The organism is Pseudomonas sp. NPDC087598 (assembly GCF_044743525.1).
GTDB lineage: Bacteria > Pseudomonadota > Gammaproteobacteria > Pseudomonadales > Pseudomonadaceae > Aquipseudomonas.
In genome coordinates, this window is record NZ_JBIUWQ010000032.1 from 1317 (window position 1) to 58987 (window position 57671).

At 59.5% G+C, this 57671-nt stretch carries 44 protein-coding genes, 1 tRNA gene and 1 pseudogene (1 of these 46 only partly in view); 22 read left to right on the forward strand and 24 right to left on the reverse strand.

From position 1 onward, the window contains the following. Both ACIOWE_RS17730 and ACIOWE_RS17735 read left to right on the forward strand, forming a co-directional pair. The coding region (locus ACIOWE_RS17730; protein ID WP_401393887.1) for a S1 RNA-binding domain-containing protein at positions 1-467 on the forward strand (467 nt) is incomplete at its 5' end. Positions 468-756: 289 nt separating this feature from the next. Then, positions 757-832 (forward strand) — tRNA-Thr (locus ACIOWE_RS17735). Between the two features lie 6 nt (positions 833-838). Here ACIOWE_RS17735 and ACIOWE_RS17740 read toward each other — a convergent pair. After that, a pseudogene (locus ACIOWE_RS17740) lies at positions 839-1332 on the reverse strand (hypothetical protein). A 277-nt stretch (positions 1333-1609) separates the two neighbouring features. Between ACIOWE_RS17740 and ACIOWE_RS17745 the strand changes: the two are divergent. Beyond that, positions 1610-1909: a DUF6388 family protein gene (locus ACIOWE_RS17745; protein ID WP_401393890.1), complete on the forward strand. Its 300-nt coding sequence runs from the start codon at positions 1610-1612 to the stop codon at positions 1907-1909. An 89-nt stretch (positions 1910-1998) separates the two neighbouring features. Here the strand turns inward: ACIOWE_RS17745 and nadC are convergent, their stop codons facing one another. Continuing rightward, positions 1999-2847 carry a carboxylating nicotinate-nucleotide diphosphorylase gene (gene nadC / locus ACIOWE_RS17750; RefSeq protein ID WP_401393892.1) on the reverse strand — a complete coding sequence of 283 codons (849 nt, stop codon included), beginning with the start codon at positions 2845-2847 and terminating at the stop codon, positions 1999-2001. A gap of 377 nt (positions 2848-3224) precedes the next feature. Here nadC and ACIOWE_RS17755 point away from each other — a divergent pair, with 377 nt between their 5' ends. From ACIOWE_RS17755 to ACIOWE_RS17775, 5 genes are all read left to right on the forward strand, one after another. Continuing rightward, positions 3225-5402, forward strand: coding sequence for a DUF1631 domain-containing protein (locus ACIOWE_RS17755; RefSeq protein WP_401393895.1), 2178 nt, complete (start codon positions 3225-3227; stop codon positions 5400-5402). A gap of 64 nt (positions 5403-5466) precedes the next feature. Further along, entirely contained in the window at positions 5467-6027 is a 561-nt protein-coding gene (gene ampD / locus ACIOWE_RS17760; RefSeq protein WP_401393898.1) for a 1,6-anhydro-N-acetylmuramyl-L-alanine amidase AmpD, read from the forward strand. After that, positions 6024-6863, forward strand: coding sequence for a regulatory signaling modulator protein AmpE (gene ampE, locus ACIOWE_RS17765; RefSeq protein ID WP_401393901.1), 840 nt, complete (start codon positions 6024-6026; stop codon positions 6861-6863). Before ampD ends, ampE begins: the two co-directional genes overlap by 4 nt. A gap of 290 nt (positions 6864-7153) precedes the next feature. Then, complete coding sequence (locus tag ACIOWE_RS17770) at positions 7154-9184, forward strand: methyl-accepting chemotaxis protein (protein ID WP_401393904.1); 2031 nt, start codon at positions 7154-7156, stop codon at positions 9182-9184. A 320-nt stretch (positions 9185-9504) separates the two neighbouring features. Next, positions 9505-9894 (forward strand): hypothetical protein, encoded by a 390-nt coding sequence (locus tag ACIOWE_RS17775; protein WP_401393907.1) that lies wholly within the window; start codon positions 9505-9507, stop codon positions 9892-9894. Here ACIOWE_RS17775 and ACIOWE_RS17780 read toward each other — a convergent pair whose 3' ends face one another. After that, a complete protein-coding gene (locus ACIOWE_RS17780) occupies positions 9895-10671 on the reverse strand; it encodes a TatD family hydrolase (protein WP_401393909.1) in 777 nt (258 codons plus the stop codon). 3 nt (positions 10672-10674) lie between these two features. Continuing rightward, entirely contained in the window at positions 10675-11670 is a 996-nt protein-coding gene (cra, locus tag ACIOWE_RS17785; RefSeq protein ID WP_401393912.1) for a catabolite repressor/activator, read from the reverse strand. A gap of 307 nt (positions 11671-11977) precedes the next feature. Here cra and ptsP point away from each other — a divergent pair, with 307 nt between their 5' ends. The 4 genes from ptsP (at position 11978) to ACIOWE_RS17805 (ending at position 19241) form a co-directional block, all read left to right on the forward strand. Beyond that, positions 11978-14839: a phosphoenolpyruvate--protein phosphotransferase gene (gene ptsP / locus ACIOWE_RS17790; RefSeq protein ID WP_401393915.1), complete on the forward strand. Its 2862-nt coding sequence runs from the start codon at positions 11978-11980 to the stop codon at positions 14837-14839. Further along, entirely contained in the window at positions 14839-15780 is a 942-nt protein-coding gene (gene pfkB / locus ACIOWE_RS17795; RefSeq protein ID WP_401393918.1) for a 1-phosphofructokinase, read from the forward strand. The genes ptsP and pfkB overlap by 1 nt, the downstream gene beginning before the upstream one ends. A gap of 11 nt (positions 15781-15791) precedes the next feature. Next, positions 15792-17525 carry a PTS fructose-like transporter subunit IIB gene (locus ACIOWE_RS17800; RefSeq protein WP_401393921.1) on the forward strand — a complete coding sequence of 578 codons (1734 nt, stop codon included), beginning with the start codon at positions 15792-15794 and terminating at the stop codon, positions 17523-17525. 174 nt (positions 17526-17699) lie between these two features. Beyond that, entirely contained in the window at positions 17700-19241 is a 1542-nt protein-coding gene (locus ACIOWE_RS17805) for an alkaline phosphatase D family protein (protein WP_401393924.1), read from the forward strand. Between the two features lie 118 nt (positions 19242-19359). Here the strand turns inward: ACIOWE_RS17805 and ACIOWE_RS17810 are convergent, their stop codons facing one another. Continuing rightward, positions 19360-21885 (reverse strand): PepSY domain-containing protein, encoded by a 2526-nt coding sequence (locus ACIOWE_RS17810; RefSeq protein WP_401393999.1) that lies wholly within the window; start codon positions 21883-21885, stop codon positions 19360-19362. Positions 21886-22120: 235 nt separating this feature from the next. After that, complete coding sequence (locus ACIOWE_RS17815) at positions 22121-24448, reverse strand: TonB-dependent receptor (protein ID WP_401393927.1); 2328 nt, start codon at positions 24446-24448, stop codon at positions 22121-22123. A 207-nt stretch (positions 24449-24655) separates the two neighbouring features. On the opposite strand from ACIOWE_RS17815, the gene ACIOWE_RS17820 reads away from it, so the two are divergent. Together ACIOWE_RS17820 and ACIOWE_RS17825 are read left to right on the forward strand one after the other, a co-directional pair. Then, positions 24656-25336: a Fe2+-dependent dioxygenase gene (locus tag ACIOWE_RS17820; RefSeq protein WP_401393930.1), complete on the forward strand. Its 681-nt coding sequence runs from the start codon at positions 24656-24658 to the stop codon at positions 25334-25336. Next, entirely contained in the window at positions 25333-26091 is a 759-nt protein-coding gene (locus ACIOWE_RS17825) for a tetratricopeptide repeat protein (RefSeq protein WP_401393933.1), read from the forward strand. The genes ACIOWE_RS17820 and ACIOWE_RS17825 overlap by 4 nt, the downstream gene beginning before the upstream one ends. 170 nt (positions 26092-26261) lie before the next feature. Here the strand turns inward: ACIOWE_RS17825 and ACIOWE_RS17830 are convergent, their stop codons facing one another. The 5 genes from ACIOWE_RS17830 to ACIOWE_RS17850 form a co-directional block, all read right to left on the reverse strand. Then, the gene (locus ACIOWE_RS17830; RefSeq protein ID WP_201235438.1) at positions 26262-27425 is read right to left on the reverse strand and encodes a type III PLP-dependent enzyme; all 1164 of its coding nucleotides are present in this window, start codon (positions 27423-27425) and stop codon (positions 26262-26264) included. A 652-nt stretch (positions 27426-28077) separates the two neighbouring features. After that, the gene (locus ACIOWE_RS17835; protein WP_166220496.1) at positions 28078-29235 is read right to left on the reverse strand and encodes a betaine/proline/choline family ABC transporter ATP-binding protein; all 1158 of its coding nucleotides are present in this window, start codon (positions 29233-29235) and stop codon (positions 28078-28080) included. Next, positions 29232-29885: an ABC transporter permease gene (locus ACIOWE_RS17840; RefSeq protein ID WP_401393938.1), complete on the reverse strand. Its 654-nt coding sequence runs from the start codon at positions 29883-29885 to the stop codon at positions 29232-29234. The genes ACIOWE_RS17835 and ACIOWE_RS17840 overlap by 4 nt, the downstream gene beginning before the upstream one ends. Positions 29886-29898: 13 nt before the next feature. Next, positions 29899-30792 (reverse strand): glycine betaine ABC transporter substrate-binding protein, encoded by an 894-nt coding sequence (locus tag ACIOWE_RS17845; RefSeq protein ID WP_401393941.1) that lies wholly within the window; start codon positions 30790-30792, stop codon positions 29899-29901. Between the two features lie 21 nt (positions 30793-30813). Continuing rightward, positions 30814-31503, reverse strand: coding sequence for an ABC transporter permease (locus tag ACIOWE_RS17850; protein WP_401394002.1), 690 nt, complete (start codon positions 31501-31503; stop codon positions 30814-30816). 358 nt (positions 31504-31861) lie between these two features. On the opposite strand from ACIOWE_RS17850, the gene ACIOWE_RS17855 reads away from it, so the two are divergent. The 3 genes from ACIOWE_RS17855 to ACIOWE_RS17865 all read left to right on the forward strand — a co-directional run bounded on the left by ACIOWE_RS17855 (position 31862) and on the right by ACIOWE_RS17865 (position 35999). Further along, positions 31862-33445 (forward strand): peptide chain release factor 3, encoded by a 1584-nt coding sequence (locus ACIOWE_RS17855; RefSeq protein WP_401393944.1) that lies wholly within the window; start codon positions 31862-31864, stop codon positions 33443-33445. Between the two features lie 919 nt (positions 33446-34364). Further along, positions 34365-35561, forward strand: a complete 1197-nt coding sequence (locus ACIOWE_RS17860) for an MFS transporter (RefSeq protein ID WP_401393947.1) — start codon at positions 34365-34367, stop codon at positions 35559-35561. Between the two features lie 171 nt (positions 35562-35732). Further along, on the forward strand, positions 35733-35999 hold the full coding sequence (locus ACIOWE_RS17865) for a hypothetical protein (RefSeq protein ID WP_401393950.1): 267 nt from the start codon (positions 35733-35735) through the stop codon (positions 35997-35999). A gap of 202 nt (positions 36000-36201) precedes the next feature. Here ACIOWE_RS17865 and ACIOWE_RS17870 read toward each other — a convergent pair whose 3' ends face one another. From ACIOWE_RS17870 to ACIOWE_RS17910, 9 genes are all read right to left on the reverse strand, one after another. After that, positions 36202-37182, reverse strand: coding sequence for a peptide ABC transporter ATP-binding protein (locus tag ACIOWE_RS17870; RefSeq protein WP_401393952.1), 981 nt, complete (start codon positions 37180-37182; stop codon positions 36202-36204). Next, a complete protein-coding gene (locus tag ACIOWE_RS17875) occupies positions 37182-38150 on the reverse strand; it encodes an ABC transporter ATP-binding protein (protein WP_201235430.1) in 969 nt (322 codons plus the stop codon). The genes ACIOWE_RS17870 and ACIOWE_RS17875 overlap by 1 nt, the downstream gene beginning before the upstream one ends. Positions 38151-38160: 10 nt before the next feature. Then, positions 38161-39087 carry an ABC transporter permease subunit gene (locus ACIOWE_RS17880; RefSeq protein ID WP_401393955.1) on the reverse strand — a complete coding sequence of 309 codons (927 nt, stop codon included), beginning with the start codon at positions 39085-39087 and terminating at the stop codon, positions 38161-38163. Positions 39088-39098: 11 nt separating this feature from the next. Further along, positions 39099-40109, reverse strand: a complete 1011-nt coding sequence (locus ACIOWE_RS17885) for an ABC transporter permease subunit (protein ID WP_401393957.1) — start codon at positions 40107-40109, stop codon at positions 39099-39101. 73 nt (positions 40110-40182) lie between these two features. Next, entirely contained in the window at positions 40183-41778 is a 1596-nt protein-coding gene (locus ACIOWE_RS17890; protein ID WP_401393960.1) for an ABC transporter substrate-binding protein, read from the reverse strand. 77 nt (positions 41779-41855) lie between these two features. Further along, entirely contained in the window at positions 41856-43271 is a 1416-nt protein-coding gene (locus ACIOWE_RS17895; protein ID WP_401393962.1) for an OprD family porin, read from the reverse strand. A 176-nt stretch (positions 43272-43447) separates the two neighbouring features. Next, entirely contained in the window at positions 43448-45046 is a 1599-nt protein-coding gene (locus tag ACIOWE_RS17900; protein WP_401393965.1) for an ABC transporter substrate-binding protein, read from the reverse strand. Positions 45047-45348: 302 nt separating this feature from the next. Beyond that, positions 45349-46974 carry an ABC transporter substrate-binding protein gene (locus ACIOWE_RS17905; protein WP_201235413.1) on the reverse strand — a complete coding sequence of 542 codons (1626 nt, stop codon included), beginning with the start codon at positions 46972-46974 and terminating at the stop codon, positions 45349-45351. A 259-nt stretch (positions 46975-47233) separates the two neighbouring features. Continuing rightward, positions 47234-48835 (reverse strand): ABC transporter substrate-binding protein, encoded by a 1602-nt coding sequence (locus ACIOWE_RS17910; protein WP_401393968.1) that lies wholly within the window; start codon positions 48833-48835, stop codon positions 47234-47236. A gap of 1052 nt (positions 48836-49887) precedes the next feature. Between ACIOWE_RS17910 and ACIOWE_RS17915 the strand changes: the two genes are divergently transcribed. Beyond that, positions 49888-50250: a DUF6124 family protein gene (locus ACIOWE_RS17915; protein WP_401393971.1), complete on the forward strand. Its 363-nt coding sequence runs from the start codon at positions 49888-49890 to the stop codon at positions 50248-50250. A 170-nt stretch (positions 50251-50420) separates the two neighbouring features. On the opposite strand, the gene ACIOWE_RS17920 is transcribed toward ACIOWE_RS17915, so the two are convergent. After that, positions 50421-51137, reverse strand: a complete 717-nt coding sequence (locus ACIOWE_RS17920; RefSeq protein WP_401393974.1) for an SIMPL domain-containing protein — start codon at positions 51135-51137, stop codon at positions 50421-50423. Positions 51138-51598: 461 nt separating this feature from the next. Between ACIOWE_RS17920 and ACIOWE_RS17925 the strand changes: the two genes are divergently transcribed. The 4 genes from ACIOWE_RS17925 to ACIOWE_RS17940 all read left to right on the forward strand — a co-directional run bounded on the left by ACIOWE_RS17925 (position 51599) and on the right by ACIOWE_RS17940 (position 56174). Beyond that, positions 51599-52861 (forward strand): ATP-binding protein, encoded by a 1263-nt coding sequence (locus tag ACIOWE_RS17925; RefSeq protein ID WP_401393977.1) that lies wholly within the window; start codon positions 51599-51601, stop codon positions 52859-52861. Continuing rightward, positions 52854-53414: a response regulator transcription factor gene (locus tag ACIOWE_RS17930; RefSeq protein WP_003221630.1), complete on the forward strand. Its 561-nt coding sequence runs from the start codon at positions 52854-52856 to the stop codon at positions 53412-53414. Before ACIOWE_RS17925 ends, ACIOWE_RS17930 begins: the two co-directional genes overlap by 8 nt. 96 nt (positions 53415-53510) lie before the next feature. Then, positions 53511-55238 carry an ABC transporter ATP-binding protein/permease gene (locus tag ACIOWE_RS17935; protein WP_401393980.1) on the forward strand — a complete coding sequence of 576 codons (1728 nt, stop codon included), beginning with the start codon at positions 53511-53513 and terminating at the stop codon, positions 55236-55238. Positions 55239-55427: 189 nt separating this feature from the next. Continuing rightward, complete coding sequence (locus ACIOWE_RS17940) at positions 55428-56174, forward strand: FadR/GntR family transcriptional regulator (protein WP_103303141.1); 747 nt, start codon at positions 55428-55430, stop codon at positions 56172-56174. Between the two features lie 3 nt (positions 56175-56177). On the opposite strand, the gene ACIOWE_RS17945 is transcribed toward ACIOWE_RS17940, so the two are convergent. The 3 genes from ACIOWE_RS17945 to ACIOWE_RS17955 form a co-directional block, all read right to left on the reverse strand. Next, positions 56178-56552: a hypothetical protein gene (locus ACIOWE_RS17945; RefSeq protein WP_401393982.1), complete on the reverse strand. Its 375-nt coding sequence runs from the start codon at positions 56550-56552 to the stop codon at positions 56178-56180. Positions 56553-56763: 211 nt separating this feature from the next. Continuing rightward, on the reverse strand, positions 56764-56955 hold the full coding sequence (locus ACIOWE_RS17950) for a hypothetical protein (RefSeq protein ID WP_401393984.1): 192 nt from the start codon (positions 56953-56955) through the stop codon (positions 56764-56766). Further along, positions 56952-57671 carry the 3' portion of a phospholipase gene (locus ACIOWE_RS17955; RefSeq protein WP_401393986.1) on the reverse strand. 600 nt of this gene lie beyond the right edge of the window, so only the last 720 of its 1320 coding nucleotides appear in the window; its start codon lies off the right edge, out of view — the gene reads right to left on this strand; its stop codon occupies positions 56952-56954. Before ACIOWE_RS17955 ends, ACIOWE_RS17950 begins: the two co-directional genes overlap by 4 nt.

Genomic DNA, 57671 nt, shown 5'->3' on the forward strand with positions numbered 1-57671 from the left:
CCGAACAGTCGGCCAACGCTCCGACCATGATCGCGATGAAGATCGAAACCGACAATATCCGTGACGTTATCGGTAAAGGTGGCGCGACCATCCGTGCGATCTGCGAAGAAACCAAGGCTTCGATCGACATCGAAGACGACGGTTCGATCAAGATCTTCGGCGAAACCAAGGAAGCTGCTGAAGCTGCACGTCAGCGCGTTCTGGGTATCACGGCTGAAGCCGAGATCGGCAAGATCTACGTCGGCAAGGTTGAGCGCATCGTCGACTTCGGCGCATTCGTCAACATCCTGCCGGGCAAGGACGGTCTGGTGCACATCTCGATGCTGAGCGACGCTCGCGTAGAGAAAGTGACCGACATCCTGAAAGAAGGCCAGGAAGTGGAAGTGCTGGTACTGGACGTGGACAACCGCGGCCGTATCAAACTGTCCATCAAAGACGTGGCAGCGGCCAAAGCTTCGGGCGTTTAATCACCCCTCAGCTTTAGCGCAATAAAAATGCCCCGCCGTGAAAACGGCGGGGCATTTTTTTGTCTGGTAAAAGCAAAATGTGGTGAGAGGATTTATCCCCGTTCGGCTGCGCAACAGTCGTAAAACCAGAAACTGCGGACTGCCTGAAACGCCGAGGTGCTGGATTCACGGCCGCTTCGCAACCGAACGGGGATAAATCCCCTCACCACAATTGGGGGTTTCGAGAGATAACCATCAGGCAAGCCAGAAAGTTGCCGGAGTACAGGACCAGTGCTAGGTTTAGCCCAGCGCCCGTGTAGCTCAGCCGGTAGAGCAGCGCACTCGTAACGCGAAGGTCGCAGGTTCGATTCCTGTCTCGGGCACCACTTCCCTTATTTCACTTTACGGCTCAGATCCTCGACGGTGCGCTTGAGCTGATCCATTGCACGGTCCTGATCGTTGAGCTTCTGTTTCAGATTCGAGATCTCGCTGCTGTTCGAATTGGAGCTGGAGCCACTGTTGCGCTTGAGGTCTTCAACCTGGCGGCTGAGCGTGTCCAGTTGCCGATCCTGATCCTTGACCTTGTTTTTCAGGTCGTCGATTTCCTTGCTGCTGGAACTTGAGCTGGAGCCGCTGTTGCGTTTGAGTTCTTCGATCTGGCGCGATTGGTCGCGGACCGTGTCACGCATCTTTTGCAGTTCGTCGATGCTGATGTCGCTTCTGATGACCACATCTTTGCCGTAATCGTTGTGAATCAGCGAGACTTATCGTTATAGGAAGAGCTGCTGCTACTCAATTCAACGGCCATTGCGCTGGTCGGCAGCGCCAGAACGGTGATCAGGGTGGTGGCGGACACAACAGAAGACATCTTCGAAAAGCTGCGCATCACTGGGTTTCCTTGTGAACAGCAAAAGTCAGTGCCGTTATGGCACATCGCTATGACTGTAAATCCGGATTTATGTTCCGCAGGTCAACTTTTTGTGGGAGAGATGTAAAGAGGCGTGTAATTCGTCATGCAAACGTCCTATATTCGGTGCCTGCATGAGCATCGCCCAGCAGTTTTCAAATGATCCCGAATGGTTCCGAAGGCCGGACAAATCCGAGTCAGAGAGATCCTTGATGATCCAGATCCATCTTCCATTCTTATGATCAGAGAGAACGCCATGACTGAATTAACTCAAGAGCAACGTCACGAAGAAGCGCTGAAGAAGTACAAGCTCGACGCGCCCCAACTGCTGGAAGAGATCAAGGATCTCAGCCCCGACGATCAGAAAGATCAGATCCAGTGGGCCTTCGAAGACGAGGCCGAAGCCCAGGGCTTGCAGCCATGGGAACTGACACTCAAGTACACCAGCACTCCTGAAGAATTCGAGGCGCAACGTCTCGTATTGCACAAAGAGGCGGCCGAAGTATTGGGCGTCGAGTGGGAAGAGTACTGCGAGATGAACAATCTCGTCGTTTGACGAGAGCTGCCAGCTTCAAGCCGCAAGCTACAAGTCAAAGCAGAACCGCTGTGGCTTGCAGCTTGTAGCTTGAAACTTGCCGCTGCTGTTTAAAGGCTCAGTCGCATCGACAGATCCACCGCTTTGACATCCTTGGTCATCGCACCAATCGAGATGTAATCCACCCCGGTCTCGGCGATTGGCAGCAAGGTGCTTTCGTTGATGCCGCCGCTGGCTTCCAGTTTCGCCTTGCCGCCGTTCAGGCGCACCGCCTCACGCATATCGTCCAGGCTCAGCTCATCGAGCATGATGATGTCTGCGTCGGCCGCTAATGCTTCTTTCAGCTCATCCAGACTTTCCACTTCGATTTCCACCGGTTTGCCCGGGGCGATTTTGTGCGCAGCAGCAATAGCCTGCGCGATGCCTCCGCTGGCGGCGATATGGTTTTCCTTGATCAGGAACGCGTCGTAGAGGCCGATGCGGTGGTTGTGGCAGCCGCCGCAGGTTACGGCGTATTTCTGTGCCAGACGCAGGCCAGGCAGAGTCTTGCGGGTGTCGAGCAGTTTGACCTGAGTCGTCTCGACGAAGTCAGCCAGGTACTGCGCGCGCGTGGCTACGCCAGACAGCAACTGGAGGAAATTCAGCGCACTGCGTTCACCGGTCAATAGCGAACGGGCCGGGCCTTCCAGGTGAAACAGCGGCTGGTTCGGTTTGACTCGTTCGCCATCAGCGACTTGCCAATGCACTGCCACTCGCGGATCGAGCTGACGAAACACCGCATCGACCCAGGCAGTGCCGCAAACAACGGCGGCGTCGCGAGTAATGATGGTGGCTTTGGCCAGACGTTCGGCCGGGATCAATTGCGCGGTGATGTCGCCGCTGCCGATGTCTTCGAGCAACGCACGGCGCACGTTGGCTTCGATTTCGGCGGTCAAATCGGCGAGACGTAGATTCGGCATAACGGGCTCCACAAACAAAGTGATTCGATTATAGGGGCATGGCACGAGCCAACCCAAGGCGAGAACACGCGTGCTTGACTGCATCTGGTCGATTTTCTTTGAGTAAACGCACGGCAGGTGTGGTCAGTGGAGGGTGGCCGGGCATAGGGGAAACCCTGACGCCTCTGGCGCTGGGGATAACTTTTGCAAGATAATTCGCCTTGCATTTGACGTCATAGGTTTGACGTACTGATTGGACTTGCGGGAGCGAGCCTGCTCGCGAATGCATTCTTGCAGTGACATTGCTGCGGCTGACACGCCGCCATCGCGAGCAGGCTCGCTCCCACAGGGGATCTGGGTTGGCTTGACCGAACGAATCACCGTTTCAGGAGGCTTGGATGCACAACGACGGGAAAGTAGTGCCTTTGCACAAGGCCGCTACGGATCAGGCGAATCACTCGCCGCTCGCCCGCCTGCCTGTGATTCTGCTTCAGGTTCGCGACAAGGCTGCTCAACAGTTACGCCACGGTTTGCAGGAACTGTTCGATAACGCCGATGACACCCTGTTTGAAATGGCTGACCGGGCGCGCAACGACGTCGAACAGAACATTTTTTTCGAAGCCATGCGCGATCTGCGCCTCAAGCGCAAAAACATCGAGCGCGGTTTTCTCGAACAATTCTTCGAAGCCTTTGTCAGCCTCACGCAATACGACCCCGTACACAACACGCTGCCACGCCCGTTGGTGTATGAAGAGTCGGCGCCACGCACCGATGACATGGAGCGCAACGTGGCCGTGGAGACCATGGTCGGTCGCGTGCTCAAGCGTGACGGCTTCGCCCTCGATCAACTGACTGCGCGACTTGCCGCTCTGCTCGGCAACACACTGGACGATCAGCACAACCCACTCGGCCCGGCGATGCTCTGTGAGTACTTCCTCCAGGCCGGGCGCAACCTAGGCGTCGAGATCAAGGTCAAGTTGATCCTGCTCAAACTGTTCGAGCGCTATGTGCTGGCCGACACCGAGCAACTGTATGCCGAAGCCAATCAACTGCTCAGTGCCACCGGTGTGCTGCCCGAGCTGAAACCGGCACCGGCACGGCGCGCGATTGATCGTGCGGCCGCCGCCATCAGTCGCGAAGAAAACGACGATGCTGCCCCAGCCGACGAAGGCGTGCAGGAAGTTTTCGCCGCGTTACAGGAATTGTTGTTGCATGTGCGTGGCAGCGTCGCGCCGACCCTCGAATCGAGCGCCGCAGCCCAGCCAATCACCACCCGCGATCTGCTGCGCCTGCTCTCGCACTTGCAGCAATATGTGCCGGCGCTGGCGGCGCAGGACGACTTTGATCTGCGCAATCAGCTCGAACAATTGCTGACACGGGTCAGCGTCAAAAGTGGCAAGTCGCGAATCGTCGGTGGTGCAGACGAAGACGTGATCAACCTGATCGCCATGGTCTTCGACTGCATCCTCGAAGACCACAATGTGCCGGACTCGCTCAAGGCCCTGATTGCCCGCTTGCAGATTCCGATGCTCAAGGTCGCGGTGCTCGATAAAAGCTTTTTCAGTCGCAGCAGTCACCCGGCGCGGCGGCTGCTCAATGAAATCGCCGATGCGGCCATGGGGTGGGGCGATTGCGACGGTGAGGCGCGTGACAGCCTCTATCTGCGCATCGAACAAGTCGTGCAGCGCCTGCTCACCGATTTTGTCGATGATCCGGCGATTTTTTCCGAACTGCTGGCCGACTTTCTCGCCTTCACCAGTGATGAGCGCCGTCGCAGCGAACTGCTGGAGCAGCGACTGCGTGATGCCGAAGAGGGCCGGGCGAAAACCGAACTGGCGCGGCGGCGAGTCGAACTGGCGTTGAATCAGGCGCTGTTGGGCAAAGTCCTGCCACCGTCAGTCGTGACATTTGTACAGAACGCCTGGAGCAAGGTGTTACTGCTGACCTGTCTCAAACATGGCGACCAGTCCGCCGAGTGGCAGGCAGATATGCAAACCATGGAACAATTGATCTGGAGTGTGCAACGTCATGACGACGCGGACGCCGGCCTGCGTTTGCTGGCGCTGGTGCCGGGTTTGCTCAAGTCGCTGCGTGATGGCTTGAGCAGTTCGGCATTCGATCCGTTTGCGACCAGTGAATTCTTCAGTGAACTGGAAGCGTTGCATGTGCGCGTTATGGAGCCCTCGACCGAGGCCGATGGGGCTACGCCGACGCCAATGATCGAGGTGTCGCAGCAGATCGTATTGCAAACCGCCGAAGAGGGCGCGATGGCGCCGCGTCTGTCTGATGACAGTGCGGGCCTGCAACAGGTCGATCAATTGCGTGTGGGCAGTTGGGTGGCGTTTCAGGAAGATGACGAAAACACCCTGCGCTGCAAGCTGGCGGCGATCATCGAGGCCACCGGCAAATATGTGTTTGTCGACCGCACCGGGATGAAAGTGCGCGAGCGCAGCCGCATCGGTCTGGCCCTGGAATTCCAGCGCGGTGCGGCGCGTGCGCTGGATGACACCTTGCTGTTCGACCGCGCCCTGGAGTCGGTACTGGGCAATCTGCGGCGACTCAATCACGCCAAGTGATCGCATCGCGGGTGCCGATCACGGCATACTGGGCGCCAACACAGTCGGCGTTGAAGGAAACGGTATGCAGTTGGATCCCGCTAGCGGGTGGTGTCAAGGGGTGCAGGTCTGCCCATCGCCCAACTTCAATGAACGCCCTGCGGGCGAAATTTCCCTGTTGGTGATCCACAACATCAGCCTGCCGCCGGCGCAGTTCGCCACCGGCAAGGTGCAGGAATTTTTCCAGAATCGTCTGGATGTCACCGAACATCCCTACTTTGCAGGGATTGCCGACCTACGGGTCTCGGCGCATTTTCTGATCGAACGTGACGGCAGCGTCACCCAGTTTGTCTCCTGTCTTGAGCGGGCGTGGCATGCTGGCGTGTCGATCTTCGAGGGGCGCGAAACCTGTAACGATTTTTCCGTGGGCATCGAACTCGAAGGCACCGATGATCTGCCGTTCACCGACGCGCAGTATCAGGCGTTGACGGCGCTGACGCGCCAGTTGCAAAGAGCATTTCCGGCTATCACCGGCGCCCGCATTTGCGGGCACAGCGACATTGCACCCGGGCGCAAGACCGATCCTGGCCCGGCATTCGACTGGGCGCGTTACCGCGCAGCCCTGGCACAAGAGGAAGGACAATGAGTTTTCTGGTGTTACTGCTGGCGGTCTGGATCGAGAAGTTCTCGGCCCTGCGCCATCGGGTTCAACGCGATGGCGGATGGATCCGCGAACTGCACAAACTCGAAAGCAGCGAGCGACTGGCGACGCAGCCATGGCTGGTGCTGACGATTCTGGTGCTGCTGCCGGTGGCCCTGCTGGGATTGTTGCTGGTGGTGCTGGAACCGGTGGCTTATGGCTTGCTGGCCTTGCCGGTGCATTTGCTGGTGGTGATTTACAGTCTTGGACGTGGCGATTTGCTTGGTGGTCTAGGGCCGTTTCGCGATGCCTGGCGCCGTGAAGACCTGCAAGCGGCGGCGCATGTCGCCAAACGTGATCTGAATATCTGCGCCGACAGTGGCGAGCAATTGCTCGACCGGGTGCAGGGGCATCTGCTGTGGCAGGCCTATCAGAGTTTCTTTGCGGTAATTTTCTGGTATTTCGTGCTCGGTCCGGTGGCGGCGCTGGCTTATCGCTTGTTGGCGCTGGCTGAAGAACACGGTCAAAACCAGGCGTTGGTCGAGCGTGCTGCGCAGTTGCGCCATGCGTTCGATTGGGTGCCGGTGCGCCTGTTGGCGGCGAGTTTTGCCTTGGTCGGCAACTTCGTTGCAGTCAGTCGGGTGATGCTGCATGAGTTGCTCAACTGGAACATCAGCGCTGCACAACTGATCAACAAGGTCGGTTTGGTCGCCGGGGAAATCCCGCCGCCGGTCGTCGGCCCGGAAGGCATCAACACCCTGGATTGCCTGTGGGAACTGCTGCTGCGTGCGGCAGTGCTGTGGTATGCCGGGTTTGCCTTGTGGACCGTTTTGATTCACTGATACTCGGTACTGAAATTTATTGTGGCGAGGGAGCTTGCTCCCGCTGGGTGGCGAAGCCGCCCCCGTTGTTGATCATTAGCAACCGGTTTACCGGATTTGCGGCTGCTGCGCAGCCGAGCGGGAGCAAGCTCCCTCGCCACAGGGTTGCTATCGATCGCAATCTTGTCGTTAACCTTAAGTTACAAAACCTCCCTCCGATTTGAGCTATACAGAGATGGCGCCCGATAGTGGCTATCTGCTGTCTCTGCGCGCCTGCCAATAAAAACAAGAAAAACCAAGGGAGACTTCCAGTGAAGAGCTTGCTCTATCCCGCCGTCTCGCTGATGAACCGTCTGAGCTTCGGCATGAAGTTCAGCCTGATCAGCGTGCTGTTCCTGGTGCCGATGCTGGTGACCAATTTCTATCTGGTGCGCGATTCCTATCGCGAATTCCAGGGCACTCGCGTCGAGCTGCAAAGCCTCGACCTGCTCGGTAGCAGCCTGACCCTGCGCCGGGATCTGGAGACGCTGAACAATCTGGTGCAGATCAACGTCACCCTCGGCCAGTCCGGCAAGGCCGGCAATGTCGAATCGCAGATCAGCAGCCTCGAACAAGCGGTGTTGACGCGCCTGCAAGGGCTGACGGCGATGAGCGACGATCCAGAGCAGATCAAGGTATTCGACGGCAAACGCGATGAAATGATTGCCGCGTTCAAGGCTCAGCAAGCGGAAAACTCCCTGCAAAGCAAAAGTGCACTGATCGGCAAGTTGCTCGCCAGTGCGCAGATTTTCAGTCAGATCATCACCAGTCAGGCCGGTCTGAGCCGAGACAACCAGGGCGACATTCGTCAGCTCAGCGAATTGGTCACGCTGGTCACGCCGACGGTGACGCAGACCCTCGGCGAAGGCCGGGCCATGGGCTCGTATTCGTTGGGGCAGGGCTTTCTCAACAGCTCGTCGAGCACGCGTTTTGATGAGTTGCTGGTGCAGATCGAAAAGCTTCAGGCGGAATATGGCCTGAAGCTGCAGGACGCACTCGGTTCCAGCAAAGCCGCGCGTGAATCCCTTAGCGCGCAGGCCGACAACAGCAAGGCGTCGTTGAAGCAGGCGAGCGAGTTGTTCGAAGAGCAAGTGGTGATGGCCGACACGCTCGATGCGCCGTGGCAGGCGTTTTATGAGCAGGTCACCGGGCTGATGGACAAGACCTACCAGCTCAACGAAGCCACCTTGAAATTCCTCGACACTCAATTGCAGCACCGGCTGGCGCAAAACCGCACGCACATGGTCTTGCAGGCCGTGGCGCTGTCGGTGGTGTTCGTGCTGATTTTCTATCTCTACGGCGGTTTTTACGCCTCGACCCGCACCACGCTCAAACGTCTTGGCGCGATGATGGACAAAGTCGCGGCGGGCGACATGACGGTCAACTTCAAGGCCAACAGCCGTGATGAATTGGGTGAGTTGGGCGAGGTGTTCAACGGCACGGTGAGGAAGATTCACGATTTGATCGAGCGGGTCGGCCATACCGTCAGCGAAGTCGAGCGTCAGGCCGGGCAGGTTGAAAATGTCTCGGCGCAAAGCAATCAGGCGGTGGCGGGCCAGCGTACGCAAATCGAGCAAGTGGCCACCGCGATGAACCAGATGTCGGCGACCTCACTGGAAGTGGCGCGCAGTGCGGCCGCGGCGGTGAGCAGTGCCCACAGTGTGAATGACGAAACCATCAGCGGGCGCGGTCTGGTGGAGTCGCAACAGGGCAGCATCGCTGCGCTGGCCAGCGAAATCGATCAGTCGGTGCTGGTGATCAACCAGCTCGCCAGCGACAGCCAGTCGATCAGCCGCGTACTGGAAGTGATCAAGAGCATCGCCGAACAGACCAATCTGCTGGCGCTCAACGCTGCGATCGAGGCGGCCCGGGCGGGTGAGCAGGGGCGCGGTTTTGCGGTAGTCGCGGATGAAGTGCGCACCTTGGCCAAACGTACCCAACAGTCGACCGAAGAGATCGAACAGATGATTGCCAAGCTTCACGGCGGCGTCGGCGCGGCGGTGAAAGCCATGGGCGTCAGCCATCAGATGGCCAACGGCACGGTCGGGCAGTCGGAAAAGGTCCAGCAGGCATTGGAAAACATCCTCGGTGCCGTGGGCATGATCGTCGACCAGAACCAACAGATTGCCGCCGCCGTCGAGCAGCAAACGGCCGTGGCGCATGACATCGACCAGAATATCGTCGAGATCAACCGCGCCGGTGAACGCACGGCGCAAGGTGCGCACCAGACCGAAGACGCCAGTCGGGCGTTGTCAGCCCAGGTGGTAGAGCTCAAACAACTGATCAGCGCGTTCCGTGTCTAGGCTTTATACAAATTCCTTGTAGGAATGGGCCTTTGTGGCGAGGGGATTTATCCCCGATGGGGCGCGAAGCGCCCCCAATGCCTGAGTTAGAGATTTATCTAACGTGTCGTCGATTTTTTTGGGGCTGCTGCGCAGCCCATCGGGGATAAATCCCCTCGCCACAAAGATTCCCTCCTCAAGAGTCAGGGCGCTATCAGAAACTTTTGTAATACTTTTCCACGTTCAGTTGTAGGCCGAATCCTGTTTTTCTCCCCGCACTGGCTTTCCGTCATCAATGAGCCAGTATTCCTGTTCATCTGATCGCGTAGAGGAGGCCGCTCATGTCGGTTGCAACCTTGGGAGTCCTGGGCCGCTGTGCCCATTGCGAGCAGACGCTGCTGCTCAAGCCTTGGCAACTCAACGCTATCGCGATCAATGAATCGTTCACCTGCGAGCACTGCCAGAAAGCCCTGGAGCTGCGTTGCCCCCAGCAGATCAAACGCTTCAAGTCGCTCGATTCACTGGCGTTGCTGCGCTTCAGCGCTTCGGTGACGGTGTGCACCGCGTTGCTGGTGGCGTTGGTGATGGAGTGGGTGGGGCTGCTGAGTGTCACCGAACAACTGAACGCCTCGCTGATCACGATTTTCGTGTACTTCGTGGTCGTTCGTTATGCCCGGCATCGTCAACACATGACGCTGATTCTCGAGGCCGCCAAGGCCCACGCCGATTGACTACCAGCCAAACACTGCGCAGCTGTTGGCGGTGCTGGCAGCGGCCAGTTGTTCGGGGGGGATATTCATGATCTGCGCCAGCGCCGCACAGATCGCCGGCAGGTGCGCCGGGCTGTTGCGCTGGCCGGGGAACATGGCGGGCGCCATGTCCGGTGAGTCGGTTTCCAGCACAATCGAATCCAGCGGCAAATCCGCCAAAACCCGATGCATACGCAGCGCCTGCGGCCAGGTCGGCGCGCCACCGAGGCCGAGTTTGAAACCGAGTTTGATGTATTCGCGCGCCTCTTCACGGCTGCCGGCAAACGCGTGGATGATCCCGGCGCGTTTGAGCCCGAAGCGCTTGAGCGTGGCAATCACTGCCGCGTGACTGCGGCGGACATGGATCAGCGCCGGCAAATTGAAATCCGCCGCCAGTTGCAACTGCGCGTCGAACAGCGCCTGTTGCCGCTCGCGGTCGAGGGTTTCGATGAAGTAATCCAGACCGATCTCGCCCACCGCACACAACTGTCGATGACCGCGCAAGCGTGTCAACCAGTCGCCGAGTGCCTGCAAGTCTTCGGGTCGATGCTGATCGAGATACACCGGGTGCAAACCGAACGCCGCGTACAAGTCCGCGTCGCTCTGCACCAGATCCCACACCCGTTGCCAGTTACCCTCGTAGACACCCAATACCACCATTCGCCGCACCCCGAGGGCGCGGCTTTCGGCGAGCAACGCCGAGCGATCAGCGTCGAAGTCGGGGAAGTCCAGGTGAGTGTGGCTGTCGATCAGCTCCACGGTTCAGTCCCGGTGAATACGCTGCTTGAAGGTCCGCGCGATGGCTTGCACACCCGGCTTGTATTGCGACTGTTCAACGGCGGCCAGCGCCAGTTCCAGTGCCTTGTCGGCGATCAACTGGTGCTGCTGGGCCATGGCGTTGACCGGCAGTGGCAGGAAGTCCAGTAACTGTGTATCGCCGAAGGTGCCGAGGCGCAGCGGACGGGATTTCAGCGGGAAGTCATGCAGCGCATCGAACACGCCCTGCAACAGTACGTAGGAAGTGGTCACCAACGCATCCGGTAAATGCCCCAGACGTTGCAGGAGTTCTTCCATCAATTGCTTGCCGCATTCGCGACTGAACGATTCGGCGTGCTCGATCAGCACTTCGCCTTTGAAATCGCCCAGCGCTTGTTTGAAGCCGGTAGCACGTTCCTGGCTGATGCTCAGCTCAGGACGAGCGCCGAGCAGCACGATCTGTTTTGGCTGTGGATCGAGCAGGCTCTGCGTCAGGTGTAGGCTGGCTTCGCGGTCGTCGCTGATCACCGAGCAGAAATGCTCGGGGTCCATGACCCGGTCGATGGCGATGATTGGCGTGCCCTTGGCCTGCAACTGACGATAGCTGTCATCGCCAGCCGGCAGGCAACTGGCGACAATCAGCGCATCGCAGCGGCGGGCACGGAACAGTTGCAGCAGTTGGCGTTCGCTGTCCGGCGCATCGTCGGAGCTGGCGATCAGCAGCTGATAGCCGCGTGCCCGTGCGCCTTGTTCCAGCAGTTTGGCGATTCGTGCGTAACTGGGGTTTTCCAGATCCGGCAAAATAAAGCCCAGCGTGCGCGTGTGACGGCTGCGCAGCCCGGCCGCTTGTGGATTGGGCGTAAAGCCGTGCAGGTCGACCACCGCGCGCACGCGTTCGACGGTCGCGTTGCTGATGCGCTGCTGTTCGGCCTTGCCGTTGATGACGTAGCTGGCGGTGGTCACGGACACTCCGGCCAACCGCGCGATATCACTGAGTTTCAACTCGGGATTTCCTTGTTGTTTCGAGCATGCCGCGAGATTTTCGCCAATCCTACCCGATTAGGGCAGACGACTTATTGCCTACGCGCATCCGACAAGTTGGACTTCAAGGATGGGACATTATCGAGTAACGTGCCGATCAATCTAGATTAAACGTTTCAGCAAGCGTATTTTCTACGTTTTAGACGCCTTTGGCCGGTTCTGCCGTGAAACCGCCAAAACTGCCGCTGAAAAGCAGGCTGTCCAGCGCCTAAGCTGCAACCATTGAAAACAATACCTGGCTCTCAGAAAGGGCCAAAAAGGAGATCGCATGCTCGAGCTCACTATAGAGCAGATATCCATGGGCCAATCGGCTGTGGATAAATCCGCTGCTTTGCAATTGCTGGCCAATCATCTGGTGGCCGATGGCCTGGTCGCTGATGGATACCTTGCCGGATTGCAGGCGCGGGAAGCCCAGGGCTCGACCTTTCTCGGTCAAGGTATTGCCATTCCCCACGGTACGCCCGAGACCCGCGATCAAGTGTTCGCCACGGGCGTGCGCCTGATGCAGTTTCCCGACGGTGTCGATTGGGGCGATGGCCAGATCGTTTATCTGGCCATCGGCATTGCGGCCAAATCCGACGAACACCTGCGTCTCTTGCAACTGCTGACCCGTGCCCTCGGTGAGACCGATCTCGGTCAGGCGTTGCGCCGCGCCAGTTCGCCCGAGGCACTGCTGAAACTGTTGCAAGGCGCGCCGCAGGAACTGGCGCTGGATGCGCAGATGATCGGCCTTGGCGTCGCCGCTGACGATTTCGAGGAACTGGTCTGGCGCGGTGCGCGTCTGCTGCGTCAGGCCGATTGTGTGAGCAACGGTTTTGCCGGCGTCTTGCAGCAAGTCGAAGCGCTGCCGCTGGGCGATGGTTTGTGGTGGCTGCACAGCGAACAAACCGTGAAGCGTCCGGGCCTGGCGTTCGTTACGCCGGACAAACCGATTCGCTATCTCGGCCAACCGCTGAGCGGCTTGTTCTGTCTGGCCAGTCTTGGCGAGGCGCATCAGGCCTTGCTCGAGCGTCTGTGCGCATTGCTCATCGAAGGTCGCGGCCATGAGTTGGGCCGCGCCACCAGCAGCCGTAAAGTCCTCGAAGTGCTCGGCGGCGAGTTGCCCGCCGACTGGCCGAGCGCCCGTATTGCGTTGGCCAACGCGCATGGCTTGCACGCACGGCCGGCGAAGATTCTCGCGCAATTGGCGAAGCGTTTTGACGGCGAAATCCGCGTGCGCATCGTCGACAGCCAGGACAGCGCCGTATCGGTGAAGAGCTTGAGCAAACTGCTCAGCCTCGGTGCCCGCCGTGGTCAGGTGCTGGAGTTGATTGCCGAGCCGAGCATCGCCGCCGACGCATTGCCGGCCTTGCTCTCCGCCATCGAGGAAGGCCTCGGCGAAGAAGTCGAGCCGCTGCCGGCCGTCAGTCAGCAACGCGAGGTCATCACCGAGATTGCTGAAGTGCTGATCGCGCCTGCATCCGGCAGCCTGCTGCAAGCGATTCCCGCCGCCCCCGGCATTGCCATCGGCCCGGCGCATATTCAAGTGCAGCAGACCATCGAATACCCGTTGCGTGGCGAGTCCGCTGCCATCGAACGCGAGCGTCTCAAGCAAGCCTTGGCCGATGTGCGTGCGGACATCCAGGGCTTGATCGAACGCAGCAAAGCCAAAGCCATCCGCGAGATTTTCATCACCCACCAGGAAATGCTCGACGACCCGGAACTGACCGATGAAGTCGACACGCGCCTCAAGCAGGGCGAGAGCGCTGAAGCGGCGTGGATGGCGGTAATCGAAGCCGCCGCCAATCAACAGGAGTCGCTACACGATGCCTTGCTCGCCGAGCGTGCGGCGGACCTGCGCGACATCGGTCGCCGGGTGCTGGCGCAACTGTGCGGTGTGCAAACCCCGAGTGAACCCGAGCAGCCGTACATTCTGGTGATGGACGAAGTCGGCCCGTCCGACGTGGCGCGGCTCGATCCGGCGCGTGTAGCGGGGATTCTTACCGCTCGCGGCGGTGCCACGGCGCACAGCGCCATCGTCGCCCGCGCCCTCGGCATTCCAGCGCTGGTCGGGGCTGGCGCAGCGGTGTTGCTGCTGGCGCCGGGCACGCCGTTGCTGCTCGACGGCCAGCGCGGCCGCCTGCACGTCGACGCTGATTCGGCTACGCTGCAACGCGCCACCGAAGAACGCGACACGCGCGAGCAGCGCCTCAAGGCTGCCGCCGAACAACGTCATCAACCGGCGCACACAACTGACGGTCACGCCGTCGAAGTGTTCGCCAATATCGGCGAAAGCGCCGGGGTGATCAGCGCAGTGGAGCAGGGCGCCGAAGGCATCGGTCTGCTGCGCACCGAACTGATTTTCATGGCTCACCCGCAAGCGCCGGACGAAGCCACACAAGAAGCCGAATACCGCCGCGTCCTCGACGGTCTCGCCGGGCGCCCGCTGGTGGTGCGTACGCTGGACGTCGGCGGCGACAAACCGTTGCCGTATTGGCCGATCGCCAAGGAAGAAAACCCGTTTCTCGGCGTGCGCGGTATTCGCCTCACGTTGCAGCGTCCGCAGATCATGGAAGCGCAGTTACGTGCCTTGCTGCGTGCAGCGGACAACCGGCCGCTGCGGATCATGTTCCCGATGGTCGGCAGCGTCGAAGAGTGGCGGCAGGCCCGCGACATGACTGAACGTCTGCGCCTGGAAATCCCGGTCGCCGACCTGCAACTCGGCATCATGATCGAGGTGCCGTCCGCCGCTCTGTTGGCGCCGGTGCTGGCCAAAGAGGTCGACTTCTTCAGCGTCGGCACCAACGACCTGACCCAATACACCCTGGCCATCGACCGTGGTCATCCGACCCTCTCGGCGCAGGCTGACGGCTTGCACCCGGCGGTGCTGCAACTGATCGACATCACCGTGCGCGCGGCCCACGCCCATGGCAAATGGGTCGGCGTCTGCGGCGAGTTGGCAGCCGATCCGCTGGCGGTGCCGGTGCTGGTCGGCCTCGGTGTCGATGAACTCAGCGTCTCCGGGCGCAGCATTGCTGAAGTGAAGGCACGTATCCGCGAACTCAGCCTGACCGAGGCGCAAACCCTTGCTCAACAAGCCCTCAGCGTGGGCAGCGCCAACGAAGTGCGTGCATTAGTGGAGGCCCTGTAATGGCCAAGATTCTCACCCTGACCCTCAACCCGGCGCTGGACCTCACGGTCGAGCTGTCACGTCTGGAGGCCGGTCAGGTCAACCGCAGCGACGAGATGCACACCCACGCCGCCGGCAAAGGCGTGAACGTCGCGCAGGTGCTGGCCGACCTCGGCCATCAACTGACGGTCAGCGGTTTTCTCGGCGAAGACAACCTGCAAGCGTTCGAAACCCTGTTCAGCAAACGCGGCTTTGTCGACGCGTTCATCCGCGTGCCGGGCGAGACGCGCAGCAACATCAAAGTCGCCGAGCGCGACGGTCGTATCACCGACATCAACGGTCCGGGACCGGTGGTCGATGCCGCCGCGCAGCAGGCATTGCTGGATCGTCTGGTGCAGATCGCGCCGGGTCATGACGCGGTGGTGGTTGCCGGCAGTTTGCCGCGTGGCGTCACGGCACAGTGGTTGCGCGAACTGATTGAGCGACTGAATCAGCTCGGTCTGAAAGTCGCCCTCGACAGCAGCGGCGAAGCGTTGCGCGCCGCGTTACAGGCCAGTCCGTGGCTGATCAAACCGAACACCGAAGAACTGGCTGATGCCCTCGGTTGCGAGGTGGTTTCCCACGCGGCCGAGGCGCAGGCAGCGGCGCGTTTGCATGCGCAAGGCATCGAGCATGTGGTGATCTCCCATGGCGCCGACGGCGTGAACTGGTTCAGCGTCGGTTCGGCGTTGCATGCCACGCCGCCGAAGGTCAGCGTTGCCAGCACAGTGGGTGCCGGTGATTCGCTGCTGGCCGGCATGCTCCACGGTTTGCTCAGCGCCGACACGCCCGAGCAAACCCTGCGCACGGCCACGGCGATTGCGGCGATGGCGGTCACCCAGATCGGTTTTGGCATCAACGACAGTGCGCAACTGGCGCAACTCGAACAGGGCGTGCGCGTGCGCCCCCTGACAGAACAATAAGAGGGTTTGTCATGAAGTTAGCCATTGTTACGGCTTGCCCGAACGGCATGGTCACCAGTGTGCTGTGCGCCCGTTTACTCGATGCGGCGGCCCAGCGGCAGGGCTGGAGCACCAGCGTCGAAGTGGTCGACGCGGCGCACCCGGAACGCGAGTTGTCGGCGGCGACCATCGAGGCGGCGGAGTGGGTGTTGCTGGTCGTCACCGGTGACATCGACATGACGCGTTTTATCGGCAAGCGCGTGTTCCGGATTGCTCCGGCGCAGGCGTTGCAGGACGTCGAAGCAGTGCTGCGTCGCGGGGCTGCAGAGGCGCAAGTCTACGTGGCTGCCGAGGCTGCGCCCGCTGCCGTTGCTCAGCGCGTGCCGCGCATCGTCGCGATCACTGCGTGCCCGACCGGCGTCGCCCACACTTTCATGGCCGCCGAAGCGTTGCAGCAAACCGCCAAGCGTCTGGGCTACGACTTGCAAGTCGAAACCCAAGGCTCTGTCGGCGCGAAAACGCCGCTCAGTGCAACGGCGATTGCCGAGGCTGACGTGGTGTTGCTGGCGGCGGATATCGAAGTCGCCACCGAGCGTTTTGCCGGCAAGAAAATCTACCGTTGTGGCACCGGGATTGCGTTGAAGCAATCGGAAGCCACGCTGAAAAAAGCCCTCGCCGAAGGTCAGGTGGAAAGCGCCGCGAGTGACGGTAAGGCCTCTGTCAAACAAGAGAAAACCGGGGTCTACAAACACCTGCTGACCGGCGTGTCGTTCATGCTGCCGATGGTGGTGGCGGGCGGTTTGATGATCGCGTTGTCGTTCGTTTTTGGTATCACCGCGTTCAAGGAAGAAGGCACGTTGGCGGCGGCGCTGATGCAGATCGGCGGCGAGACCGCGTTCAAGTTGATGGTGCCGCTGCTGGCTGGTTACATCGCCTACTCGATTGCCGACCGTCCGGGGCTGGCGCCGGGGATGATTGGCGGTTTGCTCGCCAGCACCCTGGGCGCTGGATTTATCGGCGGGATCGTGGCCGGGTTTATCGCCGGTTACGCGGCGAAATTGATCAGCCGTTACGTGGCGCTTCCGCAAAGTCTGGAAGCGTTGAAGCCGATCCTGATCATCCCGTTGTTCGCCAGTCTGATCACCGGTCTGGTGATGATCTACGTGGTCGGCAAGCCTGTGGCGGGGATGCTCGCGGCGCTCACGCATTTCCTCGACAGCATGGGCACCACCAACGCCATTCTGCTGGGCGTGCTGCTGGGCGGCATGATGTGCGTCGACCTCGGCGGGCCGATCAACAAAGCGGCGTATGCGTTTTCGGTGGGGCTGCTGGCGTCGCAAAGTTACGCGCCGATGGCGGCGACCATGGCTGCGGGCATGGTGCCGCCGATTGGTCTGGGCATCGCCACGTTCATCGCCCGGCGCAAGTTCGCCCAGACTGAACGCGAGGCCGGCAAAGCGGCGCTGGTGCTGGGGCTGTGTTTTATCTCCGAAGGGGCGATTCCGTTTGCCGCGAAAGACCCGTTGCGGGTGATCCCGGCGAGCATTGCCGGCGGTGCGCTGACCGGTGCGTTGTCGATGTATTTCGGCTGCAAGCTGATGGCGCCGCACGGTGGGTTGTTTGTGCTGGCGATTCCCAACGCGATCAATCACGCATTGCTGTATCTGCTGGCGATTGTCGCGGGGAGTTTGTTGACGGCCGTCGTGTACGCAACGGTGAAACGGCCTGAGCCCGTCGAATTGGCGCTGGAACCCGCCAAGGCCTGACTGATAACACAACTCCCCTGTGGGAGCGAGCCTGCTCGCGAATGCATCTGCCAGCGACATGTAGGTTGACTGGTACACCGCTTTCGCGAGCAGGCTCGCTCCCACAATAGTTAGTGGTGTCATGGCGAGTTCACATAGGCGTGCTTTAGTTTTCCTTTTTTCAGGGAGAACGCCATGAGCGATTTCAATCTCGGTCGCCGTCGGGTCATGCAAGCCGTTGGCGCCGGGCTGCTGATGCCGGGGCTGGCGCCGGCAGTGATCGCCTCGGTCAAGGACCGGCCACAACTCACCGACGGCGTGCAGTCCGGCGACTTGCAAGGCGACCGCGCGATGATCTGGAGCCGCAGCGATCGCCCCGCACGGATGGTGGTCGAGTGGGACACGCGCAGTCAGTTTCGCAATCCACGTCGGCTTGTCTCGGCGCTCGCCGATGCTCACAGTGATTTCACCGCCCGCGTCGAACTCACCGGGCTGCCCGCCGATCAGGCGATTTTCTATCGCGTGTATTTCAAGGACGCCCGCACCGGTGTCGCCAGCGAACCGTGGCTCGGCCACTTGCGCAGCGCCCCGATGGCGCGGCGCAATATCCGTTTCGTCTGGAGCGGCGACACCGTCGGCCAGGGTTTCGGCATCAACCCGGACATCGGCGGCATGCGCATCTACGAAGCCATGCGCCTGCGCCTGCCGGACTTCTTTATCCACAGCGGCGACACCATCTACGCCGACGGCCCGGTGCCGGCACAACTGACCACTGAGGGTGGCCGCGTGTGGCGCAACATCACCACGGAAGCCAAGAGCAAAGTCGCCCAGACCCTCGATGACTACCGCGGCAATTACCGCTACAACCTGATGGACGAAAACATCCGCCGCTTCAACGCCGAAGTGCCGCAAATCTGGCAGTGGGACGATCATGAAGTGGTCAACAACTGGTCGCCGGGCAAGCAACTGGATGAGCGCTATCAGGAGAAAGATATCCATACCCTGGTTGGCCGTGCACGCAAGGCCTGGCTGGAATATTCGCCGATGCGTTTACAGGCTGCCGACGGTGGCGGGCGGATTTATCGCAAGGTGACTTACGGGCCGATGCTCGATGTGTTCGTGCTCGACATGCGCAGTTATCGCGGCGCGAACGACGACAACCTCGGCGCGGCAAAACCGTTCCTCGGGCGTGAACAACTGGACTGGCTCAAGCGCGGATTGAAGAAGTCGAAAGCGCAGTGGAAGGTGATCGCGGCCGACATGCCGATCGGGCTTGGTGTGCCGGATGGCGAGGTGAGCCCGGGTGTGCCGCGTTGGGAAGCGGTGGCCAACGGTGATCCTGGCCCGGCTCAGGGACGCGAGCTGGAGATCGCTGAACTGCTCGGATTTCTACGTGCGCAGCAGGTGCGCAATTTCGTCTTTCTCACGGCAGACGTGCATTACTGCGCGGCGCATCACTACCACCCGGATCGTGCGGCGTTTCAGGATTTCGAACCGTTCTGGGAGTTTGTTGCGGGGCCGTTGAATGCCGGGAGTTTCGGGCCTAATCCGCTGGATAAAACCTTTGGCCCGGAGGTGGTGTTCGAGAAGGCACCACCGACGCAAAACGCTTCGCCATTTGCCGGGTTTCAGTTTTTTGGCGAGGTGAATATTGAAGGGCAGAGCGGGGAGATGAGTGTGGTGTTGCGGGATTTGAATGGGGTGTCGGTGTTTGAGAAAAAACTGCAGCCGGTTTGATCACCGTGTCCCCTGTGGGAGCGAGCCTGCTCGCGAAAGCGGACTTTCAATCAACATCAATGCTGAATGTCAGACCGCCTTCGCGAGCAGGCTCGCTCCCACAGGGGGATGAGTAATGTCAGTAGACGTCGCGACGATAACGGCCCTGCTCGATCAGTCTTTCAACTTCAGCCGCGCCGAGGATGTCGTTGAGCACTTGATCGACGCCGGAGGCCATCCCCTGAAGGCTGCCACAGATGTAAATCACCGCTCCCTCGGCCAGCCACTTTTTCAATTCATCGGCAGATTCACGCAAGCGATCCTGCACATAAATCTTCTGTTCCTGATCCCGCGAGAACGCCAGATCCAGCCGCGCCAGATCGCCATTGATCAACCACTCTTCCAGCTCCGCACGGCAGAGGAAATCGTGCTCACGATTGCGCTCGCCAAACAGTAACCACTGGCGCGTTTGACCATCGGCAATCCGCGCCTTGAGCAGACTGCGCAGCCCGGCCAATCCCGTACCGTTACCGATCAGAATCATCGGCACGGGCTGGTTCGGCAGGTGGAAACCGCTGTTGCGCCGCACGCGCAAACTGATGCTGCCGCCCACTGGCGCATGCTCGGTCAGCCAGCCGGAGCCGATGCCGAGGCTGCCGTCGGCGTGTTGTTCCTGACGCACGATCAACTCCAGCACGCCGTCGGCGGCAATCGAGGCAATCGAGTATTCGCGCAGGGTCAGCGGCACCATCGCATCGACCAGCGACTGCGCATGCAGACCGACCAGATGGGCGCGATGCTCGGGCAGTTGACGTGTCGCCAGTGCCACTTCAAGCGGCTCTTCGAGGCCGTTGATGGTCACCGACGTTTCGCCACGAATGCCGAGGCCGTCGAGGAAGTGCTCGATCACCCACGGGCAGTTGCGCGGCAGCACCTCCACCAGATCGCCGGCCAGCCAGCTGCTGGTGCTCGGCGCGCTGAGGCCCAGCAGATAAACCGGTGAACCGCTGCTGTCCGGGTTCATCAGTTCACGGCGCACCAGAGTCCAGTTGTCGTAGCTCGGCGCTTGCCAGGTGTCGACCGGTGTCTGCCCGGTGAGCATGCCGAGCTGGGTTTGCCAGTGACGCAAGGCGTAGGGGTCGCCACTGTCGACTTCCACCGGGGCGAACAGGGTCTTGCCACCGTGCTCGCTGAGCCACTGATGCAGGCGATGGGCGAAACCACAGAAGTGCTGATACTGACGATCGCCCAGCCCGAGCACGGCGTAGTTCAGAGTGTCGAGAGCGGCTGCCTTGCTCAGCACCTTGCGCTCGAAACCACGAGCGCTGTCCGGTGCCTGACCGTCACCAAAGGTGCTGACCACAAACAGCGCGTTGTCCGATTCCAGCAGATCCTGCTCGCTGACATTGGCTAGCGGCTGCACCTTCACCGGCAACCCGGCGGCCTGCAATTGGCCGGCAGTCTGCCACGCCAATTGCTCGGCGAAACCGCTCTGGCTGGCGAAGCCGATCAGCCATGCCGATGCATCACCGGCCGGTTGTTCGAGACCTTTGCGTGCGTCCTTGATCTGCTTTTTCTTGCGCCGACGATCAAGGTACAGCAGCCATCCGGTGATGAAGAACAGCGGCATGCACACCGCCGCGAGAGTGATGATGATCCGCCCGACGAGGCCGAAATAGCTGCCGACGTGCAGTGCGTAAATGCTGGTCAGCAGTTGCGCCTTGAAGCTCTTGTCAGCGTAGCGGTCGACGCGTTTGACGATGCCGGTGGCCGGGTCGAGGGTGATCTGGTTCAGCGCGCGATCATGTGGCGAGCTGTCGAGCAGGTAGAACACCGTCGCCGGTTGACCGGCCACCGCTGGCATGCGGATGTTGTAGGCGGCCAGACCCGGCCCGGCAGCGCTGTAGATGCTGCTCCACATCGCCGCGTAATCGGCCGTCGGTGCCGGGCCTTCCGGTGCCGGGCCGCGATTGCGCACGCGCTCGTTTTGCGGGGCGTCGGACAGCAATTTGGTCAGGCCCTTGTTGTACCACTCGTAGGACCACGACAACCCGGTCAGCGCCAGCAGCAGATAGACCAGCAGGCACCAGGTGCCGGCCACCGAATGCAGATCCCAGTTGAAGGCGCGGCCCTTTTTCTTCCAGTCCAGGGTCAGCCACACGCGCCAGCTGTTCCACTGGCGCGGCCAGCGTAAATACAAACCTGAGAGGCAGAAGAACAGCAGGATCAGGGTGCAGGCGCCGGTGATGTTGCGCCCGGTATCACCGATGGCGAGGAAACGGTGCAGTTGCAGCATCAGGCCGAAGAAGTCCTGGCCCACGGCGTCGCCCATGAACTCGCCGGTATACGGATCGAAGTAGCGCATTTCGCCGCGGCGCTCGCCTTTGGGCGGGGTGAAATACACGCGTGCCGCGTTGCCGCTGTCGGTCTCGACCCAGAGCATCGAGACCTTTTTGGCGGAAGTGGCTTCGATGCGCTCCACCAGTTCAACGGGCGGCAGGACACCGGCGACTTGCTTTTCCACCTGCAGCACTGAAGGGTTCAGCGCCCGCAGGATTTCGTCCTGAAACGAATAAGCCGCGCCGGTGATGCCCATCAAGGCCAGCACCAGGCCGGCGGTGATGCCAAAAAACCAGTGCAACTGGAACAGGGTTTTCTTCAACACGTCACTCGCCGTCCATTCGGAAATTGTCTTCACGGCGCGCATTATGCCGTGGGTTATCGAGAAGCGTTCTTTATTACGCACAAAAGCCCCGTTCAACCAAATGAACGGGGCCAAACCTTACGGCGCATTCCCTGTAGGAGTGAGCCTGCTCGCGATAGCGTCGTGTCAGTCAGCCTCTACTTAACTGACCCACCGCTTTCGCGAGCAGGCTCGCTCCCACAGGTTTCTACATCGGTCAGAAGTGGAAGTTGGTGCTCAACAGTGCCGTACGGCCCGCTGCCTGATTGGCGAAGTGGGTCGAGAAGGCTTTGTCGTAGTAGGTTTCGTTGGTCAGGTTCTGCACGTTGAGTTGCAGGTCGACGTTCTTGCTCAGCTTGTAGGCCGCCATCGCGTCGTAACGCACATACGAATCGACCATGGTGGTGTTGGCCACGTTGCCGAACACGTCGTCGACATAGAAGGCGCCGCCACCGATGGTCAGCTTCGGCGTGAGCTGGTAAGTGGTCCACAGGCTGGCGCTGTTTTTCGGCGTGTTAGGCAGTTGGTTGCCATCGGTGGCGCGGTTCAGCGGGCCGCCATCAACCTGCTCGCTGTCCATGTAGGCGTAACCGGCGAACACTTGCCACTTGTCGGTGATCTTGCCACTGGCGGACAACTCGACACCTTGTACGCGGGTCTTGCCGGCGTTTTCGTACGACGTGGTGTCGACTTGCACACGCGCGTTTTCTTTCTCGGTGCGGAAGATGTCAGCCGTCAGCGACAGACGATCGTTGAGCAAGTCCCACTTGGTGCCGATTTCGTAGTTCTTGGTGGTTTCCGGCTCCATGTCGCTGCTCAGCAGGTTTTTGCTGCGATCAACGGAACCGCCCAACGGGTTGCCGTCCATGCCTTCGCCGAGGGTGTTACCCGGTGGGGTGGCCGAGGTGGCATACGAAGCGTAAATGCTGCCGTTTTCAGCCGGTTTGTAGACCACGCCGAACTGGCCAGTGACGAACTCGCTGGTGTCTTTGCCTTTGGCTTCAACACCTTTGTTCACCGTCGTCGAGCCGTCGGCTTCATAGGAGCGGTACTTGGTGTCGAAGTGGTCGTAACGCAGACCCATGTTCACCAGCCACTGCTCGTTCAACTCCAGAGTGTCGAACACATACAGCGCGTAAGTGTTGGCCTTGGTGTCGGTGCCTGCGTAGTTACGCGAGATCGCGCCGTTCCACGGATCGTTCGGATTCGGGTTCGACAGCGAGGTGCAGTTGTAGCCACTGGATGCGCCGATCATCGATGGCGTGCAGTTGCTGCTCGAAGGCACGTTGGTGGTGAGCGGCGTGGTGTCGGTGTTGACGTTGTACGAGGACTTCTGGCTTTCCTCACGGGTGTATTCAACGCCTGTGGAGAAGCTGTTCTTGAAGCCGGCGACGTAGAAGTTGCCGAAGAGGTCAGTCTGGTTGGTGGTGGTCTCGGTGTTGCTCACCCGAGTATTCGCCCGACGCCAGAGGCTGCCGTTGTTGACGTTACCCTTGCTGTCGTCCGGCTGGGTGAGGATGTAATCCTGCATGCTGGTGCCGTGACGCAGGGTGTTCTTGATGGTCAGCGAGTCGCTCAAGTCGTGCTCGATGGCGAAGGTCGCGGTGTCGGTGCGGCCCTTGCGGAAGTCGCGATCCAGACCGTAGAAATTGCTGTGGTCGCCACCGGCGTACGGCTTGTCCGGATTGGACTTGGTGCGTGGGTTCGACAGTGTGTACGGAATGCCCGAGTCCGGGGTGTCGTTGCTTTCGAGATGGTAGTAGTCGAGGTTGACGCGGGTGTCGGTGCCCAGGCCAAACGCCAGCGACGGCGCGATGCCCCAGCGGTCGTAATCGACTTTGTCGCGACCGGCGACGTTGCTCTCGTGGCTCATCAGGTTCAAACGGCCAGCGGCGGTGTCGCTGAACTGGTAGTTGCCGTCGAGGGTGTAACGCTGAGTCTGGTCGGAACCCCAGGTGAACCCACCGTCGAACGAGTTGCCCAGGTGTGCTTTTTTGCTCACCAGGTTGATGCTGCCGCCTGCCGCGCCGCGACCACCGATGGCGGAGTTCGGGCCTTTGCTGACTTCAATATTTTCGACGGCGAAGATCTCGCGGCTCTGTGAACCGGTGTCGCGCACGCCGTCCAGGTAAGTGTCGCCCTGGGCGTCGAAACCACGGATGAACGGACGGTCGCCCTGTGGGTTGCCACCTTCACCGGCACCGAAGGTGATGCCCGGCACAGTGCGCAGCGCGTCCTGCATGTTCAGGGCGCCGGTGTCTTTGAGGACTTGTTGCGGAATAACGGTGACCGAGCGCGGCGTGTCGACCAGCGGCGCGGTGTACTTGGGCGAGGAGGCTTTCTCGACCTGGTAGGACGTCGGGTCCTGAGCTTCGCCAGTGATGGCGGTAGCGTCCAGGGCGATGGCATTTCCGGCGGCTTTGCTGTCGGTCTTTTCGGCGGCAAACACCATCTGGCCGGCGGAGCCTGCGGTGATAGCCACACCGATTGCAGAGGCGAGCAGACGTGGTGAACTGACCGGTAATTGTGCGTGTTGACGTGCCATTTTTATTCCCCTCCCCAAGGATTTGAGGCGGCGGAATATAGGGTAAACAGGTATTCGTATCAATTGCGAAACATTGCTAACTGCACTGAATTTACATTCTTTACAGTTTAGCCTTACGGTTTTTGCCGGTTCATTCGTCTTGCGGGTTGTACATGGCCAATAAGAATCAATACCATTGCCGCCTCTTTGCCTTCAGGTGACATTGCCATGCTGCTGCACATTCCCGCTCTGTTCGAAAAAGACGAGGTGCAGCGCATCCGCCAGGCGCTGGAGCAGGCCGATTGGGCTGATGGCAAGATCACCGCGGGTTATCAATCGGCCAAGGCCAAACACAATCTGCAACTGCCCGAAGGTCATCCGCTGGCGAAGGAAATCGGCGCTGCGCTGCTCGAACGGCTGTGGAAAAATCCGCTGTTCATGTCTGCCGCGCTGCCGCACAAAGTGTTCCCGCCGTTAGTGAACTGTTACACGGCGGGCGGCAGTTTCGATTTCCATATCGACAACGCGGTGCGCCAACCCAAGGGCAGCATCGAACGCGTGCGCACGGATCTGTCGGCGACGCTGTTTTTCAGCGAGCCTGAGGATTACGACGGCGGCGAACTGGAAATCCACGACACCTATGGTACGCAACAGGTGAAGTTGCCGGCCGGCGACATGGTGTTGTACCCCGGCACCAGTCTGCACAAGGTCAATGCAGTCACTCGAGGCGCGCGATATGCGTCGTTCTTCTGGGCGCAAAGCCTGGTGCGCGAAGACAGCCAGCGCGCATTGCTGTTCGAAATGGACGGCGCGATTCAGCAGCTCACCCAGGACCTGCCTGATCATCCGTCGCTGATCCGTCTCACCGGCACTTATCACAACCTGCTGCGCCGCTGGGTCGAGGTATGAGTTTTCAACTGCGCCGCGAAGAAGTCCTCGATGCCTCAGGGCTGGCAGCGATGCTTGAGGAAAGTCCGGCTCGCGCCGCGCAGGCGATTCTGCTGGCGGCGGGCGAGGGTGAGGTAGAAGCGCAGGCGCTGCTTGGACAGATTCTTCTGGACGGGCACGGCATTGCGCAGGATCAGCCTCTGGCGCTGCGCTGGTTTGGCATAGCTGCCGGGCGCGGGCATCTGATGGCGCGCAACATGCTCGGTCGTTGTCATGAGCACGGCTGGGGTTGTACGGCAGACGCAACGATTGCCGCGCAGCACTATCGGATTGCGACGGATGCCGGACTGGATTGGGCGATGTACAACTTCGCCAATCTGCTGGCGACCGGGCGCGGGGTAGCGGTGGATCATCTGCAGGCGCTGGCGTTGTATCGGCGCGCGGCTGAACTGGGCCATGCGAAATCGATGAATCTGCTGGGACGCTATCTGGAAGAAGGGCAGGTGTGCCCAGCGGATCCGGTCGCGGCTCGTGACTGGTATCGGCGCTCGGCTGAGGGTGGTGATTTTCGCGGGCAGTTCAGTTTTGCGGCGGTGTTGGCGGATGAAGGCCGGATCGATGAAGCAGTCATATGGCTTGAGAAAGCCTTGGCCGGCGGTAATCTGAATTTCCTGCGGGTGGCCAGTGAAGCGCTGTCCAGTGCGACAGATCCAAGGATTCAGGCGTTGGCATCCAGATATCAACTGCGTACAGATGAGCTGAGCAGCAACGCATAACCCCTGTGGGAGCGAGCCTGCTCGCGAAAACGGTGGGTCAATGCAGGTGATGGTGTCTGACAGTATGCCTTCGCGAGCAGGCTCGCTCCCACAGTGGGGATCTCCATCCATCCAGAGACACAAAAAAGCCCATGACACGTCATGGGCTTTTTGCATTACGGTTTCAGTGCTTACACGTAGTAAGACTTCAGCGGCGGGAAGCCATTGAACTCGACCGCGCTGTAACTGGTGGTGTAAGCACCGGTCGACAACCAGTACAGACGATCACCGATCGCCAGGTTCAGCGGCAGGCCGTACTTGTAGTTCTCGTACATGATGTCGGCGCTGTCGCAGGTCGGGCCGGCGATCACGACTTCTTCCATCTCGCCTTTCTTCTCGGTCCAGATCGGGAACTTGATCGCTTCGTCCATGGTTTCGATCAGGCCGGAGAACTTGCCCACATCGGTGTACACCCAACGCTCGACGGCGGTGCGCGACTTACGCGCGACCAGCACCACTTCGCTGACCAGAATGCCGGCGTTGGCGATCAACGAACGGCCCGGCTCCAGAATGATTTCCGGCAGGTCATCACCGAAATCTTCTTTCAGGAAGCGGATGATTTCTTCGGCGTAGGTTTCCAGGCTGTTGGTGCGGGTGATGTAGTTGGCCGGGAAGCCACCGCCCATGTTGATCAGCTTCAGGTGGATGCCGTCTTCTTCTTTCAGGCGTTCGAAGATCACTTTGACCTTGGCGATCGCGGCGTCCCAGACGCTGATGTCGCGCTGTTGCGAACCGACGTGGAACGAGATGCCGTAAGGCACCAGGCCGAGGTCGCGGGCGAGGATCAGCAGGTCCATGGCCATGTCGGTCTGGCAGCCGAATTTGCGCGACAGCGGCCAGTCAGCCGTGGTCGAGCCTTCAGTCAGGATGCGCACATAGACTTTCGAACCCGGCGCAGCCTTGGCGATGTTGCGCAGGTCGGCTTCGGAGTCGGTGGAGAACAGACGCACGCCCTTCTCGTAGAAGTAGCGGATGTCCTTGGATTTCTTGATGGTGTTGCCGTAGCTGATGCGGTCCGGGCTGACGCCGCGATCCATCACCTTGTCCAGCTCATAGATAGAGGCGATGTCGAAGCTCGAACCTTTCTCTTTGAGCAGGTCGATGATCTCGACGGCCGGGTTGGCCTTGACCGCGTAGTAGACCTTGGCGAATTCGAAACCGGCGCGCAGGTCATCGTAGGCCTGGCTGATCATCGCGGTGTCGATCACCACGAACGGGGTTTCCTGTTTGTCGGCGAACGCCTTCATTTTGTCGAATGTAGCGCGCGCGAAATAGTCTTCGACCTGGATCGACATGCTGGGAGCTCCTATGGGCAAACTCGTAAAAACAATGGGTGCAAATGAACGCCCTCCGTATCCCCACTTTGGTTCGCCTACTTCCCAAGGCATGTCGCCGAAAGCAAAAAGGCCACGGGAGTGAAGCTTCCCTTGGCCTTGCTGTCTCGTCGTCAGTACTTGAGCCGGATGGATCGTTTCCAGCATGGACGTTCGGCGCGAACTTTAGGGCGTGAGGGGCCTGAGATCAACTAAAAATGTCGCGTTTTTGCACGCTTCTGACGTGCGTCGCTTTCATCACTCTTTGTAGCCGACCAAGATGACGGGCAGATGTTCCCCGGGAATTTCAAAGTGTTAAAAATACCTGCACGTTCGACGCTTTTGTGCGCCAAGTCATGGGTAAGTGTGATGGCAGCAACATCGGCGACGTTGGCGGCGAGAGGAGGGTTTGAGAGGGGATTTGGCTGATATGACAGGGTCTTTTGCCGGAAGAGAAAACACCGTGGTGTTGATATTTTTTTCCAGCCTTTGAAAACACAAAAAAACTGTGGCGAGGGAGCTTGCTCCCGCTGGGCTGCGCAGCAGTCCTCGCTTTTTTCAAAAGAAGGGCCGCTACGCGACCCAGCGGGAGCAAGCTCCCTCGCCACAGGTTCAGTGATTGACTATTTATTGATCAGGCGACTACCGCTTCGGCTGGCGAGACGATGCTGGTCTTCATCCCCCGCGAACGACCCGAACTCAAGTAAGCCGCAATCGATTCTTGCGTCACCTCACCGAGGAACACTCGCTCGGCATCCATCACCGGCAGCCACGCACGATTGAACTCGTACATGCGCGACAACAGAATGCGCAGATGTTCGTCGTACGCCGCCGTGGCGTTGAACTCACGCAGATATTGCGCGCAGGTGCCGGTCTGACGGTGCAGGTCGCGACGTCGCACATACCCCAGCGCCTTGTTCTCGGCGCAGGTGACCACCACGTAGCGACGGTCATGCTCGTCCATCAGTTCCAGCGCATCGGCCACCGGGGTTTCCGGGCTGACCGACGGCGCGTTGTCCGCCGCATCTTCTGCTTTGACCAACAGCAGGCGCTTGAGCGTGCTGTCCTGACCCACGAAGTTGCTGACAAAATCGTCTGCCGGGTGCGCAAGCAACGTGTCCGGGTGGTCGATCTGCAGCAGTTTTCCGGCGCGGAAGATCGCGATCTTGTCGCCGAGTTTGATCGCTTCGTCGATGTCGTGGCTGACCATGATCACGGTCTTGTTCAGCGCTCGTTGCATCTCGAAAAATTCGTTCTGGATCATCTCGCGGTTGATCGGGTCGACCGCGCCGAACGGTTCGTCCATCAGCAACAGCGGCGCATCCGCCGCCAGTGCGCGGATCACGCCGATGCGCTGTTGCTGACCGCCGGACAATTCACGCGGGTAACGATGCAGATACTGCTTGGGCTCCAGCTTGATCATGCTCATCAGTTCGCGGGCACGGTCGTGGCATTTCTGTTTGTCCCAGCCCAGCAGCTTCGGCACGACGACGATGTTCTCTTCGATGGTCATGTTCGGGAACAGACCGATCTGCTGGATCACGTAGCCGATGTTGCGGCGCAGGGTCACTTCATCGAGGTCGGTAGTGTCTTCACCGTTGATGAGGATCTTGCCCGACGTCGGTTTGATCAGACGGTTGATCATTTTCAGCGTGGTGCTTTTGCCGCAGCCCGATGGCCCGAGGAACACACAGATTTCGCCTTCATTGACGGTCAGGCTTACCGAGTCCACGGCTTTGACATCTTTGCCGTTGCTTTGGAAAGTTTTGCTGAGGTTTTGAAGTTCGATCATTTGAGCAGTCCTTTTGGAGTCAACGAGCGTTGCAGCCATTGGAGAAACAGGTCAGCGAAAATGGCCAGGAGACTGACCAGCAGTGCGCCGACGATGAGCATCGACATGTCACTGCGGCTGATTGAAGCGAGGATTAACACGCCGAGGCCGCCGGCGCCGATGGTCGCGGCGATGGTCATCACGCCGATGTTCATCACCACGGCAGTGCGCACACCGGCAAGGATCACCGGCACCGCAATCGGCAGTTCGACCATGCGCAGACGTTGGCCGAAGGTCATGCCGATGCCACGTGCGGCTTCACGGATACCCGGCTCGACGCCAGTCAGGGCGAGGTAGGTGTTGCGCATGATCGGCAGCAGTGAATAAAGGAACACCGCGGTGATTGCCGGCATCGGGCCGAGGCCCTGGCCGAACTTCGAATAGAACGGCAGCAGCAGGCCGAACAGCGCAATCGACGGCACGGTCAGCAGCACCGTGGCGTTGGCCTGCAATGGGCCGGCGAGGCTCGGGAAGCGCGTCATCAGAATGCCCAGCGGCACGCCAACAACAATCGCCAGCGTCACGGCGATGCCGACCAGCGTGATGTGCTGCCAGGTCAGGTGTATCACCTGCTGCCAGTCGAGATGGGAAAAGGCGTTCAAGAATTCCATGACTTCTCCTCTCTTAATTCAGTGGATGCTGGCGCAGGAAATCAGCGGCAACCGACGACGGACTTTCATGATCGACATCGACCCGTGCGTTGAGCTGGCGCATGGTTTCGTCGTCGAACAGTTCAGCCAGTGGTTTCAGTTGCTCGGCGAGTTTCGGGTGGGCATCGAGGTAGGCCTGACGCACCACGGGCGCTGCGGTGTAGTCGGGGAAGTAATGCTTGTCGTCTTCCAGCAGCTTGAGGCCGAAGGCGTTCAAGCGACCGTCGGTGGTGTAGACCAGACCGGCGAATACCTGACCGTTGCGCAACGCCGTATAGACCAGGCCCGCGTCCATCTGACGGATGTTTTTGCGGGTCAGGTTCATGTCGTAGAGCTTGACCATGCCGTCGAGACCGTCGGAGCGGTTGGCGAACTCGGTGTCCAGCGCCACCAAGTGATTGGTCTTGGCTTCAGCCTGCAACACTTCGTTCAACTGGCTGATGTTGTTGATCTGCGGATATTCCTCGGCGACGTTTTTCGGCAGGGCGAGGGCGTAGGTGTTGCTGAATTTCGACGGCGTCAGCCAGACCAGGCCTTTTTTCGCGTCGAGTTCTTTCACCCGGGCGTAGGACTGTGCGCTGTCGAGTTTCTCGGTGACATGGTTGTAGGCCACCAGCGACACGCCGGTGTATTCCCAGAGCATGTCCAGTTGTCCGCTTTCGTGGGCGCTGCGCGCCAGATTGCTGCCCAGACCGCCGGTGATCTGCGCGTCGTAGCCTTTGCTGCGCAGGTATTGCGCGGTGATTTCCGCGAGCAGGGTCTGCTCGGTAAACACCCGGGCGCCGAGGCGGATCACGGGTTTTTCAGCGGCTTGCGCCAATCCTGCGAACAGCAGGACGCAACTTAAGATCAAGCTAAGTCGTTTCATATTCATTCCTTCGCAAAAGCCTTAAGACGGGCGCAAACCGCGTTCCAGCCAGAGGCGGCTGGCGAGGGTGACGACGCCATCAAGCAGCAAGGCCAGCAGCGCGGTGCACGCGGCGCCGAGCAGCAGTTGCGGCTGATTGTTCAGGGCGATGCCGGGGAAGATCAGGCTGCCGAGGCTGTTCGCGCCGATCAGGAACGCCAGCGGCGCGGTACCCACATTGATCGCCAGCGCGACACGCACACCACCGATGATGATTGGCACGGCGTTGGGCAGTTCGACTTGCCACAGCACCTGACGCGGGGTCATGCCGATGCCGACGGCGGCTTCTTTCAGCGAACCCTGGACGTTTTTCAGGCCTTCGTAGGTGTTGCGCACGATCGGCAGCAACGAGGCGAGGAATAAAGCAAAGATCGCCGGACCACTGCCGATGCCGAGAATGCCCAGAGCAATCGCGAGTACGGCCAGCGGTGGCACGGTGTTACCGATATTGAAGATCTGCATGAAGCGTTCAGCGCGGCCGACCATGGTCGGGCGACTGAGAAAGATACCGGCGGGGATGCCCACGACAAGGGCGGCCAGCATTGAAGCGAGGACGAGAATCAGATGAGCTTGCAGGTAAAACAACAAATCGTCGCGGTAGTGTTCGATCGTGTTGATGCCGATCCAGTGGACCAGCAGGGCCAGGAGCGCGATCACCACCGCACCTCCCATCAGCCCTTTGCCATAGCGGATAGCCACAGGCGGACTCCTTTTTTTGTAGTCGGCGAGCGCAGTCCCGTGTGGCAAGCCAAGCCTTGGCTGCCGGGAGTGTCGTTCGCGAAAAGTAGCCGTTTTTCAGAGCCGGCAAAGCGGTCTGAAAGCGAGCCATGAGCGCAGCCTCGTCAGGCTAACTTGCTGATTTTTCAGCCCCTGACGAAAAGTCGTAACAGGGGATGGACGTCTCCGTGCTTTAAAAGGTTCCCATCTGAGGCAGCATTTGGCCACCCTTAATGTGCTCAACGGTTCGGTTATTGCACTGACTTGGGCTATAATCGCGGCCCTTTTTTGAATCACCGCCAGGCGATTTCCCATGACCAACCAGGCCGCCGAAGTCGCGAAACGCCGCACTTTCGCCATTATTTCCCACCCCGATGCTGGTAAAACCACGATCACCGAAAAGCTCCTGTTGATGGGCAAGGCGATTGCTGTGGCCGGTACGGTGAAATCCCGTAAATCCGACCGCCATGCGACATCCGACTGGATGGAGATGGAGAAACAGCGGGGTATTTCCATTACCACGTCGGTCATGCAGTTCCCGTATCGCGACCACATGGTCAACCTGCTCGACACCCCGGGCCACGAAGACTTCTCCGAAGATACCTATCGCACTCTGACGGCGGTGGACTCGGCATTGATGGTTCTCGACGGCGGTAAAGGTGTAGAGCCTCGGACCATTGCGCTGATGGACGTCTGCCGTCTGCGTGACACGCCGATTGTCAGCTTTATCAACAAACTCGACCGTGACATCCGCGACCCGATCGAACTGCTCGACGAAATCGAAGCCGTTCTGAAGATCAAGGCTGCGCCGATCACCTGGCCGATCGGTTGCTACCGCGATTTCAAAGGCGTGTACCACCTGGCCGACGACTACATCATTGTCTACACCGCCGGGCATGGTCACGAACGCACCGAAACCAAGATCATCGAGAAACTCGATTCGGACGAAGCTCGCGCGCACCTGGGCGACGAGTACGATCGCTTCATCGAGCAGTTGGAACTGGTGCAAGGCGCCTGCCACGAATTCAACCAGCAGGAATTCCTCGACGGTCAACTGACCCCGGTGTTCTTCGGTACCGCGCTGGGCAACTTCGGTGTCGATCATGTGCTGGATGCTGTGGTTGATTGGGCTCCGCGCCCGCTGGCCCGTGTCGCCAACGAGCGGACTGTCGAGCCGGTTGAAGAGAAGTTCTCGGGCTTCATCTTCAAGATCCAGGCGAACATGGACCCGAAACACCGCGACCGCATTGCCTTCATGCGTATCTGCTCCGGCAAGTACGAGAAAGGCATGAAGATGCGCCATGTGCGCACCGGCAAGGACGTGCGCATCGGCGACGCCCTGACGTTCTTCTCTTCCGAGCGTGAGCAGCTGGAAGAGGCGTACGCCGGCGACATCATCGGTTTGCACAACCACGGCACCATCCAGATTGGCGATACTTTCAGCGAAGGCGAAACTTTGGGCTTCACCGGTATTCCGCACTTTGCTCCGGAATTGTTCCGTCGTGTGCGTTTGCGTGATCCGCTGAAGTCCAAGCAGCTGCGTCAGGGCTTGCAGCAATTGGCTGAAGAGGGCGCCACTCAGGTGTTTTTCCCTGAGCGTAGTAACGACATTATTCTTGGCGCCGTGGGTGTGCTGCAGTTTGATGTGGTCGCTAGCCGCTTGAAGGAGGAATACAAGGTTGAGTGCTCGTATGAGCCGATCACTGTGTACTCGGCGCGCTGGATTGAATGCAGCGACAAGAAGAAGCTTGAGGAGTTTTCCAACAAGGCTGTGGAGAACCTGGCTTTGGATGGCGGTGGTCACCTGACCTATCTTGCTCCGACGCGGGTTAACCTGGCGTTGATGGAAGAGCGGTGGCCGGATGTGAAGTTCCGGGCGACGCGTGAGCATCACTAAGCTTTGAGCTGATTTATCTGAAGCCCCCTAGGTGTAGGCCTTTGGGGGCTTTTTTGTTGGTTTGGTTTTGGGGGTATATCCGTTTTTTCGGTGATGGCGGCTTAGGGTTTCGCCCTTACGGCGACTCACTTTTTTTACAAACGCCTAAAAAAAGTAAGCAAAAAAACGCTTGCTCCTACGTTCGGCCCGCTCGCTGAGGCTCGGGGTTCCTTCGCTCCGGGATCGATCCGGGCGCAGCGCCTACGGTTTGCTGCGCTGCACCTCCTCTCGCTGTGTTTGGCTGCGCCAAACGGTCGCTGCGCTCCCACCCCCGGATCAATCCCTCCACTCAGCCTGCCGAAGTCGCCCGTGAATCAAGATCAAAAGCTGCAGCCGAGCTAACGCTCATCCTGTTGAGTGGTGAGAGGCAAAGGCAGAGGCGATGCGTGTTCTGGTGTTGCTTTTCTGTAGGAGCGAGCCTGCTCGCGAAATCGGCCTACCAGCCGCCCCATGTCTTGCAGACTGCACCCAATCCTTGTGGGAGCCTGGTTTGCCAGCGATGGCGACCTCCCAGCCGCCCCATATCTAGCAGATTGCATACGATCCAATTGTAGGAGCGAGCCTGCTCGCGAAAGCGGCCTGCCAGCCGACCCATGTCTTGCAGACTGCCCCCAATCCTTGTGGGAGCCTGGCTTGCCAGCGATGGCGGCCTGTCAGCCGCTCATTTTCTAATTGAATGCACCCAATCCAGCTCAGCCCGGCGAAGGCTGCGATCTTTTGGTCTTGAAAAGCAAAATCAGAAGATCGCAGCCTTCGGCAGCTCCTACAGGGGGTGTAGGGTGGTTCCGATTTTGTGGTTTCAGGCGTTCAGAGGCGCGACAACTGGCGTATTGACCGTTAGTGTTCCGGTTCACTCAGGCAGCTTCAAGAGGTCAATGGAATGGCGAGTCGACTGACTCATCTGCTGCGGATCAACGGTTATTTCGGTGTGATGGCCTGGGTGCTCGCCGCGCTTCTGTTCATTAATCGGCTGAGCAGCATGGTCAAGCTGTTCATGGCGCTGTACCTGCGTCAGGAGTTGGGGCTGGCGATTGAAACGGTCGGCTGGCTGTTGTCCGGTTACGGCGCGGGGTTGCTGGTCGGTTCGATGGTTGGCGGTTTGCTCAGTGATCGTTTTAAGACGGCGCGACTGACGGCGGCGCTGTTTTTTCTGTCGGCGTGGACTCTGCTGTCATTGGGTTTGATCACCGACGTAGCGTGGCTCGGCGCATTGCTGCTGTTCAGCGGTGTGCTCGACGGGGCGATTCGAACGCTGCATCAGCGCTTGATCATGGAGTATTGCGAGGTTGCGCAACGCGCTCGCGCACAAGCCCTGAGCCGGGTCGCACGAAACCTTGGCATGGCCGCCGCTGGCGTTGCCGGCGGGGTGCTGGCGCAGGTCGATTTTCGTTGGGTGTTCTTTGCCAGTGCGGCGCTGACGGTGCTGGCCTTGCTCTGGTTTGTCCGCACGACCTGGCGGCGACCGGTGCTGAGTGTCGAGGTAAAAACCGAAACCGGTTCAGGTTTGCCTTATCGCGACAAACCCTTCCTCTGGCTACTGGCCGCGACGGTCGTGCTTGGCATGGCGTTCGACACCGTTTACAGCACGCTTGGCAACTATCTGCGTGATTACTATCGGCTGAGCACCGAGGCCATTGGTTGGCAGTTCGGCATCAATGCGCTGCTGGTGGTGACTCTGCAGATTCCGCTGACCCATTGGGGCGAACGCTGGAGTGCGCGGGCGCAACTGATGGCCGGCAGCGTGTTGCTGGCCTTAGGGCTGGGCATGTTGCCGTTGGGCAGCGGGTTGTTTTACGTCTGTCTGTCGACGGTGATCTGGACATTGGGCGAGGCGCTGTTCATGCCGCCGTTGAATGTGCTGGTCATGCAGTATGCGCAGAGTGGCAAAAGCGGCCAGTACTTCGGTCTGTTCTTCATGAGCTGGAGCGCGAGCGCGCTGTTGTCGCCCGTGCTCAGTGGTCAGCTATATGGCCACGCTGGCGGGCACAGTGTGTGGCTGGCCAGCGCGTTATTGGCGTTGATGAGTATTCCGCTGACTTATCTGGCCACGCGTCCCGCCCGGCAACAGGCGCTGTAGCGAGTTGCTTAGCTGATCCGGCTATGACGGTTATTCGAAACAGGTCTGTCAGGCAACGGCATTTCTGCGGGTTCATTAGCGTCCTATCTGGTGAACCCGGCTGATCGGAACTAGATTTCATTCAGCGCCGGATCGGCATTGCTGTTTCACCTGCACAGGATGGACTCGGTCATGAAAAACAGGTTGCTACGCGTTTTACTGCTATTGAAAGTGATGGTCATGCTGTCCCTCGGCACCGCGACGGCCTGGGCCGAGTGCGAGGATCACGATTCGCAGGCATTCAACGGAAAGATTGGGCACAGCGGGTTGATGCTGGCCAAGTCCGAATCCGAACCGGGCGATCAGGGGCAGGGCGGCGCCGCCGATGACGATGACTCGACCACTGACGAGCCGGACACCGATGATCCGGACGCCGACGAAGGCGATAGCCAGTCGTAGATCGCGGGCAAAAGAAAACCCCTTCTGCCTCGACTGATGCGCAATCGAGGTGGAAGGGGTTTGGTAACACTTTAAACCCGGGTAAAACACGATCCCCTGTAGGAGCTGCGGCACGCTGCGATCTTTTGATCCTGATTCTAAAAATCAAAAGATCGCAGCGTGCCGCAGCTCCTACAGGTTTTGTGTTTGTCCGCAGATCTTTTTACGCCGCACCGTCGAGGAATTGCTCGGCGTAGTGGCATGCCACCTGCCGATTGTCGAGCGCACGCAATGCGGGCTCTTCAGTGCTGCAACGTTCGGTCGCATACGGGCAGCGTTTGTGGAAAGCGCAGCCCGGTGGCGGGTTCAGCGGGTTGGGCAGTTCGCCGACGATCTTGATTTTCGGCTTGTTCGGGTCCGGGTGAATGGTCGGGGTCGCCGACAGCAACGCCTGGGTGTATGGGTGCAGCGGTCGTTCGTAGATGTCGTTTTTCGGGCCCATTTCCACCGGGCGACCGAGGTACATCACCATCACGTCATCAGCGACGTGTTGCACCACCGCCAGGTTGTGCGAGATGAACACGTAAGCGGTGTTGAACTCCTGCTGCAGGTCCATGAACAGGTTCAACACCTGCGCCTGAATCGACACGTCCAGCGCCGAAGTCGGTTCGTCCGCCACCAGCACTTTCGGCTGCAGCATCATTGCCCTGGCGAGGGCGATCCGCTGGCGCTGACCGCCGGAGAACATGTGTGGATAGCGCTGGTAGTGCTCGGGACGCAAGCCGACCTGCTTCATCATCGCCTGGACTTTCTCGCGACGTTCGGCGGCACTCAGGTTGGTGTTGATCAACAGCGGCTCGGCCAGTTGATCGCCGACTTTCTGCCGAGGGTTCAACGACGCGTACGGGCTCTGAAAGACCATCTGCACGTCTTTGCGCAATTGCTTGCGCTGAGACTTGTCGGCACCGGCGACTTCCTGGCCGGCGATTTTCAAGGAGCCGGACGACGGCTCTTCAATCAGCGTCAGAGCGCGGGCGAGGGTGGATTTACCGCAGCCCGATTCGCCTACAACCGCGAGGGTCTTGCCGGCTTCCAGTTCGAACGACACGCCGTTGAGTGCGCGCACGGTCGCATGGCCCTTGAACAGGCCACGGGAGACTTCGTAGTGACGGGTCAGGTCGCGGGCGGTAAGTACGACGGCCATTACGCCACCTCCTGGTTCAGCGGGTAGAAGCAGCGGGCGAGGCTGTTGGCTTTCGGATCAAGGGTCGGACGCTGTACACGGCAGCTGTCCTGCACGTACGGGCAGCGCGGCGACAGCAGGCAACCCTGCGGACGGTCGTAGCGGCCCGGGACGATGCCCGGCAATGTCGCCAGACGCGCGGCACCCTGGCTGTGTTCCGGAATCGCCTTGAGCAACGCTTCGCTGTACGGGTGCGCGGGGATGTCGAACAGTTGCGGCACCTGGCCGACTTCAACGGCTTGACCGGCGTACATCACGCAGACGCGCTGGGCGGTTTCCGCCACGACCGCGAGGTCGTGAGTGATCAGTACCAGGCCCATGTTCTGCTCTTTCTGCAACGCCAGCAGCAGATCCATGATCTGTGCCTGAATCGTTACGTCGAGTGCCGTGGTTGGCTCATCGGCGATCAACAGTTTCGGCTCGCCGGCAATCGCCATGGCGATGGCGACGCGCTGGCTCATACCGCCGGACAGTTGATGCGGGTAGGCGTCCATACGGCTGGCAGCACCCGGGATTTCGACTTTTTCCAGCAGTTCGATGGCCCGTTTGCGCGCTTGCTTGCTGGACATCTTCAGGTGCAGGCGCAGCACTTCTTCGATCTGGAAACCGACGGTGTAGCTCGGGTTGAGCGCGGTCATCGGGTCCTGGAACACCATCGACAGGTCTTTGCCGACGATTTGCCGACGTTGACGATTGCTCAGCTTGAGCATGTCTTTGCCGTCAAAGCTCAGCGAGTCGGCAGTGACGATGCCGGGATGCTCGATCAGGCCCATCAGCGCCATCATGGTCACGGATTTACCCGAACCCGATTCGCCCACGATCGCCAGCACTTCGCCTTTGTCGACTTTCAGGTCGAGGCCATCGACCACCGGGGTCGCGGTCTTGTCGCCGAAGCGAACGTTGAGATTCTTGATTTCTAGCAGTGACATGGGAATCTCCTCAGGCGGCATTCTTGAGTTTCGGGTCCAGCGCATCGCGTAGACCGTCGCCCATCAGGTTGATTGCCAGCACGCTGAGCAAAATGGTCAAACCAGGCAGGCTCACGACCCACCAGGCGCGTTCGATGTAGTCGCGGGCCGAGGCCAGCATGGTGCCCCACTCAGGAGTTGGCGGTTGTACGCCAAGGCCGAGGAAGCCCAGTGCGGCGGCATCGAGAATCGCCGAGGAGAAGCTCAAGGTTGCCTGCACGATCAGCGGCGCCATGCAGTTCGGCAGCACGGTGATGAACATCAGACGTGGCAGACCGGCACCGGCCAGGCGTGCGGCGGTCACGTAGTCGCGGTTCAGTTCGCCCATGACGGCGGCACGGGTCAGACGCACGTAGGACGGCAACGACACCACAGCAATGGCGATCACGGTGTTGATCAGGCCAGGGCCGAGGATGGCGACAATCGCCACAGCCAGCAGCAGCGACGGCAGGGCCAGCATGATGTCCATCAGACGCATGATGGTCGGGCCGAGCACTTTCGGGAAAAAGCCTGCGAACAGGCCGAGCAGAATCCCCGGGATCAGCGACATGACAACCGACGACAGGCCGATCAGCAGCGACAGGCGCGAGCCCTGGATCAGACGCGACAGCAGGTCGCGACCCAGCTCATCGGTGCCGAGCAGGAACTGCATTTGCCCGCCTTCAAGCCACGCCGGCGGCGTCAGCAGGAAGTCACGGTATTGCTCGCTCGGGTTATGCGGCGCGACCCAAGGGGCGAACAATGCGCAGAAAATCACCAGCAACATGAACAACAGGCCGGCAACGGCGCCCTTGTTCTTGGAGAAGGCTTGCCAGAATTCTTTGTACGGCGACGGGTACAGCAGGCTTTGATCCACGGCGGACGTGGCGGTGGCTACTGAGGAAGTTGGAGTGCTCATGGGTATGGACCTCAGCGCTGATGACGGATGCGTGGGTTGGCAAAGCCGTAGAGGATGTCCACTACGAAGTTGACCAGAATCACCAGGCAGGCGATTAACAGGATGCCGTTTTGCACAACCGGGTAGTCCCGGGCGCCAATGGCTTCGATCAGCCATTTACCGATGCCGGGCCACGAGAAAATGGTTTCGGTCAGAACCGCACCGGCCAGCAGGGTGCCGACTTGCAGGCCGACCACGGTCAGTACCGGAATCAGTGCGTTACGCAGACCGTGGACGAACACCACGCGCGATGGCGACAGGCCTTTGGCCTTGGCGGTGCGGATGTAGTCTTCGCGCAGCACTTCGAGCATCGACGAACGGGTCATCCGTGCGATTACCGCCAGCGGAATGGTGCCCAGCACGATGGCCGGCAGAATCAGGTGATGCAGGGCATCGAAGAACGCGCCGACGTCATCGGCCAGCAGCGTATCGATGAGCATGAAACCGGTGCGTGGCTCAATGTCATAGAGCAGGTCGATCCGCCCGGAAACCGGGGTCCAGCCCAGGCTCACCGAGAAGAACATGATGAGGATCAGGCCCCACCAGAAGATCGGCATCGAATACCCCGCGAGGGAGATGCCCATCACCCCGTGGTCGAACAGCGATCCTCGTTTGAGTGCCGCAATCACCCCGGCCAGAAGACCGAGAATGCCGGCGAACAGCAGGGCGGCCATGGACAGTTCCAGGGTCGCCGGGAAGAGGGAGGTGAACTCGGTCCATACGCTCTCACGCGTGCGCAGGGATTCGCCGAGGTCGCCGTGGGCCAGTTTTACTATGTAGTCCAGATATTGTGTATATAAAGGTTTTTTATTTCTGTGGCGTTCCATTGCCTGAGCGTGCATTTCGGGGTCGACCCGACGTTCGCCCATCATCACTTCCACGGGGTCGCCGGGAATCATGCGAATCAACGCGAAAGTCAGCAAGGTGATGCCGAAAAACGTGGGGATCAACAACCCCAGTCGGCGGGCAATAAAACTAAACATCTTGTGTGGTACCTCATCAGCCGGTTAGGCGTGCCCGGCTTCCCTGGAATCAGGGAAACCGGGAGTTTCTTATCTACTTCACCTGGGTGGTGGCGAAGTTATTAGTGGTGAGAGGGCTGATGTGATAGCCCTCTACGTTGTTGCGCATTGCGGTAAACATCCGGGTGTGGGCCATGCTGATCCACGGTTGGTCCTGATTAAACAGGACTTGGGCCTGCTCGTAGAGTTTCGCGCGCTCGGCCGGATCTACTTTAGCCCGTGCTTCATCCAGCAGCGTCTGGAATTTTTCGTTGCACCAGCGTGCGTAGTTTTCGCCGTTCTTGGCCGCTTCACAACTGAGCATAGGCGTCAGGAAGTTATCCGGGTCGCCGTTGTCGCCCGCCCATCCGGCCGAGACCATGTCGTGCTCGCCGGCCTTGGCGCGTTTGAGCATTTCGCCCCACTCCATCACGCGGATGTCGATCTTGATCCCGACTTTCGCCAGGTCAGCCTGCATCATTTGTGCGCCGAGCATCGGATTCGGGTTGGTCGGGCCGCCGCCGTTACGGGTAAACAGAGTAAACACGGTGCCTTCCGGAACCCCGGCTTCCTTGAGCAGCTTGCGCGCGGCGTCGAGGTCGCGCGGCGGATTCTTCAGGTCGTGGTTGTAGCCCAGCAGCGTTGGCGGGTACGGGTTGACCGCGACCGTCGCGTTGCCTTTGCCAAACAGGGCGTTGACATAGGCTTCCTTGTCGAAGGCGATGTCGATGGCTTTGCGCACGCGCACGTCGCTCATGTATTTGTGCTGAGTGTTCATGGCGATGTACGAGACGGTCATCGCGTCCAGCTCTTCGACTTTCAGGTTGCTGTCTTTCTTGATGCTCGGGATGTCATCCGGTTTCGGATACAGCGCGATCTGGCACTCGTTGGCCTTGAGCTTTTGCAGGCGCACGTTGTTGTCGGTGGCGATCGCCAGAATCAGCGCGTCGGCCGGCGGCTTGCCGCGGAAGTATTCCGCGTTGGCCTTGAAGCGTACCTGCGCATCCTTGGCGTAACGCTGGAAGATGAACGGGCCGGTGCCGACTGGCTTGTTGTTGAGGTCGCCGGTCTTGTTGGCCTTGAGCAACTGGTCGGCGTATTCGGCGGAGTAGATCGCGGTGAATGGCATGGCCACGTCGGCCAGGAACGGTGCTTCGCGACGGGTCAGGGTGAACTTGACGGTGTAGTCGTCGACCTTTTCCACGTTCTTGAGCAGTTCCTTGAAGCCCATGCTTTCAAAGTACGGGAAGCCCACGCTCGACAGTTTGTGCCACGGGTGATTCGGGTCCAGCTGACGCTGGAAGCTCCAGAGCACGTCGTCGGCGTTCATCTCGCGGGTCGGCTTGAAGTATTCGGTGGTGTGGAACTTGACGCCTTTGCGCAGGTGGAAGGTGTACGTCAGGCCGTCATCGCTGATTTCCCAAGAGTCGGCCAGCGCCGGAACCACCTCGGTGGTGCCAGGCTTGAAATCGACCAGGCGGTTGAAAATGGTTTCGGCCACCGCATCGGCAGTGACTGCAGTTGTGTACTGGACCATGTCGAAGCCTTCCGGACTGGCTTCGGTGCAGACCACCAAGGGTTTGGCCGAGACGCCGATGGCGGCGCTCAACAACGCGGCAGCGACGGCCGCACGTAGGGGAAGCATTTTCATCGATAACCCTCTGCAATCGGTTGAAGACAAAAACCGAACGGCCGACTCGTCACTGAGTCAGCCGTCGGTTGGCGGTTTTACAAAATCTTGAATGGAATGGTGGTCACGAGGCGGAATTCGTTGATGTTGCCATCAGCCTGCTCTTCGCTCGCACGGTGTGTGGTGTAGGTCGCACGGACAGTGGTGTCCTTGAGTGCGCCGCTTTGCACTGCGTAGGAGGCACCGATGCCGTATTCATAATGGTGTTCGCCATCCATAGCTTTTACGCTGGCGTAAGCGCCGCCATCGTTATGGGTACCGTCGATGCCCCAACCGCGCGCCTGATAAATGTTGAATTTCAGGCCGGGTACACCGTACTGGGCCATGTTCAGACCGTAGGCAACCTGGAAGGATTTCTCGTTCGGGCCGTTGAAGTCCGAGAGCAGGGAGTTGGCCAGGTAGATGCCGTTGGTTTCGTGCAGATAGTCGAAGTACTCGTTACCGTTTACTTGCTGGTACGAGAAGGTCAGGCTGTGAGCTTCGTGCGCCAGACCCAGCGACAGCGAGTAAGTGTCGTTGTCGATCTGGCCGGCTTTGGCTTTGCCTTCGTCCACAGTCTTGTAGTAGTTCAGGCCGGTGGTCAGAGCCACCAGAGAACTGTCGCCCAGGACATGGGTGGCGCCGAAATAGTATTGGTTCCACACGTCTTCAGCTTGAGTTGCCCAGAGGCTGGTCGTCAGGCTGGCGAATGGCTGATAGGAGAGGCCGAGGGTGTTCACGTGGTCGATATCCACCGTGTAGTCGGTGTACTCGGCGCGGAACTTCTGCAGGCTTTCTTCGCTTCGTGGCGAAACGCGGTCGAAGGTAGCAGCGTCAAAGCTGAGGTTGTTCAGCTCTTCGCTATGGATGGCAATACCTTCGAAGCTGGACGGCAGCGCACGGTTGCCGATTACATCGACTTGCGGGCTGCTGAAGTTCATGCGGCCGGCGGTCAGCGTGGTGTTGGAAAAGCGTGCCTTGACGTTGGCCAGGCCCAGTTTGCTCCACTGGCCTTCCGCATCGCCGCCATCACGGGTCAAAGTACGGTTGTTGCCGTACGGCTTGCCAAGGACCGGGGCACCGCCCTCGTTTGCTGCCAGGTTCTTGCGATCACGCTCCAGGGCTACGGCATTGTAGAGCGCCACTTCGGTGCTGAAACCAACGGTGCCTTCGGTGAAGCCCGAGTTGTACTTGAGAATGGTGCCCTGTACCCAGTTGATACGGCGATCCGTGGTTTCTGCCGTACCATTCTTGAGGTACTTGAACTTGCCGCCACGTTTCTTCTGCTCGTTGGCGTACCAGTTACGTGTGGTGCCCGTCAGCGATTGACCCTCAAGAAAACCGGTGGCCTCCGCCTGGGCGCTTTTCTCATTGACGGTCACTGGCGTGAAGGCCTGACTTTGGGTTTCCGCATAAGCCGTGGCGGTAACGCTGCTGATGGCCAGGGCCAGTATCGCGGTGCTGCTCAGTTTCATGGGTGAAGCTCCTTTACTTTCTTTTTATGCCGGCTTTTTTTGGTATGCCGGTTATTTGGTTTAGAACTCATTCACACATCGCAAACGTTTGCAAAAGGCCAGATTGGCGAATTTCGGCAAAGCGCTTGCGTGAGGGGCTAGACAGCGCCCCTCAGCGTTGCGGCTAATCGGTTGGGTTAATCGATACTGACACCCGAGAACACGTTGCGGCCGAAGGGGCTCACCTTGAACCCTTCAACCCGTGTGCTTAACGGCTGGTTGACCGTCGAGTGGGCGACAGGCGTGATCGGCACTTGCTGTTTAAGCAATTGCTGGGCCTGTTTGTAAAGCACGGTGCGTTGGTCACGGTCGGTGACGACCTTGGCCTCTTTGACCAGCTTGTCGTAAGCCGGGTCGCACCACATGGAGTAGTTGTTGCCGCCAATGGCGTCGCAGCTGTACAGCGTGCCCAGCCAGTTGTCCGGATCACCGTTGTCACCGGTCCAGCCGATCAGGCTGATGTCGTGCTCGCCATTCTTGGTGCGCTTGATGTACTCGCCCCATTCATAGCTGACGATCTTCACTTTCAGACCGATCTTCGCCCAGTCAGCCTGGAGCATTTCGGCCATCAGTTTGGCGTTGGGGTTGTACGGTCGTTGCACCGGCATCGCCCACAGGGTGATCTCGGTGCCTTCCTTGACGCCGGCAGCCTTGAGCAGCTCTTTGGCTTTTTCCGGGTTGTAGGCAGCGTCTTTGATGCTGTCGTCGTAAGACCACTGGGTCGGTGGCATGGCGTTGACCGCCAGTTGACCGGCACCCTGATAAACAGCGTTGAGAATCCCTTGTTTATTCACCGCCATGTCCAGCGCTTGACGCACTTCGAGCTGGTCGAACGGTTTGTGGCGGACGTTGTAGGCGATGTATCCGAGGTTGAAACCCGGTTTGGAAATCAGCTGCAGTTTTGGATCGGTCTTCAGCGCTTCGACATCGGCCGGGCGCGGATGCAGGGTGATCTGGCATTCGCCAGCCTTGAGCTTCTGCACGCGCACAGAGGCGTCGGTGTTGATCGCGAAAATCAGGTTCTTCAGCTTGACCCGGCTCGGGTCCCAGTAATGCGGGTTGCCGGTGTAACGGATGTTCGAGTCTTTCTGATAACTCTTGAACACGAACGGCCCGGTGCCGACCGGTTTCTGGTTGATGTCGCTCGGCTTGCCTTCGGCCAATAGTTTGTCGGCGTATTCGGCGGACAGGATGGCGGCGAAGCTCATGGCAATGTTCTGGATGAACGCGGCGTCGACGCTGTTGAGCGTGAACTCCACGGTCAGCGGCCCGGTTTTTTCGACCTTGGCGATGTTCTTGTTCAGGCTCATCCCGTTGAAATACGGGAACTCGGTCGGATAAGCCTTACGGAATGGCTGTTGCGGATCGAGCATGCGGTTAAACGTGAACAGCACGTCGTCGGCGTTGAAATCGCGAGTAGGTTTGAAGTACGGCGTTGTATGAAATTTCACACCTTCACGCAGGTGAAAGGTGTACTTGAGACCATCCTCGGAAATATCCCACTTGGTGGCCAGGCCCGGTACGACATTGGTCGCGCCTTTTTCGAACTCGACCAGTCGGTTGTACAGCGGCTCGGCGGCGTCGTTATCGGTGGCCGTCGTGTATTGCGCGGTATCAAAACCCGCCGGGCTGCCTTCGGAGCAGAACACCAGACTGTTGCTGGCGGCGTGGCTGGCGGACGTGGCGGCCAACAGGCCGGCGCCCAGCAATGCGGAAAAAACCAAGGTATGGCGCATGACGCTCCCTCTTTTTTTTAGTGTGTTTCGATGCACCGCGGTCCCGTCCAGGGACGTTGTGGCTGCATCGAGCTCAAACCAGTACGTACAGCAAACCGTTAGCCCACGCAGTCACTGGTCAGAACCCGACGGTAAGAGCCGTGGGTCTGGCAGTAAATGCGTTGAGTCCTAAAGACTCGTAGGAAAAGGCAACAGAGCCTGTATCTCCCTGGATAGGCAGGGTGGAAACAGCTGTAGGCAAATTCCTAACTAATCGGCAGAAAAAAACAGCGGCGACGCTGAAAACGTCGCCGCTGTCTCTTTTAGTTGCTGACGCTGACGCCGTAGAAGGAGTTCAAGCCGAATGGGCTGATCTTGAAGTCCTGCACGTTGGCGCGCATGGGTTGATACACCGTCGAGTGAGCGATAGGTGTCATAGGGACTGCATCTTTGAGGACGTGTTGCGCCTCTTTGTACAGTTCGGTGCGCTTACCTTGGTCGGTTGTGCGCTTGGCTTCCTTGACGAGGCCGTCGAACTTCTTGTCGCACCACTTGGAGAAGTTGTTGCCGCTCAGCGAGTCGCAGCCGAACAGAACATTGAGCCAGTTGTCCGGATCACCATTGTCACCGCTCCAGCCAATGATCATGGCCTGGTTCTCGCCACCTTTGGAGCGTTTGATGTACTCGCCCCATTCGTAGCTGGTGATCTTCACTTTCAAGCCGATCTTGGCCCAGTCGGACTGGAGCATTTCGGCCATCAGCTTGGCGTTCGGGTTGTACGGACGCTGTACCGGCATCGCCCACAGAACGATCTCGGTGCCTTCCTTGACGCCGGCTTCCTTGAGCAGCTGTTTGGCTTTCTCAGGGTCGTACTTGGCATCTTTGATAGTGGTGTCGTAAGACCACTGGGTCGGCGGCATGGCGTTAACGGCCAGTTGGCCCGCGCCCTGGTAAACCGAATCGATGATCTGTGGCTTGTTCACTGCCATGTCCAGCGCCTGGCGAACGCGCAGGTCAGCCAGTGGGTTCGGCTCGTTGCTGCCCTTGACCTTATCCATCACGTTGTAGGCGATGTAACCCAGGTTGAAGCCGGCCTGGTCAGGCATCTTCAGGGTTTTGTCTTCTTTCAGCGCTTTCAGATCGGCTGGACGCGGGAACAGGGTGACCTGGCACTCGTTCTTTTTCAGCTTCTGAATACGTACCGACGGGTCGGTGGTGATGGCGAAGATCAGGTTGTCGATCTTCACGTCCGAAGGATTCCAGTATTCCTTGTTGCCGGTGTAACGGATGTTGGAATCTTTCTGGTAGCTCTTGAATACGAACGGACCCGTGCCGATCGGCTTCTGGTTGATGTCGGCAGCCTTGCCTTCCTTGAGCAGCTGGGCAGCGTACTCGGCGGATTGCACCGACGCGAAGCTCATGGCCATGTTCTGGATGAACGCGGCATCAACTTCTTTCAGAGTGAACTTGACGGTGTGGTCGTCGACTTTATCGATCTTGGTGATGTTGGTGTCCATCCCCATGTCGGTGAAGTACGGGAATTCGGTCGGGTACGCCTTACGGAACGGGTCATCCTTGTTAATCATGCGATTAAAGGTGAACAGCACGTCGTCGGCGTTGAACTCGCGGGTCGGCTTGAAGTACGGGGTGGTGTGGAACTTGACGCCTTCGCGCAGGTGGAAGGTGTAGGTCAGGCCGTCATCGGAAATGTCCCACTTGGTCGCCAGACCAGGAATCACGGCGGTGCCGCCGCGCTCGAACTGGGTCAGACGGTTGAACATGGTTTCAGCTGAGGCGTCGAAGTCGGTTCCGGTGGTGTACTGGCCTGGGTCGAATCCGGCCGGGCTCCCTTCGGAGCAGAACACCAGGTTAGTCGCAGCGGATGCGAATGGTGCGGAGGCTAACAAGCCTGCGCCGACTAAAAACGGAATGACCGCGTGTTTAAGCATGTTGGCCTCATGATTTGTTGTCATTTTTTGATTTGAGGTACGACCTCGTGAGTCGTGCCTGCGGATACTTATGCAGGCGCCATACCCAATGCAAGATCCAGAGCGGTCGGCGGCCTCAAACGGTGGCACGAACGTACCTTAATGTCGCATCTGTATAACTTCTGACGCATTTGACCGTTTGCGGGTGGTTTTTACGGTGCAAATGAAGCCCCAAAACGGTGCGCCGGTCACGTTGTGCGCGCCGCCTTTGGGCTTGGTGTTACTTATTTATACCCACGCCGTAGAAGGGCGTCAGACCAAACGGGCTGATGCGGAAGTCCGTGACCTCCTTGCGCAGCGGCTGGAACACCGTGGAGTTGGCAATCGGGGTGATCGGCACCTGCTGTTTGAGGACCAGTTGCGCCTGTTGATACAGTTTTACCCGTTGTGCCTTGTCGGTAGAGACCTTGGCCTGTTGCACCAGTTTGTCGTAAGCCGGATCGCACCATTTGGCGTAGTTGCTGCCCTTCACCGCCGCGCAGCTATAGAGCACACCGAGCCAGTTGTCGGGGTCACCGTTGTCACCTGTCCAACCATAGATCATCGCGTCGTGTTCGCCATTTTTCGCGCGCTTGATGTACTCGCCCCATTCGTAGCTGACGATGTTGGCCTTGATGCCGATTTTTTCCCAATCCTGCTGGATCATCTGCGCCGACATCCGTGCATTCGGGTTCGAGGCGCGCTGCACTGTCATCGCCCAGAGGTTGATGGTTGTACCGGGCGCAACCCCTGCTTCTTTAAGTAGAGCCCGGGCTTTTACCGGGTCGTGGGGCGCGTCTTTGATGTTGGAGTCGAACGACCATTGCGCCGGCGGCAAGGCGTTTTGTGCCAACTGACCGGCACTTTGGTACACGGCTTTGATGATCGCCGGTTTGTCGATGGCCATGTCCAGGGCCTGGCGCACCTTGAGTTGGTCGAGCGGCGGGTGAGTGGTGTTGTAGGCGAGGAAACCGAGGTTGAAACCGGCCTGTTTGAGCACGCGCAGGTTCGGGTCTTGTTCCATGACTTCGATGTCGGCCGGGCGTGGGTAGCCGCTGACCTGGCATTCGCCGGTCTTGAGTTTCTGCAGGCGTACGGCGGCGTCCGGGGTGATCGAGAAGATCAGGTTGTCGATTTTTACGTCTTCGGGTTTCCAGTAGGCCTTGTTGGCGGCGTAGCGGATTTGTGAATCCTTCTGGTAGCGCTTGAACACGAACGGGCCGGTGCCGATCGGTTTCTGGTTGAGGTCGGCGGCTTTGCCTTCCTTCAGCAGTTGCGCGGCGTATTCGGCGGATTGCACCGAGGCGAAACTCATGGCGAGGTTTTGCACGAACGCGGCGTCGACGTTGTTGAGGTTGAAGCGCACGGTATTTTCGTCGAGTTTTTCTACCGATTTGATCGTGGTGTTCAGGCCCATGTCGGTGAAGTACGGCGACTCGGCGGGGTAGGCCTTGCGGAAGGCGTTGTCCGGGTCGAGCAGGCGCTGGAAGGTGAAGAGCACGTCGTCGGCGTTGAAGTCGCGGGTTGGGGTGAAGTATTCCGTGGTGTGGAATTTCACGCCTTGGCGCAGGTGGAAGGTGTATTGCAGGCCGTCGTTGGAGACGTCCCATTTTGTCGCCAAGCCGGGTTCGATGTCGGTGCCGCCGCGCTGGAATTGGGTGAGGCGGTTGAAGACGGTTTCGGCGGAGGCGTCGAAGTCGGTGCCGCTGGTGTATTGGCTGGGGTCGAAGCCTGCGGGGCTGGCTTCGGAGCAGTAGACCAGGGTGGTGGTGGCGTTTGCTAGCGGGGCTATGGCTGTTAGTGCGAGGGAGATCAGGAGCGGTTTGAGGGTGGATCTTGGCATGGAGTCCCCGGGGATATTGGAGGTGGTGGTTTTTTGAGGGTAGCGGGGATTTGGGGGTGTCCGGAAATATCGTTTTTCCTGTGGGAGTGTCTATCTCGGTATATGTGGGGGTTTTTGTTGGGGGCATATCCGTTGCTGCGGTGATGGCTGCTTAGGGTTTCGCCCTGACGGCGACTCACTTTTTTGACAAACGCCTCAAAAAAGTAAGCAAAAAAAGGCTTGCTCCTACGTGCGGCCCGCTCGCTGGGGCTCGGGGTTCCTTCGCTCCGGGATCCATCCGGGGGCATCGCCTACGGTTTGCTGCGCTGCACCTCCTCTCGATGTGTTCGACTTCGTCGAACGGTCGCTGCGCTCCCACCCCCGGATCAATCCCTCCGCTCAGCCTTCCGATGTCGCTCGTGGATCAAGATCAAAAGCAGGCGAGCTGCCACTCGGCCTATTGAGTGGGGCGGCATTCGCCGCGTGCGGGGTGTACTTGTCGCCTCTGTAGGAGTTGCCGGGGGCTGCGATCTTTTGATCTTGCTGTCGCTTTTTTGTGGGAGCGAGCCTGCTTGCGAAGGCGGCCTGACAGCCGACCTGTCTCTGCCAGATGAACTCAACCTCTGTGCTGGCTTGCCAGCGATGGCGGCCTGACAGCCGACCAATCTCTGGCAGATGTACTCGGTTCAAACTGTGGGAGCGAGCCTGCTCGCGAAGAGGCCCGCCCGGTCGCCCGATTACGTTGAGCTGTTTAAATGTGTATCGAATTACCAGAACCTTCCCACAAGGTTTTCAGGTTGTCCGTCGGACGTGGGCTCTCTAGGCTTGGGACGTCGCTGAATGTTCAGCGATCGGGTGTGAGAACCCGGTGTAAAAAACTACAGGCATAGCGTCAATATCAGCATAATTGCCGGCAGCTTATTCGCTGTCTGTAATTGCGTTATGGCGGCTGTGTGCGGGCAGACTTCGGTCTGGCCGGGTGCCTGTGTCCGGTTTTCTCACCCCGCACATTGCTGCCACCTTTCGTCGTGTGAGAAACGGCGGAGGGGTTGGCCTCACTACAGGTAATGAAAATGACTAAGCCAGTTCCAGATCCACCCGAAGAAAAACCAACCCCACTCGAAGCAGCCCTCCGCGACGAAGACCTCGCCAGAAACCGCGAAGCCATCAAGCGCGCCCTCGATTTCTATCTCTGTCCCCAGCCCACAAAGTCGCGCCAGCCCAGCACGATGTTCATGGTCTGCCCCAATGTCGATACCGAAAGCCTGCTGGCCCACGCTTGCGAATCGCTGGCCTCTGCCAGTGCTGCGGCCAGCAACTTCGCCAATGAGCTGAGCGGTCTGCAGCGCAATACGGTGCTCGGTATCCAGCAGATCATCATGCTGGCGGAGTTGGCAGTAAACCGGGCGTTGGATCGGGTTGATCCGCAGACTTGAGACCGCGTTATCGTTCATCGCGAGCAGGCTCACTCCTACATTTGGAATGCGTTACCCCTGTAGGAGTGAGCCTGCTCGCGATGGCGCCAGATGAGTCAGCAAAAATCCCAGGCACAAAAAAACCGGCGATCATTCACTGATCGCCGGTTTTTCATTCAGCTCACATCAATTCACTGCATCAGCACTTCAATCGAGCCATCGGCGGTCATGCTGACCTGGCTCGTACCCGCTTCAACTTCCGGCGTCACCGGGGCCGAATCCATGGCCGCGGCTTTCATCATCATCGGCGCGCGCATGTACGGTTGTGGATAACCGTTGCTGTTGAGGTTCAGGTTGACGATTTTGTAACCCTTGCCGCCCAGTGCGTCGGTGGCCAGTTGCGCGCGGGCCTTGAAGGCAGTGACGGCTTCTTTCAGCAGCTTGTCTTCGCTGGCCTTGCGGGTCGGGTCGGCGATGGCGAAGTCCATGCCACCCATTTTCAGGTCGGTCAGCAGTTCGCCGGTGAGTTTGGACAGGGCGGCGAAGTCGGCGCTTTCCAGGCGCAGTTCGGCGCGCTCGCGCCAGCCAGTGATTGTCTGGCCCTTGGTGTCGTAGATCGGGTAGCTGTTGCGGCTGCCCTGGCGCAGGGTGATGTCTTTGACCTGCTTGGCCTGGGCCAGTGCCTTGTTCATGGTGGTGCTGACGTCGGCGGCGAGTTTGGCCGGGTCAGTGTTTTGCTCTTCGGTGTAGAGGGTCACGATCATCAGGTCGCGGGCCACTTCCGTGCTGACTTCGGCGCGCAGGGAAATCTGGTTGTAGTGCAGCTCATCGGCGGCCAGGGCCGGAAGGCTGACGACGCTGCCGACGGTCAGGGCGAGAAGGGCGGCGCTGCGGCGAAATGTGTGCATGAAGGCTCCTTGATGAGGGCGCAGGTGTTGGTTGGGGGCCTGCGTGAAACCATCAGACTCTAGCTTTTATGATCCGGTTCGCCCAGTTACAACTTCTATACAGATCGCATGGGGCCGCTGCGCAGCCATTCGCGAGCAGGCTCGCTCCTACAGAAAATGCATTCCAGAGTTCAAAGTGCTTCTGTGGCGAGGGAGCTTGCTCCCGCTCGGCTGCGCAGCAGTCGTCAATCCTGTTTCCGCGGTATTTCTTGCAGATCACGGTCGCCGGGTTTGGGCCTGCTGCGCAGTCCAGCGGGAGCAAGCTCCCTCGCCACAGGAGTGCGCGCCACGCTAAAAGTTTTGTTCGGCGTAGACGATTTTGCTGTCTGCGCCATGTGGTCGTTTGCCGCACTTTCGCCTCTCAAGGGCGCGGCTTGGTTATACTCCGTGCGATCCGCCTGGAGCGCTCATCAGGAGAGCTCATGCTCGCCCCCGTACAACTGACTTCCGCCACTCGCCAGAACCTCTGGCGGCTGACTTTCATCCGCACTCTGGTGCTCGCCGCGCAGGCCGGTTCCGTTGGTTTGGCCTATTGGCTGCAACTGTTGCCGTTGCCATGGGTGCAACTGGCGATGACCCTCGGCTGTTCGACGCTGTTGTGCGTGTTCACCGCCGTGCGTTTGCGCACGTCGTGGCCGGTGACTGAACTCGAATACGCGCTGCAACTGGCGTGTGATCTGGTGATTCACAGTGCACTGCTGTATTTCTCCGGCGGCTCGACCAACCCGTTCGTTTCCTATTATCTGGTGCCGCTGACCATCGCCGCGGTGACGCTGCCGTGGCGCTATTCGGTGATTCTGTCGGGCATCGCGCTTGCGCTGTACACCGTGATGCTGACGCGGTTTTATCCACTGGAAACCCTGCCGGTCGCTCGCGAAAACCTGCAGATCTACGGCATGTGGCTGAGCTTCGCGCTGGCCGCAGCGGTGATCACCTTCTTCGCTGCACGCATGGCCGAAGAGCTGCGCCGTCAGGAAGAATTACGGGCGATTCGCCGCGAAGAAGGCCTGCGCGATCAGCAGTTGCTCGCGGTCGCCACGCAAGCGGCCGGTGCCGCGCATGAACTGGGTACGCCGCTGGCGACCATGAGTGTGCTGCTCAAGGAGATGCAGCAGGATCATCCCGATCCGATGTTGCAGGACGATCTGAAGGTGCTGCAGGATCAGGTCAAGCTCTGCAAAGAGACCTTGCAGCAACTGGTGCGTGCCGCCGAGGCCAATCGTCGTCTGGCGGTCGAGATGCAGGATGTCACCCAATGGCTCGACGAAGCGCTGAACCGCTGGCACTTGATGCGCCCGGAAGCCAGTTATCGTTTCCATCGTCTTGGCCAGGGCACTGTGCCGCGCATGGCGCCGCCGCCGGATCTGACTCAGGCGCTGCTGAATCTGCTCAACAACGCCGCCGACGCCTGTCCGGAAAACCTCAAAGTGACGCTGGACTGGGACGCGGAAAACGTGACCATCAGCATTCGCGATCACGGTGCCGGTGTGCCGCTGGCCATCGCCGAACAGATCGGCAAACCGTTTTTTACCACCAAGGGCAAAGGTTTCGGCCTGGGCCTGTTTTTGAGCAAGGCCAGCGTGACACGCGCCGGCGGCTCAGTGAACCTCTATAGTCATGAGGAAGGCGGCACGCTCACCGAGCTGCGCCTGCCCCACGGCGCCCGAGGAGACCAACATGAGTGACGAAATCCAAGTCGAAGGCGAAGAACTGCCGCATTTGCTGCTGGTCGACGACGACGCAACGTTTACCCGAGTCATGGCCCGTGCCATGGCCCGCCGTGGCTTTCGCGTCAGCACCGCCGGTTCCGCCGAGGAAGGCCTGACCATCGCCCAGGCCGATCTGCCGGACTATGCCGCGCTGGACCTGAAAATGGACGGCGACTCCGGTCTGGTGCTGTTGCCGAAGTTGCTGGAGCTGGACCCGGAAATGCGCGTGGTAATCCTCACCGGATATTCGAGCATTGCCACGGCGGTCGAAGCGATCAAACGCGGCGCCTGCAACTATCTGTGCAAACCGGCCGATGCCGACGACGTGCTGGCCGCGCTGCTTTCCGAGCACGCCGACCTCGACAGTCTGGTGCCGGAAAACCCGATGTCGGTCGACCGCCTGCAGTGGGAACACATTCAGCGCGTGCTCACCGAACACGAAGGCAACATCTCCGCCACTGCCCGCGCCTTGGGCATGCACCGTCGCACTCTGCAGCGCAAACTGCAGAAGCGCCCGGTTCGTCGCTGAACCTGCGCTGAACGACTATCGCCAGCTCTCGCGATAAAACGCACCGATCTACTATGATCGGTGCGTGTCTGTTCTTTTCTATATCGAGCCTTATCCATGAATCAGAACGCTGAATATTCCGCGGTCAACGATGCTGTGCGCGGGCAGTTTTTTCGCAAGGTGTGGGCGATCATCACGCCCTATTGGCGCAGTGAAGAGAAGGGCAAGGCCTGGACGTTGCTGATTGCGGTGATCGCGCTCTCGCTGCTGAGCGTGGGCATCTCGGTGTGGTTCAACACCTGGTACAAGGATTTCTACAACGCCCTGCAAAAGAAGGACGAAGCGGCGTTCTGGCGCTTGATTCTGTACTTCTGCGGCATTGCGGCCGTGGCGATTATCGGTGCGGTGTACCGGCTCTATCTGACGCAGATGCTGACGATTCGCTGGCGAGCCTGGCTCACTGAAAAGCATTTCTCCCGTTGGCTTGCCGACAAGAATTATTACCAGCTGGAGCAGGGTGGTTACACCGATAACCCGGACCAGCGGATTTCCGAAGACCTTAACAACTTCACCTCCAACACCCTTGAACTGGGCATCGGGCTGCTGCGCAATATTGTCAGCCTGGTGTCGTTCTCGATCATTTTGTGGGGGGTGTCGGGCAGCATCGAAATCTACGGCATCACCATTCCCGGCTACATGTTCTGGTGCGTGCTGGTGTACGCCGTGGTGGGTAGCTGGCTGACACATTTGATCGGTCGTCGTTTGATCGGTCTGAACAACCAACAACAACGTTTCGAAGCCGACCTGCGTTTTTCCATGGTGCGGATTCGCGAGAATGCCGAAAGCATTGCCTTGTATAACGGCGAACCGAACGAGAATCGTCGCTTGAGCGCTCGCTTCGGGAATGTCTGGCACAATTTCTGGGACATCATGAAAGTGTCCAAGCGCCTGACCTTCTTCACCGCCGGTTATAGCCAGGCAGCCATCATTTTCCCGTTCATCGTTGCTTCGCCGCGTTACCTCGCCGGCAAGATCGAACTGGGTGAACTGATGCAGATCAGCTCGGCATTCGGCAACGTCCAAGAGAGTTTCAGCTGGTTTATCAGTGCGTACCAGAGCCTCGCGTCCTGGCGCGCCACTTGTGATCGTCTGCTGAGTTTCCGTCAGGCCATGACCGACAACGAAGAGCGTACGCCGGCCATCGACGTGAAAAATCAGGGCAGTGCTTTGAAAGTGCACAACCTGGGACTGGATCTGGCCGACGGTCGTCATCTGCTGACCAACGCCGACATGACCGTCGAGCCGGGCGAGCGAGTCATGCTCAGCGGCCGTTCCGGCAGCGGCAAGTCGACGTTGCTGCGGGCGATGGGGCATTTATGGCCGGCGGGGCACGGCAATATTCGCTTGCCGGCGGCACGTTATCTGTTCCTGCCACAGAAACCCTATCTGCCGATTGGTACCTTGCGTGAGGCGTTGAGTTATCCACAACCGGGCGACACCTACGCGCCGGAACGTTATGCACAAGTGCTGGAAACCTGCCGCTTGCCGCATCTGGTCGCGCGACTGGACGAGGCCAATCACTGGCAACGCATGCTCTCTCCGGGCGAACAACAACGTTTGGCTTTTGCCCGCGCAATGCTTTACGCGCCGCAATGGCTGTACATGGACGAAGCGACGTCGGCGATGGACGAGGAAGACGAAGCGACGCTGTATCAGGCACTGATCGATCAGTTGCCGGGGTTGAGTATTGTCAGCGTCGGGCATCGCAGCAGCCTCAAGCGTTTCCACCCACGGCATGTGCGGATCGACAGCGGCCACCTGGTTGAACAGACCGTGACTGCCTGATCGCCGCTAACCCTTGTAGGAGTGAGCCTGCTCGCGATAGCGCTCTGTCAGTCACATTGATGCTGAATGTGCGGACGTCATCGCGAGCAGGCTCACTCCTACATGAAGCGATGTGAGCCGATCAGTGATCGTACAACCCGCTTGCGCTATGATGCCCGCACGCCGAATTATCGAGACAAGATGCACACCATGGAAAATCCGATCAACACCCCGCGCCTCCCGCGCAAGCGCCGCAGCCTGGCACAGGAACTGGTGACGGTGCTGAGCGAGCAGATCCGTGATGGCCTGCTCAAGCGCGGCGACAAGCTGCCCACCGAGTCGGCGATCATGGAAGCCCATGGCGTCAGCCGCACGGTGGTGCGCGAGGCGATTTCCCGTTTGCAGGCCGCTGGCCAGGTTGAAACCCGCCACGGCATCGGTACTTTCGTGCTCGACACACCGAGCCCGAGTGGCTTTCGCATCGACCCGGCCACGGTGGTCACGCTGCGTGACGTGTTGGCGATTCTTGAGTTGCGTATCAGTCTTGAAGTGGAGTCCGCCGGTCTTGCCGCGCAACGCCGCAGCCCCGAGCAACTGGCGACCATGCGCGCCGCGCTCGATGCGTTGAACGACAGCGTTGCCCACGCCAGTGACGCTGTTGCCTCGGACTTCGCTTTCCACCTGGAAATTGCCTTGTCTACCGGCAACCGCTACTTCACCGACATCATGACCCACCTGGGCACCAGCATTATTCCGCGTACCCGGCTGAATTCGGCGCGCCTGGCCCATGATGACCAGCAGCACTATATGAACCGACTGAGCCGCGAGCACGAAGAAATCTACGAGGCGATTGCCCGTCAGGATTCCGATGCGGCCCGCGCGGCCATGCGCCTGCATTTGACCAACAGCCGCGAAAGACTGCGCCAGGCCCATGAAGAGGCGCAGGCGCAGGGCTGATCATCAACTTTCGATGGTGAGTCTCAGAGGTTCAGAATATGGGTCCATGCTGGACTCATCGACGAATTTGTAGCGAAGTTCGATCTCCTGATGCAGGTACGTTTCGAGTGCGTCCCTGGGGATGCGCAACTCGATGCCATTGAGTTTCAAGGCGTCTTCACTGACGTCGTCCCAAATGCCGGTCGCTTGTTGCCGGCCCTCCCAGTCGGGCTCTTCGGGGTCAGCCCCAAGTATCGGATACACCTCCCAGTTCGCTGGAATGTCGGTGGAGTCCGGAACCTGAATGATCAGGTCGTCGCTCAGCAGGGACAGGTTCAAGGTGACCGTTTCTGGCGAATGCGGCAGACATTGCGGGAGTGTTGGCGAGGCAAAAATCATGAGGGGGTCGCTCTCCGTGCGAAGTGGGCCGTGATCCATTCACGGCGGTTCTTCACAGTAAAAGCCTTTCGCAAAGCGCGTTTTAAACCGTTCATTTCCAGCCATTTCAAAGCCCCCTGTAGGAGTTGCCGTAGGCTGCGATCTTTTGACTTTGATTTTTAAAAGCAAGATCAACAGATCGCAGCCTTCGGCAGCTCCGGAGGTGGGTGTGTCAGTGTTGCGCCAGGATTGAGCGGTCGACTCTTACGGCGAGGAGGCCGGCGGCGGGTTTGGCATCAAAGGTTGCGTAGCCTTGGGCATCCACGGTTGCACGGGCAATCGACTGACCTTTGAGCAACAATTCCAGTGGCGCACCCTTCAGCGATTGGCCCGAGGCCAGTTCGAGTTTCAATTTGATCGTCATTGCATCTCTCCTTGATTGACGTTGCCGGTCGGGTGGTAGTCCTTGAGCAGCAGGTAAGTGCTCCAGCCCCACCAGTCGTCGATGGTGGCGCTGTCGTTGAGGTTGTTGACGTCCTTGCGGCGCAGCACCTTGCTGCCCTCGGTGCGGAACAGTGGCGAAAAGTTGTTCGCCAGATTCAACACCGCCGTCAGGTCCGGCAGGCGTTGCAGTGCGGCGAACGTCGAAGGGGCGGGCAAGTTGCCGCTGAGGTAGGCAGCAAATACCTCGTCGGCGGAAATCTGTACCGCTTGATTGACTTGAGTGCGGTTGTCGGCGTCGGTCGCGTCGAAATAGCGCTTGTCGCCATAGGCCCGCCACTGATCGCCATGTCCGTTGCGCACCTTGAGACCGAATTTGCTGTCCTCGTCGTGCATGAAGCGGGTGATCAGCGAGCCCAGATCACTCGGGGTCACCACCGCAGCGAGTTCCTTGCGCGGCACCCGCAAGTGGCCGGAGGAAAACAGGTCGGTGAGGAAGTGGTCGGCAAACGCGTTCATGGCGTAGGCCCGTTCCAATTGTTGTTCATCGTGACTGGCGCGAGCAGCGATAGCCGTTTGCAGCGCGGCGGTGTGTCCGGCGATGTAGGCCAGCTTCGCCCATTCGCCGAAATGGTCGGCATTGTTGGCCGCCAGTTTCAGGTACCGCCCGAGCGGGAACAGCGCGGAGACGAAACTGCC

Coding starts and splice junctions, on each gene's coding strand:
- ACIOWE_RS17745 (WP_401393890.1), top strand. CDS start 1,610: ATGACTGAATTAACTCAAGAGCAACGTCACGAAGAAGCGCTGAAGAAG.
- nadC (WP_401393892.1), bottom strand. CDS start 2,847: ATGCCGAATCTACGTCTCGCCGATTTGACCGCCGAAATCGAAGCCAAC.
- ACIOWE_RS17755 (WP_401393895.1), top strand. CDS start 3,225: ATGCACAACGACGGGAAAGTAGTGCCTTTGCACAAGGCCGCTACGGAT.
- ampD (WP_401393898.1), top strand. CDS start 5,467: ATGCAGTTGGATCCCGCTAGCGGGTGGTGTCAAGGGGTGCAGGTCTGC.
- ampE (WP_401393901.1), top strand. CDS start 6,024: ATGAGTTTTCTGGTGTTACTGCTGGCGGTCTGGATCGAGAAGTTCTCG.
- ACIOWE_RS17775 (WP_401393907.1), top strand. CDS start 9,505: ATGTCGGTTGCAACCTTGGGAGTCCTGGGCCGCTGTGCCCATTGCGAG.
- ptsP (WP_401393915.1), top strand. CDS start 11,978: ATGCTCGAGCTCACTATAGAGCAGATATCCATGGGCCAATCGGCTGTG.
- pfkB (WP_401393918.1), top strand. CDS start 14,839: ATGGCCAAGATTCTCACCCTGACCCTCAACCCGGCGCTGGACCTCACG.
- ACIOWE_RS17800 (WP_401393921.1), top strand. CDS start 15,792: ATGAAGTTAGCCATTGTTACGGCTTGCCCGAACGGCATGGTCACCAGT.
- ACIOWE_RS17805 (WP_401393924.1), top strand. CDS start 17,700: ATGAGCGATTTCAATCTCGGTCGCCGTCGGGTCATGCAAGCCGTTGGC.
- ACIOWE_RS17815 (WP_401393927.1), bottom strand. CDS start 24,448: ATGGCACGTCAACACGCACAATTACCGGTCAGTTCACCACGTCTGCTC.
- ACIOWE_RS17820 (WP_401393930.1), top strand. CDS start 24,656: ATGCTGCTGCACATTCCCGCTCTGTTCGAAAAAGACGAGGTGCAGCGC.
- ACIOWE_RS17825 (WP_401393933.1), top strand. CDS start 25,333: ATGAGTTTTCAACTGCGCCGCGAAGAAGTCCTCGATGCCTCAGGGCTG.
- ACIOWE_RS17830 (WP_201235438.1), bottom strand. CDS start 27,425: ATGTCGATCCAGGTCGAAGACTATTTCGCGCGCGCTACATTCGACAAA.
- ACIOWE_RS17835 (WP_166220496.1), bottom strand. CDS start 29,235: ATGATCGAACTTCAAAACCTCAGCAAAACTTTCCAAAGCAACGGCAAA.
- ACIOWE_RS17840 (WP_401393938.1), bottom strand. CDS start 29,885: ATGGAATTCTTGAACGCCTTTTCCCATCTCGACTGGCAGCAGGTGATA.
- ACIOWE_RS17845 (WP_401393941.1), bottom strand. CDS start 30,792: ATGAAACGACTTAGCTTGATCTTAAGTTGCGTCCTGCTGTTCGCAGGA.
- ACIOWE_RS17850 (WP_401394002.1), bottom strand. CDS start 31,503: ATGGGAGGTGCGGTGGTGATCGCGCTCCTGGCCCTGCTGGTCCACTGG.
- ACIOWE_RS17855 (WP_401393944.1), top strand. CDS start 31,862: ATGACCAACCAGGCCGCCGAAGTCGCGAAACGCCGCACTTTCGCCATT.
- ACIOWE_RS17860 (WP_401393947.1), top strand. CDS start 34,365: ATGGCGAGTCGACTGACTCATCTGCTGCGGATCAACGGTTATTTCGGT.
- ACIOWE_RS17865 (WP_401393950.1), top strand. CDS start 35,733: ATGAAAAACAGGTTGCTACGCGTTTTACTGCTATTGAAAGTGATGGTC.
- ACIOWE_RS17870 (WP_401393952.1), bottom strand. CDS start 37,182: ATGGCCGTCGTACTTACCGCCCGCGACCTGACCCGTCACTACGAAGTC.
- ACIOWE_RS17875 (WP_201235430.1), bottom strand. CDS start 38,150: ATGTCACTGCTAGAAATCAAGAATCTCAACGTTCGCTTCGGCGACAAG.
- ACIOWE_RS17880 (WP_401393955.1), bottom strand. CDS start 39,087: ATGAGCACTCCAACTTCCTCAGTAGCCACCGCCACGTCCGCCGTGGAT.
- ACIOWE_RS17885 (WP_401393957.1), bottom strand. CDS start 40,109: ATGTTTAGTTTTATTGCCCGCCGACTGGGGTTGTTGATCCCCACGTTT.
- ACIOWE_RS17890 (WP_401393960.1), bottom strand. CDS start 41,778: ATGAAAATGCTTCCCCTACGTGCGGCCGTCGCTGCCGCGTTGTTGAGC.
- ACIOWE_RS17895 (WP_401393962.1), bottom strand. CDS start 43,271: ATGAAACTGAGCAGCACCGCGATACTGGCCCTGGCCATCAGCAGCGTT.
- ACIOWE_RS17900 (WP_401393965.1), bottom strand. CDS start 45,046: ATGCGCCATACCTTGGTTTTTTCCGCATTGCTGGGCGCCGGCCTGTTG.
- ACIOWE_RS17905 (WP_201235413.1), bottom strand. CDS start 46,974: ATGCTTAAACACGCGGTCATTCCGTTTTTAGTCGGCGCAGGCTTGTTA.
- ACIOWE_RS17910 (WP_401393968.1), bottom strand. CDS start 48,835: ATGCCAAGATCCACCCTCAAACCGCTCCTGATCTCCCTCGCACTAACA.
- ACIOWE_RS17915 (WP_401393971.1), top strand. CDS start 49,888: ATGACTAAGCCAGTTCCAGATCCACCCGAAGAAAAACCAACCCCACTC.
- ACIOWE_RS17920 (WP_401393974.1), bottom strand. CDS start 51,137: ATGCACACATTTCGCCGCAGCGCCGCCCTTCTCGCCCTGACCGTCGGC.
- ACIOWE_RS17925 (WP_401393977.1), top strand. CDS start 51,599: ATGCTCGCCCCCGTACAACTGACTTCCGCCACTCGCCAGAACCTCTGG.
- ACIOWE_RS17930 (WP_003221630.1), top strand. CDS start 52,854: ATGAGTGACGAAATCCAAGTCGAAGGCGAAGAACTGCCGCATTTGCTG.
- ACIOWE_RS17935 (WP_401393980.1), top strand. CDS start 53,511: ATGAATCAGAACGCTGAATATTCCGCGGTCAACGATGCTGTGCGCGGG.
- ACIOWE_RS17940 (WP_103303141.1), top strand. CDS start 55,428: ATGGAAAATCCGATCAACACCCCGCGCCTCCCGCGCAAGCGCCGCAGC.
- ACIOWE_RS17945 (WP_401393982.1), bottom strand. CDS start 56,552: ATGATTTTTGCCTCGCCAACACTCCCGCAATGTCTGCCGCATTCGCCA.
- ACIOWE_RS17950 (WP_401393984.1), bottom strand. CDS start 56,955: ATGACGATCAAATTGAAACTCGAACTGGCCTCGGGCCAATCGCTGAAG.